General features: G+C 63.8%; 62 protein-coding genes (1 of these 62 cut by a window edge). 46 read left to right on the top strand and 16 right to left on the bottom strand.

Annotated features, from left to right (window positions below; translation table 11 throughout):
* The 30 genes from ABB29_RS13800 to ABB29_RS13945 all read left to right on the top strand — a co-directional run.
* The coding region (locus ABB29_RS13800; protein ID WP_083487927.1) for an EF-Tu C-terminal domain-related protein at window positions 1-223 on the top strand (223 nt) is incomplete at its 5' end.
* A 528-nt stretch (window positions 224-751) separates the two neighbouring features.
* Window positions 752-1,063, top strand: coding sequence for a 30S ribosomal protein S10 (rpsJ, locus tag ABB29_RS13805; RefSeq protein WP_027070119.1), 312 nt, complete (start codon window positions 752-754; stop codon window positions 1,061-1,063).
* A gap of 11 nt (window positions 1,064-1,074) precedes the next feature.
* Window positions 1,075-1,728 (top strand): 50S ribosomal protein L3, encoded by a 654-nt coding sequence (gene rplC, locus ABB29_RS13810; RefSeq protein ID WP_057660067.1) that lies wholly within the window; start codon window positions 1,075-1,077, stop codon window positions 1,726-1,728.
* Window positions 1,729-1,739: 11 nt separating this feature from the next.
* Window positions 1,740-2,345, top strand: a complete 606-nt coding sequence (rplD, locus tag ABB29_RS13815) for a 50S ribosomal protein L4 (protein ID WP_057660069.1) — start codon at window positions 1,740-1,742, stop codon at window positions 2,343-2,345.
* Window positions 2,342-2,641 (top strand): 50S ribosomal protein L23, encoded by a 300-nt coding sequence (rplW, locus tag ABB29_RS13820; protein ID WP_057660071.1) that lies wholly within the window; start codon window positions 2,342-2,344, stop codon window positions 2,639-2,641. The genes rplD and rplW overlap by 4 nt, the downstream gene beginning before the upstream one ends.
* Before the next feature lie 11 nt (window positions 2,642-2,652).
* A complete protein-coding gene (gene rplB / locus ABB29_RS13825) occupies window positions 2,653-3,480 on the top strand; it encodes a 50S ribosomal protein L2 (RefSeq protein WP_057660073.1) in 828 nt (275 codons plus the stop codon).
* 6 nt (window positions 3,481-3,486) lie between these two features.
* A complete protein-coding gene (gene rpsS, locus ABB29_RS13830; protein WP_057660074.1) occupies window positions 3,487-3,762 on the top strand; it encodes a 30S ribosomal protein S19 in 276 nt (91 codons plus the stop codon).
* Between the two features lie 12 nt (window positions 3,763-3,774).
* Window positions 3,775-4,110 (top strand): 50S ribosomal protein L22, encoded by a 336-nt coding sequence (gene rplV / locus ABB29_RS13835; protein ID WP_057660075.1) that lies wholly within the window; start codon window positions 3,775-3,777, stop codon window positions 4,108-4,110.
* A gap of 1 nt (window position 4,111) precedes the next feature.
* The gene (gene rpsC, locus ABB29_RS13840) at window positions 4,112-4,831 is read left to right on the top strand and encodes a 30S ribosomal protein S3 (RefSeq protein WP_057660077.1); all 720 of its coding nucleotides are present in this window, start codon (window positions 4,112-4,114) and stop codon (window positions 4,829-4,831) included.
* 5 nt (window positions 4,832-4,836) lie between these two features.
* Window positions 4,837-5,250, top strand: a complete 414-nt coding sequence (gene rplP / locus ABB29_RS13845) for a 50S ribosomal protein L16 (RefSeq protein WP_057660079.1) — start codon at window positions 4,837-4,839, stop codon at window positions 5,248-5,250.
* Window positions 5,250-5,435, top strand: a complete 186-nt coding sequence (gene rpmC / locus ABB29_RS13850; RefSeq protein ID WP_057660081.1) for a 50S ribosomal protein L29 — start codon at window positions 5,250-5,252, stop codon at window positions 5,433-5,435. The genes rplP and rpmC overlap by 1 nt, the downstream gene beginning before the upstream one ends.
* A gap of 12 nt (window positions 5,436-5,447) precedes the next feature.
* The gene (rpsQ, locus tag ABB29_RS13855) at window positions 5,448-5,714 is read left to right on the top strand and encodes a 30S ribosomal protein S17 (RefSeq protein ID WP_057660083.1); all 267 of its coding nucleotides are present in this window, start codon (window positions 5,448-5,450) and stop codon (window positions 5,712-5,714) included.
* Window positions 5,715-5,727: 13 nt separating this feature from the next.
* A complete protein-coding gene (rplN, locus tag ABB29_RS13860; RefSeq protein WP_042614221.1) occupies window positions 5,728-6,096 on the top strand; it encodes a 50S ribosomal protein L14 in 369 nt (122 codons plus the stop codon).
* Between the two features lie 15 nt (window positions 6,097-6,111).
* Window positions 6,112-6,429: a 50S ribosomal protein L24 gene (rplX, locus tag ABB29_RS13865; RefSeq protein ID WP_057660085.1), complete on the top strand. Its 318-nt coding sequence runs from the start codon at window positions 6,112-6,114 to the stop codon at window positions 6,427-6,429.
* A gap of 11 nt (window positions 6,430-6,440) precedes the next feature.
* Complete coding sequence (rplE, locus tag ABB29_RS13870) at window positions 6,441-6,983, top strand: 50S ribosomal protein L5 (protein WP_057660087.1); 543 nt, start codon at window positions 6,441-6,443, stop codon at window positions 6,981-6,983.
* Between the two features lie 18 nt (window positions 6,984-7,001).
* A complete protein-coding gene (gene rpsN / locus ABB29_RS13875) occupies window positions 7,002-7,307 on the top strand; it encodes a 30S ribosomal protein S14 (protein WP_057660089.1) in 306 nt (101 codons plus the stop codon).
* 211 nt (window positions 7,308-7,518) lie between these two features.
* Window positions 7,519-7,917 (top strand): 30S ribosomal protein S8, encoded by a 399-nt coding sequence (rpsH, locus tag ABB29_RS13880; RefSeq protein WP_057660091.1) that lies wholly within the window; start codon window positions 7,519-7,521, stop codon window positions 7,915-7,917.
* Window positions 7,918-7,929: 12 nt separating this feature from the next.
* Window positions 7,930-8,457, top strand: coding sequence for a 50S ribosomal protein L6 (gene rplF / locus ABB29_RS13885; RefSeq protein WP_057660092.1), 528 nt, complete (start codon window positions 7,930-7,932; stop codon window positions 8,455-8,457).
* 32 nt (window positions 8,458-8,489) lie between these two features.
* Entirely contained in the window at window positions 8,490-8,846 is a 357-nt protein-coding gene (gene rplR, locus ABB29_RS13890; RefSeq protein WP_057660094.1) for a 50S ribosomal protein L18, read from the top strand.
* A gap of 153 nt (window positions 8,847-8,999) precedes the next feature.
* Entirely contained in the window at window positions 9,000-9,539 is a 540-nt protein-coding gene (rpsE, locus tag ABB29_RS13895; protein WP_057660096.1) for a 30S ribosomal protein S5, read from the top strand.
* A complete protein-coding gene (gene rpmD / locus ABB29_RS13900) occupies window positions 9,532-9,723 on the top strand; it encodes a 50S ribosomal protein L30 (protein WP_055941302.1) in 192 nt (63 codons plus the stop codon). Before rpsE ends, rpmD begins: the two co-directional genes overlap by 8 nt.
* 5 nt (window positions 9,724-9,728) lie before the next feature.
* The gene (rplO, locus tag ABB29_RS13905) at window positions 9,729-10,166 is read left to right on the top strand and encodes a 50S ribosomal protein L15 (RefSeq protein WP_057660098.1); all 438 of its coding nucleotides are present in this window, start codon (window positions 9,729-9,731) and stop codon (window positions 10,164-10,166) included.
* Window positions 10,167-10,173: 7 nt separating this feature from the next.
* Window positions 10,174-11,532 (top strand): preprotein translocase subunit SecY, encoded by a 1,359-nt coding sequence (gene secY / locus ABB29_RS13910; protein ID WP_057660100.1) that lies wholly within the window; start codon window positions 10,174-10,176, stop codon window positions 11,530-11,532.
* Window positions 11,533-11,901: 369 nt separating this feature from the next.
* Complete coding sequence (gene rpsM, locus ABB29_RS13915; RefSeq protein WP_057660102.1) at window positions 11,902-12,258, top strand: 30S ribosomal protein S13; 357 nt, start codon at window positions 11,902-11,904, stop codon at window positions 12,256-12,258.
* Window positions 12,259-12,270: 12 nt separating this feature from the next.
* Window positions 12,271-12,663: a 30S ribosomal protein S11 gene (gene rpsK, locus ABB29_RS13920; protein ID WP_055941307.1), complete on the top strand. Its 393-nt coding sequence runs from the start codon at window positions 12,271-12,273 to the stop codon at window positions 12,661-12,663.
* Window positions 12,664-12,677: 14 nt separating this feature from the next.
* Window positions 12,678-13,304 carry a 30S ribosomal protein S4 gene (gene rpsD, locus ABB29_RS13925; RefSeq protein ID WP_057660104.1) on the top strand — a complete coding sequence of 209 codons (627 nt, stop codon included), beginning with the start codon at window positions 12,678-12,680 and terminating at the stop codon, window positions 13,302-13,304.
* A gap of 52 nt (window positions 13,305-13,356) precedes the next feature.
* Window positions 13,357-14,355, top strand: coding sequence for a DNA-directed RNA polymerase subunit alpha (locus ABB29_RS13930; protein WP_057660110.1), 999 nt, complete (start codon window positions 13,357-13,359; stop codon window positions 14,353-14,355).
* 185 nt (window positions 14,356-14,540) lie between these two features.
* Window positions 14,541-14,912 (top strand): 50S ribosomal protein L17, encoded by a 372-nt coding sequence (gene rplQ, locus ABB29_RS13935; protein WP_057660112.1) that lies wholly within the window; start codon window positions 14,541-14,543, stop codon window positions 14,910-14,912.
* A 103-nt stretch (window positions 14,913-15,015) separates the two neighbouring features.
* A complete protein-coding gene (locus tag ABB29_RS13940) occupies window positions 15,016-15,531 on the top strand; it encodes a disulfide bond formation protein B (protein WP_057660114.1) in 516 nt (171 codons plus the stop codon).
* A 37-nt stretch (window positions 15,532-15,568) separates the two neighbouring features.
* Entirely contained in the window at window positions 15,569-16,951 is a 1,383-nt protein-coding gene (locus tag ABB29_RS13945; protein WP_057660116.1) for a class II 3-deoxy-7-phosphoheptulonate synthase, read from the top strand.
* A gap of 135 nt (window positions 16,952-17,086) precedes the next feature.
* Here the strand turns inward: ABB29_RS13945 and ABB29_RS13950 are convergent, their stop codons facing one another.
* Genes ABB29_RS13950 through typA form a run of 3 tightly spaced genes read right to left on the bottom strand, consistent with a single transcriptional unit; the run spans window position 17,087 to window position 21,080 of the window.
* Complete coding sequence (locus ABB29_RS13950) at window positions 17,087-18,718, bottom strand: amidase (RefSeq protein WP_057660118.1); 1,632 nt, start codon at window positions 18,716-18,718, stop codon at window positions 17,087-17,089.
* A 50-nt stretch (window positions 18,719-18,768) separates the two neighbouring features.
* The gene (locus tag ABB29_RS13955) at window positions 18,769-19,239 is read right to left on the bottom strand and encodes a DUF2127 domain-containing protein (RefSeq protein ID WP_057660120.1); all 471 of its coding nucleotides are present in this window, start codon (window positions 19,237-19,239) and stop codon (window positions 18,769-18,771) included.
* Window positions 19,240-19,250: 11 nt separating this feature from the next.
* Complete coding sequence (gene typA, locus ABB29_RS13960) at window positions 19,251-21,080, bottom strand: translational GTPase TypA (RefSeq protein WP_057660121.1); 1,830 nt, start codon at window positions 21,078-21,080, stop codon at window positions 19,251-19,253.
* Between the two features lie 108 nt (window positions 21,081-21,188).
* Between typA and ABB29_RS13965 the strand changes: the two genes are divergently transcribed.
* From ABB29_RS13965 to prpE, 4 genes are all read left to right on the top strand, one after another.
* Window positions 21,189-21,419 carry a hypothetical protein gene (locus tag ABB29_RS13965; protein ID WP_157062667.1) on the top strand — a complete coding sequence of 77 codons (231 nt, stop codon included), beginning with the start codon at window positions 21,189-21,191 and terminating at the stop codon, window positions 21,417-21,419.
* A 39-nt stretch (window positions 21,420-21,458) separates the two neighbouring features.
* Window positions 21,459-21,953 carry a peptidylprolyl isomerase gene (locus ABB29_RS13970; RefSeq protein ID WP_057660124.1) on the top strand — a complete coding sequence of 165 codons (495 nt, stop codon included), beginning with the start codon at window positions 21,459-21,461 and terminating at the stop codon, window positions 21,951-21,953.
* A gap of 156 nt (window positions 21,954-22,109) precedes the next feature.
* Window positions 22,110-23,096: a malate dehydrogenase gene (locus ABB29_RS13975; protein WP_057660126.1), complete on the top strand. Its 987-nt coding sequence runs from the start codon at window positions 22,110-22,112 to the stop codon at window positions 23,094-23,096.
* A 157-nt stretch (window positions 23,097-23,253) separates the two neighbouring features.
* Window positions 23,254-25,155 (top strand): propionate--CoA ligase, encoded by a 1,902-nt coding sequence (prpE, locus tag ABB29_RS13980; RefSeq protein ID WP_057660128.1) that lies wholly within the window; start codon window positions 23,254-23,256, stop codon window positions 25,153-25,155.
* Between the two features lie 7 nt (window positions 25,156-25,162).
* Here prpE and ABB29_RS13985 read toward each other — a convergent pair whose 3' ends face one another.
* Complete coding sequence (locus ABB29_RS13985) at window positions 25,163-26,158, bottom strand: YeeE/YedE thiosulfate transporter family protein (protein WP_057660133.1); 996 nt, start codon at window positions 26,156-26,158, stop codon at window positions 25,163-25,165.
* A 51-nt stretch (window positions 26,159-26,209) separates the two neighbouring features.
* Window positions 26,210-26,731, bottom strand: a complete 522-nt coding sequence (msrA, locus tag ABB29_RS13990) for a peptide-methionine (S)-S-oxide reductase MsrA (RefSeq protein ID WP_057660253.1) — start codon at window positions 26,729-26,731, stop codon at window positions 26,210-26,212.
* Between the two features lie 266 nt (window positions 26,732-26,997).
* Between msrA and prpB the strand changes: the two genes are divergently transcribed.
* The 5 genes from prpB (at window position 26,998) to ABB29_RS14015 (ending at window position 31,870) form a co-directional block, all read left to right on the top strand.
* Entirely contained in the window at window positions 26,998-27,885 is an 888-nt protein-coding gene (prpB, locus tag ABB29_RS13995; RefSeq protein ID WP_057660134.1) for a methylisocitrate lyase, read from the top strand.
* A 78-nt stretch (window positions 27,886-27,963) separates the two neighbouring features.
* Entirely contained in the window at window positions 27,964-29,112 is a 1,149-nt protein-coding gene (gene prpC, locus ABB29_RS14000; protein WP_057660135.1) for a bifunctional 2-methylcitrate synthase/citrate synthase, read from the top strand.
* Window positions 29,113-29,326: 214 nt separating this feature from the next.
* Entirely contained in the window at window positions 29,327-29,821 is a 495-nt protein-coding gene (locus ABB29_RS14005) for a hypothetical protein (protein WP_057660136.1), read from the top strand.
* Window positions 29,822-29,944: 123 nt separating this feature from the next.
* Window positions 29,945-30,373: a PH domain-containing protein gene (locus ABB29_RS14010; protein ID WP_057660137.1), complete on the top strand. Its 429-nt coding sequence runs from the start codon at window positions 29,945-29,947 to the stop codon at window positions 30,371-30,373.
* A gap of 168 nt (window positions 30,374-30,541) precedes the next feature.
* Window positions 30,542-31,870 carry a BamA/TamA family outer membrane protein gene (locus tag ABB29_RS14015; protein ID WP_057660138.1) on the top strand — a complete coding sequence of 443 codons (1,329 nt, stop codon included), beginning with the start codon at window positions 30,542-30,544 and terminating at the stop codon, window positions 31,868-31,870.
* A 199-nt stretch (window positions 31,871-32,069) separates the two neighbouring features.
* On the opposite strand, the gene ABB29_RS14020 is transcribed toward ABB29_RS14015, so the two are convergent.
* The gene (locus tag ABB29_RS14020) at window positions 32,070-33,764 is read right to left on the bottom strand and encodes an autotransporter outer membrane beta-barrel domain-containing protein (RefSeq protein WP_057660139.1); all 1,695 of its coding nucleotides are present in this window, start codon (window positions 33,762-33,764) and stop codon (window positions 32,070-32,072) included.
* A gap of 546 nt (window positions 33,765-34,310) precedes the next feature.
* On the opposite strand from ABB29_RS14020, the gene ABB29_RS14025 reads away from it, so the two are divergent.
* Window positions 34,311-34,775, top strand: a complete 465-nt coding sequence (locus tag ABB29_RS14025; protein ID WP_057660255.1) for an SRPBCC family protein — start codon at window positions 34,311-34,313, stop codon at window positions 34,773-34,775.
* Window positions 34,776-34,832: 57 nt separating this feature from the next.
* Here the strand turns inward: ABB29_RS14025 and ABB29_RS14030 are convergent, their stop codons facing one another.
* The 9 genes from ABB29_RS14030 to ABB29_RS14070 all read right to left on the bottom strand — a co-directional run bounded on the left by ABB29_RS14030 (window position 34,833) and on the right by ABB29_RS14070 (window position 47,574).
* On the bottom strand, window positions 34,833-35,444 hold the full coding sequence (locus ABB29_RS14030; RefSeq protein WP_057660140.1) for a glutathione S-transferase family protein: 612 nt from the start codon (window positions 35,442-35,444) through the stop codon (window positions 34,833-34,835).
* Window positions 35,445-35,528: 84 nt separating this feature from the next.
* Window positions 35,529-35,984: a cell wall hydrolase gene (locus ABB29_RS14035; protein WP_057660143.1), complete on the bottom strand. Its 456-nt coding sequence runs from the start codon at window positions 35,982-35,984 to the stop codon at window positions 35,529-35,531.
* A gap of 333 nt (window positions 35,985-36,317) precedes the next feature.
* Complete coding sequence (locus ABB29_RS14040) at window positions 36,318-38,381, bottom strand: NADPH-dependent 2,4-dienoyl-CoA reductase (RefSeq protein WP_057660145.1); 2,064 nt, start codon at window positions 38,379-38,381, stop codon at window positions 36,318-36,320.
* A gap of 138 nt (window positions 38,382-38,519) precedes the next feature.
* Window positions 38,520-41,951, bottom strand: coding sequence for an SbcC/MukB-like Walker B domain-containing protein (locus tag ABB29_RS14045; protein WP_057660146.1), 3,432 nt, complete (start codon window positions 41,949-41,951; stop codon window positions 38,520-38,522).
* Entirely contained in the window at window positions 41,938-42,597 is a 660-nt protein-coding gene (locus ABB29_RS14050; protein ID WP_057660148.1) for a DUF4194 domain-containing protein, read from the bottom strand. Before ABB29_RS14050 ends, ABB29_RS14045 begins: the two co-directional genes overlap by 14 nt.
* Complete coding sequence (locus ABB29_RS14055; RefSeq protein WP_057660150.1) at window positions 42,594-44,048, bottom strand: Wadjet anti-phage system protein JetA family protein; 1,455 nt, start codon at window positions 44,046-44,048, stop codon at window positions 42,594-42,596. Before ABB29_RS14055 ends, ABB29_RS14050 begins: the two co-directional genes overlap by 4 nt.
* A gap of 183 nt (window positions 44,049-44,231) precedes the next feature.
* Window positions 44,232-45,254, bottom strand: a complete 1,023-nt coding sequence (locus ABB29_RS14060; protein WP_057660151.1) for a zinc-binding alcohol dehydrogenase family protein — start codon at window positions 45,252-45,254, stop codon at window positions 44,232-44,234.
* Between the two features lie 34 nt (window positions 45,255-45,288).
* Entirely contained in the window at window positions 45,289-46,320 is a 1,032-nt protein-coding gene (locus ABB29_RS14065) for an aldo/keto reductase (RefSeq protein WP_057660152.1), read from the bottom strand.
* A gap of 39 nt (window positions 46,321-46,359) precedes the next feature.
* Window positions 46,360-47,574 (bottom strand): MFS transporter, encoded by a 1,215-nt coding sequence (locus tag ABB29_RS14070; protein WP_057660153.1) that lies wholly within the window; start codon window positions 47,572-47,574, stop codon window positions 46,360-46,362.
* Between the two features lie 98 nt (window positions 47,575-47,672).
* On the opposite strand from ABB29_RS14070, the gene ABB29_RS14075 reads away from it, so the two are divergent.
* The 5 genes from ABB29_RS14075 (at window position 47,673) to ABB29_RS14095 (ending at window position 53,164) form a co-directional block, all read left to right on the top strand.
* Entirely contained in the window at window positions 47,673-48,602 is a 930-nt protein-coding gene (locus ABB29_RS14075) for a LysR family transcriptional regulator (protein ID WP_057660154.1), read from the top strand.
* A 195-nt stretch (window positions 48,603-48,797) separates the two neighbouring features.
* Window positions 48,798-50,252 (top strand): bifunctional 2-methylcitrate dehydratase/aconitate hydratase, encoded by a 1,455-nt coding sequence (locus ABB29_RS14080; RefSeq protein WP_057660158.1) that lies wholly within the window; start codon window positions 48,798-48,800, stop codon window positions 50,250-50,252.
* A gap of 206 nt (window positions 50,253-50,458) precedes the next feature.
* The gene (locus tag ABB29_RS14085; protein WP_057660159.1) at window positions 50,459-51,544 is read left to right on the top strand and encodes an OmpA family protein; all 1,086 of its coding nucleotides are present in this window, start codon (window positions 50,459-50,461) and stop codon (window positions 51,542-51,544) included.
* Between the two features lie 232 nt (window positions 51,545-51,776).
* Complete coding sequence (locus tag ABB29_RS14090; RefSeq protein WP_057660160.1) at window positions 51,777-52,313, top strand: hypothetical protein; 537 nt, start codon at window positions 51,777-51,779, stop codon at window positions 52,311-52,313.
* Between the two features lie 107 nt (window positions 52,314-52,420).
* Window positions 52,421-53,164 carry a pseudouridine synthase gene (locus ABB29_RS14095; RefSeq protein ID WP_083487931.1) on the top strand — a complete coding sequence of 248 codons (744 nt, stop codon included), beginning with the start codon at window positions 52,421-52,423 and terminating at the stop codon, window positions 53,162-53,164.
* A gap of 30 nt (window positions 53,165-53,194) precedes the next feature.
* Here the strand turns inward: ABB29_RS14095 and kbl are convergent, their stop codons facing one another.
* On the bottom strand, window positions 53,195-54,421 hold the full coding sequence (kbl, locus tag ABB29_RS14100; RefSeq protein WP_057660165.1) for a glycine C-acetyltransferase: 1,227 nt from the start codon (window positions 54,419-54,421) through the stop codon (window positions 53,195-53,197).
* 263 nt (window positions 54,422-54,684) lie between these two features.
* On the opposite strand from kbl, the gene ABB29_RS14105 reads away from it, so the two are divergent.
* A protein-coding gene (locus ABB29_RS14105) for a TorF family putative porin (RefSeq protein ID WP_057660170.1) crosses the window boundary here: on the top strand, window positions 54,685-55,084 show its 5' portion. Its footprint extends 323 nt past the window's final position; only the first 400 of its 723 coding nucleotides appear in the window; it begins with the start codon at window positions 54,685-54,687; its stop codon lies beyond the right edge, outside the window.

Raw genomic sequence — 55,084 nt, forward strand, 5'->3', positions numbered from 1 at the left:
CCCGTTCTTCAAGGGCTACCGCCCGCAGTTCTACTTCCGTACCACCGACATCACCGGTGCGGTGGAACTGCCGGAAGGCGTGGAAATGGTGATGCCGGGTGACAACGTGAAGATGGTGGTGACCCTCATCAACCCGGTGGCGATGGACGAAGGTCTGCGCTTTGCCATCCGCGAAGGCGGCCGTACCGTCGGCGCCGGCGTGGTGGCGAAAATCATCAAGTAACGACCTGACCGGTCGGGCGCGAGCCCGACCGGCTTCGTCAGGTTGTTACCCGGCGAAAACCGGGGTCCAGCACCTGATCGAGCCATCTGGTAACCAAAGATGTGTTGCCAAGGCCGAGTGGTAATTGTTAGAATGGCGGATGCTCCGGCGACGGGGCATCCGCAGTAACACCGCCAGCGCTTCCTGGGAAGCCGCCGGCCTACCGCGAAAAGAAGCACAGGAAGTGTTTCGTGTTCGCCGGACATGGAAAGTCGCATGCGTTCTTAACGGATTCCATCGGGATCGCGTTGAATCCTGGCCCCGTTGTTGACGGGGCTTTGCATGCGCTCTATACTTTTCTGTCTGGGCGGCCCGGTTTACCGGGCTGCCTAGTTTTTCAGGAAGAACCCCCAGACCCTTTCGGTCGACACGTCTTACCCCGCAATCAACAGCCGCGGGCGGGCAGGGGACCGAAAACGTTTTGGACTCACCGGGGCAAGGCATCCCAGAGGCCGCGCCCGTCGCTCTTTTAACGAAGGAAATTCCGTCATGGCGGACCAAAAGATCCGAATCCGGCTCAAGGCGTACGATCATCGTTTGATCGACCGCTCAGCCAGTGAGATCGTTGAAACGGCCAAGCGAACCGGCGCGCAAGTGCGCGGCCCGATTCCGCTGCCGACCAAGATCGAACGCTACACCATCCTGGTATCCCCGCACGTCGACAAGGACGCCCGCGACCAGTATGAAACCCGCACGCACAAGCGTGTGCTCGACATCGTCGACCCCAACGACAAGACCGTGGACGCGCTGATGAAGCTCGAACTGGCTGCCGGCGTCGACGTCCAGATCAAGTTGACCTGAGGCCCACGACCATGACCGCGAAGAAATATTCGTTGGGTATCGTCGGCCGCAAGGCTGGCATGACCCGAGTGTTCACCGAAGATGGCCAGTCCATCCCGGTAACCCTGATTGAGGCAACGCCCAATCGCATCACCCAAATCAAAACCCCGGAAACCGACGGCTACAGCGCCGTGCAGGTTGTCGTTGGTACCCGTCGCGCCGCGCTGATCAACAAGCCGATCGCAGGTCACCTGGCCAAGGCCAAGGTTGAACCGGGTCGTGGTCTGTGGGAACTGCGCGTCGAGAACGACAAGCTGGGCGACTTCACCGTTGGCGGCGAAATCAAAGCCGACATCTTTGAAGTAGGCCAGAAGGTCGACGTCCAGGGCGTGACCAAGGGCAAAGGCTTCCAGGGCACCATCAAGCGCTACAACTTCCGCATGGGTGATGCCACCCACGGTAACTCGCTGTCGCATCGCGCACCGGGTTCGTTGGGTCAGCGCCAGACCCCGGGTCGCGTTTTCCCGGGCAAGAAGATGTCCGGTCACATGGGCGCCGTGCAGCAAAGCACCCAGAACCTCGAAGTGGTGAAAGTGGACGCGGAACGCGGCCTGATCGCCATCCGTGGTGCGGTGCCGGGTGCACCAGGCGGCGATGTCATCGTCCGTCCGGCTAGCAAGGCTTAAGGAGAACGACGATGGAACTCACCATCACAGGTAGCGCCAACAAGTTGTCGGTCTCCGACGCCGTGTTTGGTCGTGAATTCAGCGAAGACCTGGTTCACCAGGTCGTGGTTGCGTACCGCAATGCGGGCCGCGCCGGAACCAAGGCGCAGAAGACGCGTTCGGAAGTCAACGGCACCACCAAGAAGTCGAAGAAGCAGAAGGGTGGCGGTGCACGTCATGGCGCCCTGACCGCTCCGATCTTCGTTGGCGGTGGTGTTACTTTCGCCGCCAAGCCGCGCAGCTTTGAACAGAAGGTCAACCGCAAGATGTACCGCGCAGCGATGTGCACCATCCTGTCGGAACTGGCTCGTCAGGATCGCCTGAAGATCGTCGACTCGTTCGACGTCGACAGTACCAAGACCAGCGGCCTGGTGGCCAAGCTCAAGGGTCTGGAAGTCGGTCGGCGTCCGCTGATCGTCACCGAAGACGCTTCCGAGCATCTTTACCTGTCCGCCCGCAACCTTCCCTACGTGGAAGTGCGCGACGTGCAGGGCCTGGACCCGGCATCTCTGGTCGGCGCCGACACCGTCGTCGTCACCGCAGACGCCATCAAGAAGATTGAGGAGTGGCTGGCATGATGAGCAACGAGAAAATCTTCAGCGTGCTCCGTGCACCGCGCGTGTCTGAAAAGACCGCCCGCCTGCAGGAAGTTTCCAATCAATACGTCTTCGAAGTGTCCAACGAAGCCACCAAGGCCGAAGTCAAGGCTGCCGTGGAAAAGTTGTTCGACGTCAAGGTCGAGGGTGTCAACGTGGTCAACGTCAAGGGCAAGAACAAGTCCTTCCGTAACCGTGCTGGCAGCCGCGGCAGCTGGCGCAAGGCGTACGTGCGTCTGGCCGATGGCCAGGCTATCGACGTAACGGCCAAGGCCTGAGGTAGAAGCACATGCCATTGATGAAATTCAAACCCACCTCACCTGGCCGCCGTTCCGCGGTCCGCGTGGTGACGCCAGACCTGCACAAGGGTGCCCCGCACGCCGCGCTGCTTGAAAAGCAGAGCAAGAGCGGCGGTCGCAACCATCACGGTCGCATCACCACCCGCCACATTGGCGGTGGTCACAAGCAGCATTACCGCATCATCGACTTCAAGCGCGACAAGGAAGGTATCCCGGCACGCGTGGAACGGATTGAATACGATCCCAACCGCACTGCCCATATCGCCCTGCTGTGCTACGTCGACGGCGAGCGCCGTTACATCATCGCCCCCAAGGGCCTGAAGGCAGGTGACCAGGTCATCGCCGGTAGCGACGCGCCGATCAAGACCGGCAACACCCTGCCGCTGCGTAACATTCCGGTCGGTACCACCGTCCACGGCATCGAACTGAAGCCGGGCAAGGGTGCGCAGATCGCCCGTGCCGCCGGCGCCGGCGTGCAGCTGGTCGCTCGCGAGCAGGGCTTCGCCACGCTGCGCCTGCGCTCCGGCGAAATGCGCAAGGTGCAGGTCGAATGCCGCGCCACGGTTGGCGAAGTTGGCAACGACGAGCACAGCCTGGAAAAACTGGGCAAGGCCGGTGCCAAGCGTTGGCGCGGTATCAAGCCGACCGTTCGCGGTGCGGCCATGAACCCGGTCGATCACCCGCACGGTGGTGGTGAAGCCAAGGCCGGCCAGGGTAATCCGCATCCGGTCACCCCGTGGGGTGTGCCGACCAAGGGTTACAAGACGCGCCATAACAAGCGCACCCAGCAATTCATCGTCCGCGATCGTAGGGGCTAATCGACCATGGCACGTTCACTCAAGAAAGGCCCGTTCGTCGATCACCACCTCATCAAGAAGGTGGAGGCCGCGGGCGGTTCCAAGAAACCAATCAAAACCTGGTCACGTCGTTCGATGGTGTTGCCGGAGATGGTGGGCATCACCATCGCCGTGCACAACGGCAAGAACCACGTACCTGTTCTCATCAACGAGAACATGGTTGGCCACAAACTCGGCGAATTTGCCGTCACCCGTACCTTCAAAGGTCACGGTGGCGACAAGAAAGCCGGCGGCAAGCGCTAAGGAGAGATGACAATGGAAGCGAAAGCAATCCTGCGCACCGCGCGCATCTCCCCGCAGAAGGCTCGTCTGGTGGCTGATCAAGTGCGCGGCCTGTCGGCCGAGCGCGCTGTCAACCTGCTGAAGTTCTCGGACAAGAAGGCTGCCCACCTGATCAAGAAGGTGGTGGAGTCGGCAATCGCCAACGCCGAGAACAACCAGGGCGCCGACGTCGACGAGCTGAAAGTCACCACCATCATGGTTGACGAAGGCCCGACGCTGAAGCGCTTCATGGCCCGTGCCAAGGGCCGTGGCACCCGTATCCTGAAACGGACCAGCCACATCACTGTGGTCGTGGGCGAGGGCAAATAAGATGGGTCATAAAGTACATCCAACCGGTATCCGTCTGGGTATCTCGAAGGACTGGAACTCCAAGTGGTACGCCAACAAGCGTGACTACGCCGATTACCTGGCTGCTGATTTGAAAGTGCGCGACATGCTGCGCAAGAAGCTGTCCCAGGCCGGTATTTCCAAGATCCTGATCGAGCGTCCGAACAAGACCGCCCGCGTCACCATCCACACCGCCCGTCCGGGCGTGGTGATTGGCAAGCGTGGCGAGGACATCGAGAAGCTGCGCAAGGAAGTCAGTGCGATGATGGGCGTCCCGGCGCACATCAACGTGACCGAAGTGCGCAAGCCGGAACTTGACGCCCAGCTGGTCGCCGAATCCATCGCCCAGCAGCTCGAGCGCCGCATCATGTTCCGTCGTGCGATGAAGCGCGCCGTGGGCAACGCGATCCGTCTCGGTGCCCTGGGTATCAAGGTCAACGTCGCTGGCCGCTTGAACGGTGCCGAAATCGCCCGTTCCGAGTGGTACCGCGAAGGCCGTGTGCCGCTGCACACGCTGCGTGCCGACATCGATTACGGGTTTGCCGAGGCGAAGACCACCTACGGCATCATCGGTATCAAGGTGTGGGTCTACAAGGGCGAAATCTTTGATTTCAGCCAGGTGGGTCAGGAAAAGCAGGACGACTCGCGCCCCGAGCGCAGCGAACGTCCGTCGCGTCCGTCCCGTGACCGTGACGCGAGGTAATTCCCATGTTGCAACCGAAGCGAACCAAATTCCGCAAAATGCACAAGGGCCGCAACTCGGGCCTGAGCTGGAGCGGCAACCTCGTCAGTTTTGGCGAGTACGGCCTGAAGGCCACGGCGCATGGTCAGTTGACCGCGCGCCAGATTGAGGCAGCCCGTCGTTCCATCAGCCGTTACGTCAAGCGTGGCGGCAAGATGTGGATCCGCGTGTTCCCGGACAAGCCCATCACCAAGAAGCCGATCGAAGTCCGAATGGGTTCTGGTAAGGGTAACGTTGAATACTGGGTTGCCCAGATTCAGCCCGGCCGCATGATCTATGAAATCGAAGGCGTCAGCGAGGAAATCGCACGCGAGGCGTTCCGCCTGGCGGCAGCCAAGCTGTCTGTTACCACCACATTCGTGACCCGGACGGTGCGCTAATGGAACTCAAGCAACTCAAAGAGAAGTCGGCTGACGAGCTCAAGAGCCACCTGATCGATCTGCGCAAGGAGCAGTTCTCGCTCCGCATGCAGAAGGTCACCGGCCAGCTGCCGAAGACCCATGAAACCCGCCGGGTGCGCCGCGAAATCGCGCGCGTGAAGACCCTGCTCGGCAGCGTGAAGTAAGGAGCGCCCAAGATGAGCGATAACAAAGACAAAGCGCAACGCACCATCGAAGGCCGCGTCGTCAGCAACAAGATGGACAAGACGGTGACCGTTCTTGTCGAGCGTCAGGTCAAGCATCCGTTGTACGGCAAGTACATCCGCCGTTCGACCAAGCTGCATGCCCACGATGCTGAAAACAGCTGCAAGGAAGGCGATGTCGTCCGTGTGGTCGAAATCGCCCCGATGTCCAAAACCAAGAACTGGCGTGTGGTGCAAGTTGTCACCCGCGCGGCCGAATAAAAGGAGCTGAACCATGATCCAGATGCAAAGCTACCTTGACGCCGCCGACAACTCCGGCGCCAAGGAACTGATGTGCATTAAAGTGCTGGGCGGCTCCAAGCGTCGCTACGCACACATCGGCGACATCATCAAAGTGACCGTGAAAGACGCGATTCCGCGTGGCAAGGTCAAGAAGGGCGAAGTCTACGACGCCGTCGTCGTGCGCACCCGCAAGGGTGTTCGTCGCCCGGACGGTTCGCTGATCCGCTTTGATGGCAACGCCGCCGTACTTCTCAACAACAAGCAGGAACCGATTGGCACCCGTATCTTCGGACCGGTGACCCGCGAACTGCGTTCCGAGAAGTTCATGAAGATCGTTTCGCTCGCGCCTGAAGTGCTCTGAGCGGAGGACATAGAAATGGCAAACCGTATTAAAAAGGGCGACCAGGTCGTCGTCACCGCTGGCAAGGACAAGGGCAAGAAGGGTGATGTAGTGCGCGTGGACGGCGACCGTGTGGTCGTGTCCAACGTCAACATCATCAAGCGCCACACCAAGCCGAACCCCCAGGCAGGCGTTGCTGGTGGTGTGGTCGAGCGCGAAGCCTCGATCCATATTTCCAATGTCGCGCTGTTCAACCCGGCCACGGGCAAGGGCGAGCGTATCGGTTTCAAGGTGCTGGAGGATGGACGCAAATTGCGTGTGTTCCGCTCCAGCGGTGAGGCGCTCGACGCCTGAGGAATGAGGTCATGACTACCCGTCTGCAAAAAATCTACCAGGAAGAAGTGGCACCGGCTCTGATGAAGAAGTTCGGTTACACCAATCCGATGCAGGTCCCGCGCATCACCAAGATCACCGTCAACATGGGTGTGGGTGAAGCGGCGACCAACAAGAAGATCCTGGAAAACGCCGTGGCCGACCTGGCCAAGATCACCGGCCAGAAGCCGATCACCACCAAGTCCCGCGTGTCGGTGGCTTCGTTCAAGATCCGCGATGGCTGGCCGATCGGCTGCAAGGTGACCCTGCGCAGCACCCGCATGTTTGAATTCCTGGATCGCCTGATCAACGTTTCGCTGCCGCGCGTGCGCGACTTCCGTGGCGTGTCGGGTCGTTCCTTCGATGGCCGTGGCAACTACAACATGGGCGTCAAGGAACAGATCATCTTCCCGGAAATCGACTTCGACCAGGTTGACGCCGTGCGTGGTATGGATATCGCCATCACCACCACCGCCAAGACCGACGCCGAAGCCAAGGCGCTGCTCGAAGCGTTCAAGTTCCCGTTCCGTAACTGATTGCAGGACTAAGCACACATGGCAAAGACCTCAATGGTGAACCGCGACGTCAAGCGCGCCAAGCTCGCCAAGCAGTACGCCGCCAAGCGCGACGCCCTGAAGAAAATCATCTCCAGCGTGGATGCTTCCTATGAAGACAAGCTGGATGCGGTGACCAAGCTGCAGAAGCTGCCGCGTGACTCCTCGCCCAGCCGCCAGCGCAACCGCTGCGAGCTGTCGGGCCGTTCACGTGGCGTTTATCGCAAGTTCGGCCTCGGCCGCAACAAGCTGCGTGAAGCCACCATGCGTGGCGACGTGCCGGGCCTGCGCAAGGCCAGCTGGTAAAACCAGGCTACCACGGGGTTCAATCCGGGCAGCTTCAATCCGGTATACCCAAACAAGTCCGGCACAGTCCGGACTTGTTGTCGTATAATGTTCGACTCCCTGCGGCCCGGCCGTGGGCGACCCATCCAGGGTCAACGCCTCCTGGGTGTTTCCAGGAAACACAGGATTTTCGCGAAAGCGGATATCGGTGCTACTCATAAGGTATTTACTCATGAGCATGACTGATCCCATCGCCGACATGCTGGTCCGCATCAAGAATGCGGCCGCCGTCGGCAAGCAGACGGTGAAGATGCCGTCGTCCAAGATCAAGGTCGCCATTGCCGGCGTCCTCAAGGCGGAAGGCTATATCGCCGACTCCCGCGTCAACAAGATCGAAAACAACAAGGCCGAACTTGAAATCGTCCTGAAGTATTTCGAAGGCAAGCCTGTCATCGAGAAGCTGAGCCGCGTGTCCCGTTCGGGCCTGCGCCAGTACCGTGGCAAGGACGAACTGCCCAAGGTGCTTGCCGGTCTGGGCATCGCCATCATTTCCACCTCCAAAGGCATCATGACTGATGCGCAGGCGCGCCAACAGGGCGTCGGCGGCGAAGTCCTGTGCTTCGTGGCCTAAGGGAGTAAACGTATGTCCCGTGTAGCCAAAAAGCCGATCAGCCTGCCCAAGGGCGTCGAACTGAATGTCCAGCCGGAAAGCGTGAGCGTCAAGGGCCCGAAGGGCACCCTGTCGGTCGCCAAGCCGGTCGGCGTTGAAATCAAGATTGAAGATGGCGTGGCCAACCTGTCGCCGGCCAACCCGGCCGACATTGCCATCACCGGTACCATCCGCGCGATTGTGGCCAATATGGTCAAGGGCGTCTCGGAAGGTTTCGAGCGCAAGCTGGAGCTGGTGGGCGTGGGTTACCGCGCTTCGATGTCCGGCAAGGACCTCAACCTGGCCCTGGGCTTCTCGCATCCGGTGCTGTTCAAGACCCCGGATGGCATCACCATCGCCACCCCGACCCAGACTGAAATTCTGGTCCAGGGCGCCGACAAGCAGCGCGTGGGTGAAGTCGCCGCCAAGATTCGCGGTTTCCGTCCGCCGGAGCCTTACAAGGGCAAGGGCGTGAAGTACTCCGACGAAACCATCATTCGCAAGGAAGCCAAGAAGGCGTAATAACGCCTATCCGCTTCCCAAGGATCAAGATCATGAGCATCAAGAACACCGCCCGCCTGCGCCGCGCCAAGTCGACCCGTGCGCACATCCGCGTTCTCAACGTGCCGCGCCTGTCGGTGCTGCGCACCGGCCAGCACGTCTACGCCCAGCTGTTCACCGCCGATGGCTCCAAGGTCATCGCGTCGGCCAACACCCTGCAGGCCGACGTCAAGGATGGTCTGAAGAACGGCAAGAACACCGAAGCCGCCGCCAAGGTTGGCAAGGTCATTGCAGAACGCGCCAAGGCCGCGGGCATCGAAAAGATTGCCTTCGACCGTTCCGGCTACCGCTACCACGGCCGCATCAAGGCCCTGGCCGAAGCGGCCCGCGAAGGCGGCCTGCAGTTCTAATCAATAGCGGGAACGGGCTTGCCCGTTCCCCACCTGCCGGTGTGGGCTGCACCGGGCGCTGTCCCTCTTTTGCAGGGACATGCGCGTCACCGTGGTGATCAACAACTATAAGCGGCCCTGAGCCGTACATATTGACCAACCAAGGAATTCGAAATGGCAGAAGAACAGCGTGGCCCGCGTGGCCGTGATCGCAATCGCGAAGAAAAAGTCGACGATGGCATGATTGAAAAGCTGGTCGCGGTCAACCGCGTCAGCAAGACCGTCAAGGGCGGTCGCCAGTTCACCTTCACCGCGTTGACGGTGGTCGGTGACGGCAACGGCAAGATCGGCTTCGGCTATGGCAAGGCGCGCGAAGTGCCGGTCGCCATCCAGAAGTCGATGGAATATGCGCGCAAGGGCATGCTCAACGTCGACCTCAACAACGGCACCTTGTGGCACCCGGTCAAGGCCGGCCACGGCGCTGCCCGCGTCTACATGCAGCCTGCTTCTGAAGGTACCGGTGTGATTGCCGGTGGCGCCATGCGCGCCGTGCTGGAAGCCGTTGGCGTCAAGAACGTGCTGGCCAAGGCCGTTGGTTCGCGTAATCCCATCAACCTGGTGCGTGCGACCCTGCGTGGCCTGGAAGAAATGCAGTCGCCGGCCCGCATCGCGGCCAAGCGCGGCAAGAAGGTGGAGGAACTAAACCATGGCTAATGAGTCCAACAAGACTGTCAAGGTGCGCCTGGTGCGTGGCCTGCGTGGTTCCCAGTCGCGCCACCGCCTGTCGGTGAAGGCGCTGGGCCTGAACAAGCTCAACGATGTGCGTGAACTGAAGGACAGCCCGCAGGTGCGCGGCCTGATCGCCAAGGTCCACTACCTCGTCAAGGTCGAGGAGTAATCCAGATGCAACTCAATACATTGAAGCCCGCTGACGGCGCCCGTACCGAACCCCGCCGCGTTGGCCGTGGTATCGGTTCCGGCCTGGGCAAGACCTGCGGCCGCGGCCACAAGGGTTCGTTCGCGCGCTCCGGCAAGGGCAAGATCAAGGCCAAGTTCGAAGGCGGCCAGATGCCTTTGATCAAGCGCCTGCCCAAGGTCGGTTTCCGCTCCAAGCTGAAGAAGGACACCGCTGAAGTGCTGTCCTACGAACTGGACAAGCTGGAAGCCGGCACCATCGATTTCGCCGCCCTGCGTGCCGCCAAGCTGGTGCCCAGCACCGCCAAGCGTGCCAAGGTGGTGTTGAAGGGTGAATTCAGCAAGAAGTTCGTGCTGAAGGGCGTGCTGGCAACCGCTGGCGCCAAGGCTGCAATCGAAGCTGCCGGCGGCAGCGTAGAGGAGTAAGACACGCATGGCGCAGGGTAACGTCGCAGGTGCGCTGGCAGGCGCGGGCAAGTTCACTGAGCTTCGCCAGCGGTTGCTGTTTGTCCTGGGCGCGTTGATCGTCTATCGCATCGGCTGTTTCGTGCCGGTGCCGGGCGTCAACCCCGATGCCATGCTGGCAATGATGCAGGCGCAAGGCGGCGGTATCGTGGACATGTTCAACATGTTCTCGGGCGGCGCCTTGCACCGCTTCAGCATTTTCGCGCTGAACGTCATGCCGTACATTTCCGCATCCATCGTGATGCAGTTGGCCGTGCACATCTTCCCGAGCCTCAAGGCGATGCAGAAGGAAGGCGAGTCCGGCCGTCGCAAGGTCACCCAGTACTCGCGCATCGGCGCGGTGTTGCTGGCGGTGGTGCAGGGCGGCAGCATTGCCACCGCCCTGCAGAACCAGGTCGCCCCGGGCGGCATGCCGGTGGTCTACGCGCCGGGCATGGGCTTCGTGCTGACCGCCGTGGTCGCGTTGACCGCGGGCACCATCTTCCTGATGTGGATCGGTGAGCAGGTCACTGAACGCGGCATCGGCAACGGTGTCTCGCTGATCATCTTCGCTGGTATCGTCGCTGGCCTGCCGGCCGCGGTGATGCACACCATTACCGCCTTCCGTGATGGCACGCTGAGCTTCATCGCGTTGCTGGTCATCGTGCTGGTGGTGCTGGGCTTCACCTTTTTCGTGGTCTTCGTCGAGCGCGGCCAGCGCCGCATCACGGTCAATTACGCGCGTCGCCAGGGCGGCCGCAATGCGTACATGAACCAGACCTCGTTCCTGCCGCTCAAGCTCAACATGGCCGGCGTGATTCCGCCGATCTTCGCCTCCAGCATCCTGGCCTTCCCGGCGACGCTGGCGATGTGGTCGGGGCAGGGTGGCGAAGCCACGACCTGGCTGCAACGGATTTCCCAGGCGCTGGCGCCGGGCGAGCCGCTGCACATGATCGTGTTCGCGGCGATGATCATCGGGTTTGCGTTCTTCTACACCGCGCTGGTGTTCAATTCGAACGAAACCGCCGACAACCTGAAAAAGTCCGGGGCGCTGATTCCGGGCATCCGCCCGGGCAAGGCCACGGCTGATTACATCGATGCGGTATTGACCCGCCTGACCGCGGTCGGCGCGGCATATCTGGTCATCGTCTGCCTGTTGCCGGAAATCATGCGCACGCAGCTGAATACCTCGTTCTATTTCGGTGGCACCTCGTTGCTGATCGTGGTCGTGGTGGTGATGGACTTCATCGCCCAGATCCAGGCGCACCTGATGTCCCACCAGTACGAAAGCCTGTTGAAGAAGGCCAACCTGAAGGGCGGCTCGCGCGGCGGTCTGGCGCGCGGCTAAGCCAGCAAGAACAGCGTATACTGCGAAGTCTTTCGCGGAATACCGCTCCAGCCAGGCTCCGTCCCGGCAGCGGTATTCAAAAATGGGCGGCCCGCACGGCGATCTCGCGTGTGGGTGGAACCTGATAGCCCTGCGCCAGAGTAGCGCAGGCGGCATGACACCGGCCCAGGCCGGGCCTCGTGCCAGGACGGTTCCAGCGCCGGAGCATGGGCACACTCCCCATGCCGGGCACACACTGGCCACAAGCCGGTGCGGGCTTCCATGTAACCCGAGATCTTGTTACAATTTCCAGTTCACTCTGCCTGTCTGCCGTAACTCCGTCCGGAGTTGCGTCCATTCCGGCCATCAAACTCAGTTGGAGACCGCGTCATGGCGCGTATTGCAGGTGTCAACCTGCCTGCCCAGAAACATGTCTGGGTGGGGCTGCAAAGCATCTACGGCATTGGCCGTACCCGTTCGAAGAAGGTCTGCGAAGCCGCAGGCGTTGCTTCGACCACCAAAATCCGTGACCTGTCCGAGCCGGAAGTCGAGCGTTTGCGCGCCGAAATCGGCAAGTACATCGTCGAAGGCGACCTCCGTCGCGAAGTGGGCATCGCCATCAAGCGTCTGATGGACCTGGGCTGCTACCGCGGCCTGCGTCATCGTCGTGGCCTGCCGCTCCGTGGCCAGCGCACCCGCACCAATGCACGTACCCGCAAGGGCCCGCGCAAAGCCATCAGGAAGTAAGGGACGTCTATCATGGCCAAGCCAGCTGCTGCTAAAGTCAAGAAGAAGATCAAGCGCGTCATCACCGATGGCGTTGCCCACGTCCACGCTTCGTTCAATAACACCATCGTCACCATCACCGACCGCCAGGGCAACGCATTGTCGTGGGCCACGTCCGGTGGTGCTGGTTTCCGTGGTTCGCGTAAATCCACCCCGTTTGCCGCCCAGGTTGCCGCTGAAAAAGCTGGCCGCGCTGCGCTGGACTACGGCGTGAAGTCGTTGGAAGTTCGCATCAAGGGCCCAGGCCCGGGCCGTGAGTCGGCCGTGCGTTCCCTGAACAATGTTGGTTACAAGATCACCAACATCATCGACGTCACCCCGATTCCGCACAACGGTTGCCGTCCGCCCAAAAAGCGTCGCGTCTGAGGAGCTGAGAAGACATGGCTCGTTATATTGGTCCTACCTGTAAGCTCGCGCGTCGCGAAGGCGCCGACCTTTCCCTGAAAAGCCCGGCGCGCGCGCTGGATTCCAAGTGCAAGCTGGAGCAGAAGCCCGGCCAGCACGGTGCGGCCCGCAAGGGCAAGCTGTCCGACTACGCCACCCAGCTGCGTGAAAAGCAGAAGGTCAAGCGTATCTACGGCCTGCTGGAGCGTCAGTTCCGCAATTACTACAAGAAGGCGTCGACCAAGAAGGGCAACACCGGTGAAAACCTGTTGCAGCTGCTGGAAACCCGCCTGGACAACGTCATTTACCGCATGGGCTTTGCAGTGACCCGTCCGGCTGCCCGTCAGCTGGTCTCTCACCGCGGCGTGCTGGTCAATGGCAAGTCGGTCAACCTGCCGTCCTACCAGGTCAAGGCGGGCGATTCGATCGAACTGTCCGAACGCGCCCAGAAGCAGTTGCGCGTGCAGGAGTCTTTGACTGTTGCCGAACAACTGGACCTCAGCCCGTCGTGGGTTGAAGTCGACTCCAAGAAGTTCAGCGGTGTCTTCAAATCGGTGCCGGAGCGTTCTGATCTGCCTTCCGACATCAACGAAGCGCTGATCATCGAGTTGTACTCGAAGTAATCCATTCACCGCCCCCCCGGCCCGGCCGGGGGATCGCAGGAGACAAAGCAACATGACGGGTATCACTCAGCAAGTGCTACGCCCCCGCGGCCCGCAAATCGAACGTATTACCGACAATCGCGCCAAGGTTGTCATCGAGCCGCTGGAACGCGGCTACGGTCATACTCTCGGCAATGCGCTGCGTCGCGTGCTGCTGTCGTCCATCCCCGGCTTTGCCATTACGGAAGTCGAGATTGACGGCGTGCTGCACGAGTACAGCACCATCGAGGGCCTGCAGGAAGACGTGCTTGAAGTTCTGTTGAACCTCAAGGATGTCGCCATCCGCATCCACACCGGCGACAGCTCCACCCTGACCCTGACCAAGCAGGGCCCGGGCGTCGTCACCGCCGGCGACATCAAGACCGACCACAACGTCGAGATCCTGAATCCGGACCTGGTCATCTGCAACCTGACCAAGGAAACCGCGCTGAACATGCGCTTGAAGATCGAGCGCGGTTTTGGCTACCAGCCGGCTGCTGCGCGCCGTCACCCGGACGATGAAACCCGCACCATTGGTCGCCTGGTCTTGGACGCTTCGTTCTCGCCGGTCCGCCGTGTCGCCTATGCCGTGGAAGCGGCGCGCGTCGAGCAGCGTACCGACCTGGACAAGCTGGTCCTGGACATCGAAACCAACGGCACCATCGATGCCGAGGAAGCCGTGCGCACCGCCGCCGACATCCTCAGCGATCAGCTGTCGGTGTTCGGTGACTTCACCCATCGCCAGCGTGGCGAAGCCAAGCCGTCGCCGACCGGCGTCGACCCGGTGCTGCTGCGTCCGATCGATGATCTGGAACTGACGGTCCGTTCGGCCAACTGCCTGAAGGCGGAAAGCATCTACTACATCGGTGATCTGATCCAGAAGACCGAAGTGGAACTGCTGAAGACGCCGAACCTGGGCAAGAAGTCGCTGACCGAGATCAAGGAAGTCCTCGCCCAGCGCGGTCTTTCGCTCGGCATGAAGCTGGAAAACTGGCCGCCGGCCGGTGTTGCCCAGCACGGCATGCTCGGCTGATGCAGTAAACCCAGTCCCGCGCATGCCTGCATGCGCGGGATTGTCCACACCGACGGGCCCCAAGGTCCGCGGCAAGCCGCCCACGGAGGGTGCGGTCAGGGCCATCCGCAGTCCAAGTTCCAACGCCAGGACGGCGACAGCGATTCCCAGCAGTTTCAACATTCTCTTTATCAGGAACCACGACCATGCGTCACCAGAAATCCGGCCGCAAGTTCAGCCGCACCAGCGCCCATCGCGATGCGATGTTCAGCAACATGGCAGCCTCGCTGATCAAGCACGGCCTCATCCGCACCACCCTGCCCAAGGCGAAGGAACTTCGTCGCGTGGCCGAACCACTCATTACCCTGGCCAAGGTCGATGGCGTCGCCAATCGCCGCCTGGCTTTCTCGCGCCTGCGCGACAAAGAAGCCGTGGGCACGCTGTTCACCACCCTGGGCCCGCGCTACCAGTCGCGTCCGGGCGGTTACCTGCGCATCCTGAAGTGCGGTTTCCGCGCTGGCGACAACGCGCCGATGGCCTACGTCGAACTGATGGATCGCCCTGAAGCCGCCGAATAAGCGCTTCGCGATTCGACATGAAAAACCCCGGCCTGGCCGGGGTTTTTTGTTTTTTGCCGATGGGCGGTGATAATGCTGCGTCATCCCCGTCGAACATGGACCCATGAACCCCTTCCGCTGGTCGTTCCGCGCACAGTTCTTCCTTGGCTTCCTGGCCTGCGTCGCGTTGTTGGCGTACGCGTTGTACCTGGAGCATTACCAGCATCTGGTGCCGTGTCCGCTGTGCACGTTCCAGCGCGGCGCGTTTGCCCTGCTTGGGCTGGTGTTCCTGCTGGGGGCACTGGCCGGCCCCCGCCGCAAGGGCGGACGCGGCGCGTTCGGGCTGTTCGCGCTGGCCGCTGCCGGGCTGGGCATCGCGATTGCCGGGCGCCACGTATGGATGCAGTCGTTGCCGCCCGATCAGGTACCGGCCTGCGGTCCCGACCTGGCGTACATGATGGACGCGTTTCCGTTGGCGGACGTGCTCAAGCAGGTCCTCAGTGGCTCCGGCCAGTGTGCGGTGGTTGATTGGAGTTTCCTCGGCCTGGCGATGCCGGCCTGGAGCCTGATCTGTTTCGTCGTCCTTGCGCTCTGGGCGCTGTTCGCCGGTTTCAGCCACCGCAAGTCGCGTTTCGCCTGACCCGTTTCCAGCATCGCCTGCATCCAGGACCCCACCCATGAGTACCCCCGCGCCCTCATTGTCCACTGTTTCGGCAGACTGGGCTCCCGACTCCTGGCGTTCGCGCCCGGCCATGCAGTTGCCGACGTATCCGGACCCGGTGGCGCTGGAAGACGCGCTTGCCGAGCTGCGCCAGTTGCCGCCGCTGGTGACCTCGTGGGAAATCTTTTCGCTGAAGAAGCAACTGGCCGAAGCGCAGGAAGGCAAACGCTTCCTGCTGCAGGGCGGTGATTGCGCGGAGAGCTTCAGCGACTGCGAATCGGGGCTGATTTCCAATCGCCTCAAGGTGTTGCTGCAGATGAGCCTGGTGCTGGTCCACGGCCTGCGCCTGCCGGTGGTGCGGGTGGGACGGTTTGCCGGCCAGTACGCCAAGCCACGCTCGGCCGATACCGAAACCCGTGGCGACATCACCCTGCCCAGTTATCGCGGCGATCTGGTCAACCAGCCGGCGTTTACCGAGGCCGCGCGGGTTCCGGATCCACGGCGGATGATCAAGGCGCATGCGCGCAGCGCGATGACGATGAATTTCGTGCGTGCGTTGATCGATGGTGGCTTTGCCGATCTGCACCATCCCGAGTACTGGAACCTCAACTGGGTCGGCTATTCGCCACTGGCCCGGGAATACCAGCACATGGTGACCTCGATTGGCGACGCGGTGCGATTCATGGAAACCCTGTCCGGGGTCGAGGTCTACAACCTCAACCGGATCGATTTCTACACCTCGCATGAAGCGCTGCTGCTGCCGTACGAAGAAGCCCTGACCCGTGAAGTGCCGCGCCAGCATGGCTGGTTCAACCTCAGCACCCACTTTCCCTGGATCGGCATGCGTACGGCCGCCCTGGATGGCGCGCACGTGGAATACCTGCGTGGCGTGCGCAACCCGATTGGCATCAAGATCGGACCTTCGGTGCAGCCTGACCAGTTGTTGCGGCTGATGGATGTGTTGAATCCCGATGACGAACCCGGCCGGCTGACCTTCATCCACCGGATGGGCGCGGCGCAGATCGCCGACAAGTTGCCGCCGCTGCTGCAGGCGGTCCAGCGCGACGGTCGCCGCGTGCTGTGGGTCTGCGACCCGATGCACGGCAATACCGAAAGCACCGCCAATGGCTTCAAGACACGGCGTTTCGACAACATCCGCGGCGAGGTCGAGCAATCGTTCGATCTGCATGCCGCGGCTGGCACGCGCCTGGGTGGCGTGCATCTGGAATTGACCGGTGAAGACGTGACCGAGTGCACCGGCGGCGCCCGCGAGCTGACTGAGGTCGATCTGGAGCGCGCCTATCGCTCCACGGTTGATCCGCGCTTGAACTACGAGCAGTCGCTGGAAATCGCGATGTCGATCGTGCGCAAGCAATCGCAGCAGGCGCCGGCGAAGTAGACCCGCTCACTGTAGAGCCCGCTTGCGCGTGCATGGCGCGTGGAAAATCCCGTCGCGCCATCGATTGGCAAACCACTGCGGTTGAGCATTGCCGCAGGAGGCAGAGGGCCGGTACCTGTCCGGCATCGGCCAGGCTTACTGGCGCAGGGGCAGGGTAGGGGCGTATTCCGGCGGCTTGCGTGCCCGGGTCAGCTGCTCGTAGGCGTAGCCCAGCTCGATCAGGCGGGGCTCGCTCCAAGCGGTGCCCATGAACACGATACCCAGCGGCAGTCCGTTGCTGCGCCCCATCGGCACGGTCAGGCTGGGATAGCCGGCCACCGCGGCGGCGCCATAACCGGCGCCGGGGAAGTCATCGCCGGCCTTGTGATCGGTCAGCCAGGCCGGGCCGGTGGCCGGCGCGATCAGCGCGTCCAGGCGCTGGGCCTTGAGTGCGGCGTCGATGCCTTCCGGGCCAGCCAGCCGGCGGGCCTTGCTGCGCGCGCTGATGTAGGCGCTTTCGCCGAGGCCACCCTTGGCATTGGCCTGCTCGAACAGCTCCTGACCGAACAACGGCATCTCCGATTGCCGGTACTGCTGGTTGAATCCGATCAACTGGCTCAAGGTGGTCAGCGGCGCGTTGTGCTCGCGCAGGTATTTTTCCAGACCGAACTTGAACTCGTACAACAGCGTTTCCATTTCCGCCTCATCCCACTGGCCATCGGTGGGGATTTCCGCATCAACCACGGTGGCGCCGGCATCGCGCATGACCCGGATCGCTTCTTCCATGGCAGCCGCGGCATCGGGATGGATCGCGAATTTGCTGCGCAGGACGCCAATGCGCGCGCCTTTCAGTGCTGCTGGATCCAGCCGCGACGGGTAATCCAGGGCCGAATTCCACGCTGCGTTCTGGGTTGCCGCGTCATGCGGATCACGGCCGGCCAGTGCGTTGAGCAGCAGCGCCGCGTCGGCCACGCTGCGGGTAATGGGGCCGGCGGTGTCCTGGCTGTGGGAAATCGGAATGATGCCGTCGCGGCTGACCAGCCCGACGGTCGGCTTCAGCCCGACCACGCCATTGACCGCGGCCGGACAGATGATGCTGCCATCGGTTTCGGTGCCGATGCTGGCGGCGGCCAGGTTGGCCGAGGTGGCGACCGCGCTGCCCGAGCTCGAACCGCACGGATTGCGGTCCAGCGCATACGGATTGAGGGTCTGCCCGCCACGCGCGCTCCAGCCCGAGCTGGAATGGCTGGAACGGAAATTGGCCCATTCGCTGAGGTTGGTCTTGCCGAGAATGACCGCGCCTGCTTCGCGCAGGCGGGCGACCAGGAACGCATCGCTGTGCGGATGGAAATCCTTCAACGCCAGCGAGCCGGCCGAATTGACCATCGGCACTGCGTCGATGTTGTCTTTCAGCAGGATCGGAATGCCATGCAACGGTCCGCGCACGACGTTGTTCTTGCGCTCCATGTCGCGCAGCGAGGCTTCCTTCAGTGCATCCGGATTGGTTTCGATGACCGCCTTCAGCCGTGGGCCGGCCTGGTCGACGGCCTGAATCCGATCCAGATAGGCCTGGGTCAAGGTACGACTGTCCAGCTCACCGTTCTGCATCCGTGTCTGCAGATCGGTGATATCCATTTCGGCATAGGCGAAATCGGTCGGTGCAGTGGTCGCCGCGTCGCTGGCAGGGGCCGGTTCGGCCGCCGGTGTCGAGGTCGACGTGGAGGTCGTGGTGGGCTGGCAGGCCGCCAACAGCGTGACGATGGCCAGTGCTGGCAGGCTCAGGCGCATGGCAATTCCCTTTGAGGATGTTGCGAGGCTACGAGGCCGTGCCGGGCACGTCAAATCCGGCGCCGCTTGAGCAGGTCGCGGCCAAGGGCCGCCACCACGACGAGGTTGATGATCAATACCGCCCAGGTGTGCCAGCCGGGATGGCGATAGATGGCATAGATGTCGAAGGGCAGGTAGATGGCCGAACCGATGCAGCCCAGCCAGGACGCCCAGGCGCGTGCGCGCCACAAGCCCCAGGCTTCGAAGAAGCGGATCAACGCGTAGACAATGCCGATCACCACCACCAGTTGCACCGCGCCGGGGCTGATCGCATTCAGCAGATCAGGCAGCAGGCCATGGCGGGTATCCAGGTGGAATCGCTGGATAAGTTCTTCCAGCCAGGTCCGCAACGGCTGCGGACCCAGCACCGCCAGACCGGTGGCCGCGGCTACCGCCAGCACACCCTTGAATGCCTCGAAAACGGCAATCAGGTGAAGCCCCGGATGCGCGTGCGGATCCGGGTTGTATTGCATGGCAGTCATCCGTTGCCGGATCAGGCCGCGCGCGAAGCTTTCTTGCGCTCGCTTTCGGTCAGCTGCTTCTTGCGCAGGCGGATTTCCTTCGGCGTCACTTCGACCAGTTCGTCGTCCTCGATGAAGTCCAGTGCCTGTTCCAGGGTGAACTTGATCGCAGGGGTCAGCTTGATCGCATCGTCCTTGCCCGAGGCGCGCATGTTGGTCAGCGGCTTGGTCTTGATTGCGTTGACGGTCAGGTCGTTGTCCTTGGAATGGATGCCGACCAGCTGGCCTTCATAGACGTTGTCGCCTTCGGCGGCAAACAGCTTGCCACGCTCTTCCAGCGGGCCCAGCGCGTAGGCCGGAGTCACGCCGGGGGCGTTGGCAATCATCACCCCGTTGATGCGCTTGGCAATCGCGCCCTGTTCCTTGGGACCGTAATGATCGAACACGTGGAACAGCAGGCCCGAGCCCTGGGTCAGGGTCTTGAACTCGTTCTGGAAGCCAATCAGGCCACGTGCCGGGATCATATAATCCAGGCGCACACGGCCCTTGCCGTCCGGTTCCATGTTCTTCAGCTGCGCCTTGCGGGTGCCGAGCTTTTCCATGACGCCGCCCTGGTGCTGTTCTTCGATGTCGACCACCAGCTGTTCGATCGGCTCCATCTGCCGGCCGTCGATTTCCTTGATGATGACTTCCGGGCGCGAGACGGCCAGTTCGTAACCTTCGCGACGCATGTTTTCGATCAGCACCGAAAGGTGCAGCTCGCCACGGCCGGAGACCAGGAATTTGTCGGCGTCCGAACCTTCTTCCACCCGCAGCGCCACGTTGTGGACTTTTTCACGGTCCAGGCGGTCGCGGATCTGGCGGCTGGTCAGGAACTTGCCCCCGGACAGGTCCTTGTTGCCGGCGAACGGCGAATTGTTGACCTGGAAGGTCATGCTGATGGTCGGCTCGTCGACGGTCAGTGCCGGCAGCGCTTCGGGATGGTCGAGCGCGCAGATGGTGTCGGAAATGCCCAGTTCCTGGATACCGGAAATGGCGACGATGTCACCGGCTTCGGCTTCCTCGGTCTCGATCCGCTCCAGGCCCATGAAGCCCAGTACCTGCAAGACCTTGCCCTGGCGCTTCTTGCCTTCGCGGTCGACGATGCTGACCGGCATGTTCTTCTTCAACTTGCCGCGCTGGATGCGGCCGATGCCGATCACGCCGACGAAGTTGTTGTAGTCGAGCTGGCTGATGCGCATCTGGAACGGGCCATCGGCGGCCACCGGCGGCGGCGGCGCGTGCTGCATGATCGCTTCGTACAGCGGGGTCATGTCGCCCTCGCGGACGCTGTCGTCGAGGCTGGCGAAGCCGTGCAGGGCCGAGGCGTAGATGATCGGGAAATCCAGCTGCTCGTTGGTGGCGCCGAGCTTGTCGAACAGGTCGAACACCTGGTCGATGACCCAGTCCGGACGCGCACCCGGGCGGTCGATCTTGTTGACCACGACGATCGGCTTGAAGCCCATCGCGAAAGCCTTCTGGGTGACGAAGCGGGTCTGCGGCATCGGCCCGTCCATGGCGTCGACCAGGATCAGCACGGTGTCGACCATCGACAGCACGCGCTCGACCTCGCCACCGAAGTCGGCGTGGCCGGGGGTGTCGACGATGTTGATGCGGTTGCCTTGCCAGGTGATGGCGGTGTTCTTGGCCAGGATGGTGATGCCGCGTTCTTTTTCCTGGTCGTTGCTGTCCATCACGCGTTCGGCCAGCACGGTCCGCTCGGAGAGGGTGCCGGACTGCTTGAGCAGCTGGTCGACGAGGGTGGTCTTGCCATGGTCAACGTGGGCGACGATGGCGATGTTGCGGAGATTCTGGATGGACATGCGGAAAGGCGCGCCAGACTGCGCGCAAGGCTTATGGAGGAATGGCGCGTATTATAGCGGGTCAACCGCCGCGGCCGCACGCCGGCAGGTGGCTTTGGAGACCGGAACATGAACGAAAACCCGCCGCCGACCCTCCCTGTTCATCTGTTGCTGCTGGAAGTGGCCGGAATGGCGATGCTGGGCCTGGGCATTTTCCTGTATGCCAGTCCCGGTTCGGCGCTGGCGCGTGCGCTGCCGATGCCCATTGCCTGGTGGCTGATCGCGCTGGGCACCCTGCAGGCCGCTGCCGCCACCGTGCTGCTGGCGCGCTTTTTAATCGGCCGCCGCGCCCCCAAGTAACCCTTCCATCCAACTTTCCAACCACAAGGATTCCCATCCATGTCCCTGATTGCCAATTTCGATACCTCGCGCGGCCCGATCAAGCTGGAGCTTTTTGCCGACAAGGCGCCGCTGACCGTGGCCAACTTCGTCAACCTGGTCCAGCACCACTTCTACGATGGCCTCAAGTTCCACCGTGTCATCGACGATTTCATGGTCCAGGGCGGTTGCCCGGAAGGTTCCGGCCGCGGCGGTCCCGGCTACCGCTTCGAGGACGAGACCAACAACGGCGTGCGCCATGAGCGCGGCGTGCTGTCGATGGCCAACGCCGGCCCCAATACCAACGGCAGCCAGTTCTTCATCACCCACATCAAGACCGACTGGCTGGATGGCAAGCACACCGTGTTCGGCAAGGTCCTGGAAGGCCTGGACGTGGTCGATGCAATCAAGCAGGGCGACACCATCAACAAGATCACCCTGGAAGGCGACACCGACGCCGCGCTGGCGGCTGCGGCCGACCGGGTGGCCGAATGGAACCGCCACCTGGCAGCCTGAGCCAGCTTCCCTGCACGACACGCCGGCAGAGCGAGTGCTGCCGGCGTGATAAAATCACCAGCTGACCTGGCGCCATCGCGCCGGTCCTGAACCGCTCCGGCTGCCCGCGCTGATGCGCCCGTGTGCCGGGCCTTCCCCAACCGGAGACACCTTGTAATGAAGACCCCCGTACGTGTTGCAGTGACCGGCGCCGCCGGCCAGATCGGTTACGCCCTGCTGTTCCGCATCGCTTCCGGCGAAATGCTGGGCAAGGATCAGCCCGTCATCCTGCAGCTGCTGGAATTGCCGATGGAGAAGGCCCAGGCCGCGCTGAAAGGCGTGATGATGGAACTGGAAGACTGCGCCTTCCCGCTGCTGGCCGGCATGGTCGGCACCGATGACCCGGAAGTGGCCTTCAAGGACGCCGACGTGGCCCTGCTGGTCGGTGCGCGTCCGCGCGGCCCGGGCATGGAGCGCAAGGACCTGCTGCTGGAAAACGCCAAGATCTTCACCGCCCAGGGCGCTGCGCTGAACAAGGTCGCCAGCCGCGACGTCAAGGTGCTGGTGGTCGGCAACCCGGCCAATACCAATGCCTACATCGCGATGAAGTCGGCGCCGGACCTGCCGGCCAAAAACTTCACCGCCATGCTGCGCCTTGACCACAACCGTGCGCTCAGCCAGCTGGCCAACAAGGCCGAAGTCGCCGTCGGCGACATCGATAACCTGGTGGTCTGGGGCAACCACAGCCCGACCATGTACCCGGATTACCGCTTCGCCACCGTCAACGGCCAGTCGCTGAAGGACAAGATCAACGACGCTGACTGGAATGCCAATGCGTTCATCCCGCAGGTGGGCAAGCGTGGCGCGGCGATCATCGAAGCCCGCGGCCTGTCCTCGGCGGCGTCGGCGGCCAATGCCGCCATCGACCACATCCATGACTGGGTGCTGGGCAGCAACGGCAAGTGGGTGACCATGGGCGTGCCGTCCGATGGCAGCTACGGCATTCCGGAAGGCATCATCTACGGCGTGCCGGTGACCACCGCCAACGGCGAATACACCCGCGTCACCGGCCTGGAAGTCGACGCGTTCAGCCGCGCCGCGATGGACAAGACCCTGGCCGAACTGGAAGAAGAACGCGCTGGCGTGGCGCACCTGCTGGGCTGAGCATGGGCTTGAGCTGAGCCGACAGGCCGTCTTGCCAGACACCGAAAAGGGATGGAGTTTTCCATCCCTTTTTGTTTGCCTGCGTTCGACCAAGGTCGCACGGTGGCGGCGATGAGCGCGATCTATGCTGGGGCCCTGTCGGATCCGGGAGTTCGCCATGGCTTACGAAGACGTCTATCGCCGCTCGGTCGAACAGCCGGAGCAGTTCTGGGGTGAACAGGCAGCGCGGATCTACTGGCATCGTCCGCCGGATCGCGTGCTGGATTATTCCCACCCTCCGTTCCGGCAATGGTATGCCGGCGGCCTGACCAATCTCTGCTACAACGCGGTAGATCGCCATCTTGCTGACCGCGCCGGGCAACTGGCGCTGGTCACGATATCGACCGAAACCAACAGCAGCCGCGAGTTCACCTACCAGCAGATGCATCGCGAAGTAAACGCGTTCGCCGCGGTACTGCAGCGACTGCAGGTGGGCGAGGGCGACCGCGTGGTCATCTACATGCCGAACATGGCCGAAGCGGTGTTCGCGATGCTGGCCTGCGCGCGCATCGGCGCGATTCATTCGGTGGTGTTCGGCGGTTTTGCCGCGCACAACCTGGCCTTGCGCATCGACGACGCGCAACCGGCGCTGCTGATTACCGCCGACGCCGGCATGCGCGGTGGCAAGGTGATCGCCTACAAGCCGCTGGTCGACGAAGCCTGCCTGCAGGCATCGGCACCGCCGCCGCACGTGCTGGTGGTGTCGCGTGGACTGGTTGATGACATGCCCTGGCAGGAGGGGCGTGACGTCGAGTATGCCGGCCTGCGCGAACAATGCCTGGATGTGGAGGTGCCAGTGACGTGGCTGGAATCCAACCAGCCCAGCTACCTGCTCTACACCTCTGGCACCACCGGCAAACCAAAAGGCGTGCAGCGCGATGTCGGCGGCTATGCGGTGGCGTTGGCACTGTCGATGGAAACCGTGTTCGATGTCGGTCCCGGCCAGGTGATGTTCTCGACCTCGGATGTCGGCTGGGCGGTCGGTCATTCCTATAACGTCTACGGACCGCTGATTATCGGCGCCACCTCACTGCTTTACGAGGGCCTGCCTATCCAACCCGACGCCGGCATCTGGTGGTCACTGTGCGAGCAATACCGGGTGCGCACGATGTTCTCCTCGCCGACCGCCATCCGGGTGCTGAAGAAGCACGATCGCCGCTTCATCAGCGACCGCGATCTGTCGTCGCTGCGATATCTGTTCCTGGCCGGCGAGCCGCTTGATGAACCGACCGCGCAGTGGATTACCGGGATGCTCGGCAAACCGGTCATCGACAACTACTGGCAGACCGAAACCGGTTGGCCGGCGTTGACCCTGCTGCCAGGGCTGGACATGAAGCCGGTGCGGTTCGGCTCGCCCGGTTTCGCCAATCTCGGCTACCGGATGAAAATCATCGACGAGTCCACGGGCAAGGAAGTAGCCGCCAACCAGAAAGGCGTGCTGGTGATCCAGCCGCCGCTGCCGCCCGGTTGCATGACCACGATCTGGGGCGATGACGCGCGTTTCCTCAGTAGCTACTTCAGCCATTTCAAGGAACTGCTGTACAGCTCGCTGGACTGGGCCATCCGCGACGAAGATGGCTACACCTTCATCCTTGGCCGTACCGACGATGTCATCAACGTCGCCGGCCATCGTCTGGGCACGCGCGAGATTGAAGAATCGATTTCCGGTTTTCCGGCCGTGGCAGAGGCCGCGGTCATCGGCGTCCGCGACGAGATCAAGGGCCAGGTACCGGTGGTGTTCGCGATCCTGAAACAGGCCGGCGATGGCGCGGCGGCGGTGGACGCTGCCGAAGGCATGCGTGCGCGGGTGGTCGATCAACTCGGCGCGGTGGCGCGGCCGGCGCGGGTTTACGTGGTCAATGCGCTGCCGAAGACGCGATCCGGCAAACTGCTGCGGCGCTCATTGCAGGCATTGGTCGAGGATCGTCCAACCGGGGATCTGTCCACCCTCGACGATCCCGGTGCACTGGATGAAATACGGCGCGCGCTGGCCCGCGGTGCCGATGCGGGTAGTGAATGATCACGCGTTACGTGCGCGGTGGCGGCAGCTTCTTTGCCGTGGCGATGCGCCAGGCGATCCAGTGTTTACGGACGAGGGCCAGTAATAGCAGCCATGCCAGCATGCTCAGGTAGCCGAGCAATGCCGACACCTGCAGTGCCGGTATCCCGGCCACCAGCAGATGGCCGTTGCCGCCGGGTATCAGTACGCTGCCAACCCCCATCATCAGTCCGCCGCCGAGGCGACGTGGCAACGCCGCCGGATTTCCGATGCGTGGCCTGAAGCTGCCGCTGGCCATTGCTGCGGCGACCGTACCGACCACCACTGCCGGCAGCAGCCCCCAACGATGCAGATCCTGCGGATGACCGGACAATGCCTGGGCGGCAATGCTGGTACTGGGCCAATGCTGGTGTATCAGCAGCACGACGCTGGCTGCTGCTGCGACGAACGGCATCGCCAATGCTGGCGGCCAGTTCGGTTGCCGCCACACCTGCCATCGCCATATCCGTTGCCTGACCGCCTGGCGCAGCGAGACCAGCAGCAGGATCGCCAATGCCAGATGCCACAACCAGCGCCAGTGCAGTGCGGGCAGATCGTCGCTTTGCAGGGATATCGGCGCCAATGGCTGCAGCCAGCGCAGGGCGCACAACTGGCCGGCCAGCATTGCCAGCAAGGTCAGCGCAAACGAGATCTCACCACGGCCCAGCCGGGCCACGGTGCCAAACGAGCAACCGCCATTGATCCAGGCGCCGGTGGCAAACACCATGCCGCCCAGCAGTGGCCATTGCCAGCCGTGATGGGCCGGACCGATGAGGGTGATGGCGTGGGCGGACACGATGGTTGCCAGCCCGGTCAGCGCCCACGCCCAGGCCGGACACTGCCATATCGCCCAGAACCGTCGCCAGCGGCCGTGATGGACGATTTCGGCGCTGGCCTTGACCGCGCACAGCGGACCACGCTGCACGGCCCAGCCCAAAATCAGGCCGGGCAGTACTATCCACAGCCAGGGTGTCATGAGGTCCATGGGCAACCCGCTCCGGGTGCAATCCCACCCGGAGCGGGGACCTGCTGGCGGTTACTTCGACGCCTGCGTGTCGCGGCGCGGCAGCTTCCAGTCCGGACGCACGAAGTGGCAGGTATAGCCGTTGGGAATCCGCTCCAGGTAATCCTGGTGCTCGGGCTCGGCCTGCCAGAACGGACCGGCCGGGCTCACTTCGGTCACTACCTTGCCCGGCCACAGGCCCGAGGCGTCGACATCGGCAATGGTGTCCAGCGCGATCTGCTTCTGTTCGTCGCTGGTATAGAAGATTGCCGAGCGGTAGCTGGTGCCGCGGTCATTGCCCTGGCGATTGGGAGTGGACGGGTCGTGGACCTGGAAGAAGAATTCCAGCAGTTCGCGGAAGCTGGTCTTGTCCGGATCGAATACCACTTCCAGCGCCTCGGCATGGGTGCCGTGGTTGCGGTAAGTGGCGTTTTCGACATCGCCGCCGCTGTAGCCGACGCGCGTGGACAGCACCCCGGGACGCTTGCGGACCAGATCCTGCATGCCCCAGAAACAGCCGCCAGCGAGAATGGCCTTTTCGGTCTTGTCAGACATCATGCATCTCCTTGTTGTTCGAACGGTGAGGTGGCTGCCTTCCACTGGGCTTCGCTGACCGGTGCGGGGTTTGCTGCCACGCGACCAATATGGGGACGCAGGAGGCGGGAATCCAGTGCCGGCCCACAGCGCAAAGGCTTTAGGAGCTGTGGCACAAAAGCCCCGGAGCGTACTGTTCCGACCCGCACGGCGCGCGCTTAGCCAAATATACGTGACAGGCTTTAAAATGGTCTGCTGCGCATGAGCGCGGTGCAACGGAGAACCCCATGACCCAACCCTCATCCGCTGGCGCGGCCTTCCGCGCGGCGTTGGCCGCGGAACAGCCGCTGCAGGTTATCGGCACCATCAATGCCAACCACGCGCTGCTGGCCAAACGCGCCGGCTACCGTGCCATCTATCTGTCCGGTGGTGGCGTTGCCGCCGGTTCGCTGGGCCTGCCGGACCTGGGCATCAACACGCTCGACGATGTGCTGATCGACGTGCGCCGCATCACCGATGTCTGTGATCTGCCGCTGATGGTGGATATCGACACCGGCTTTGGCCCCAGCGCCTTCAATATCGCCCGCACCATCAAGTCGCTGATCAAGGCCGGCGCGGCGGCCTGCCATATCGAAGACCAGGTCGGGGCCAAGCGCTGCGGCCACCGGCCGGGCAAGGAAATCGTGTCCTCGGCGGAAATGGCCGACCGGGTCAAGGCCGCCGCCGATGCCCGGACCGATCCGGAGTTCTTCCTGATCGCACGCACCGATGCGATCCAGGTCGACGGCGTGGATGCGGCGATCGAACGCGCCATCGCCTGCGTCGAAGCAGGCGCCGACGGTATCTTCGCCGAAGCGGCCTACGACCTGCCGACCTACCAGCGCTTTGTCGAGGCGGTGAAGGTGCCGGTGCTGGCCAACATCACCGAGTTCGGCAAGACCCCGCTGTTCACCCGCGAGGAACTGGCCTCGGTCGGTGTCGCCATCCAGCTGTATCCGCTGTCGGCGTTCCGGGCGATGAACAAGGCCGCCGAAACCGTCTACCAAGCCATCCGCCGTGACGGTCATCAGAAGAATGTGGTCGACATCATGCAGACCCGCGAGGAACTGTACGAGCGCATCGGCTACCACGATTTCGAACAGCGCCTGGACGCCTTGTTCGCGGCCAAGAAATAGCCTGCCTGCGGCGTCAGCCGATCCCGCGCAGGCCAGTGCGTTGCACGCACTCTCAAAATCAAACACGAGGTAGATGAAATGTCAGAACCCGCCGTTCCCTTCAAACCCAAGAAATCGGTCGCCCTGTCCGGTACCGCCGCCGGCAATACCGCGCTGTGCACCGTCGGTCGCAGCGGCAACGATTTGCACTACCGCGGTTACGACATCCTGGATCTGGCGACCAGCAGTGAGTTCGAGGAAATCGCTTATCTGCTGGTCCACGGCAAACTGCCCAATGCCGCCGAGTTGCGTGGCTACAAGGCCAAGTTGAAGTCGTTGCGCGGGCTGCCGGCAGCGGTCAAGGCGGCACTGGAAGAACTGCCACCTTCGGCCCATCCGATGGACGTGATGCGTACCGGCGTGTCGGTGCTGGGTTGCGTGCAGCCGGAAAAAGACGACCACAACCATCCCGGTGCACGCGACATCGCCGACAAGCTGATGGCCTGCCTCGGTTCAATGCTGCTGTACTGGTACCACTGGAGCCACAACGGCCGGGTGATTGACGTGGAAACCGACGACGACTCGATCGGCGGTCATTTCCTGCACCTGCTGCACGGTGAAAAGCCGCGCGACTCCTGGGTGCGGGCGATGCACACCAGCCTGATCCTGTACGCCGAGCATGAGTTCAATGCATCGACCTTCACCGGCCGGGTGATTGCCGGTACCGGCAGCGACATGTACTCCTGCATTGCCGGCGCCATCGGCGCGCTGCGTGGGCCCAAGCACGGCGGTGCCAACGAAGTCGCCTTCGAAGTGCAGAAGCGCTACGAAACCGCCGACGAGGCCGAGGCCGACATCAAGGCGCGGGTCGAACGCAAGGAAGTGGTGATCGGCTTCGGTCACCCGGTCTATACGGTCAGCGATCCACGCAACCAGGTCATCAAGCAGGTGGCCAGGGAACTGTCGGCCGAAGAGCAGAGCATGAAGATGTACGACATCGCCGAGCGTCTGGAAACGGTGATGTGGGACATCAAGAAGATGTTCCCGAACCTGGACTGGTTCAGTGCGGTCAGCTACCACATGATGGGTGTGCCGACGGCCATGTTCACCCCGCTGTTCGTCATCGCCCGCACCAGTGGTTGGAGCGCGCACGTCATCGAGCAGCGCATCGACGGCAAGATCATCCGTCCCAGCGCCAACTACACCGGGCCGGAAGATCAGGCCTTCGTGCCGATTGAAAAGCGCTGATTCGGCCAACCGGGCCAAGGGCACCAGCAGGGCGATGGATTTCCATCGCCCTTTTTGCTGGCGGGCGCGTGCAAAGCGCGGACAAAACCGCATAATGTGACGCAGGTGGCAGATGGGGGGCGGCCAAGCCGTCGAAACTGCTGCCGTTTGCTTGGCATCGCGGACCGGGGGCAGGGGGCCCACTGGCGCATGCCGCAGGGGGGCAACGCAGATTATGGTGTATACCAAGACCGACGCTGGACGCGATGAAATCCAGCAACGCAGCCGTAAACTTCCGACCGGGTTGCGCTCCATCCTGTTGATGGTTGACGGCCAACGCAACGAAGCCGAATTGAAGGAACTGGCCAGCGCGCTGAAGGCACCGGACGACGCCCTGGAGCAGCTGCTGGCACAGCAACTGATCGCTGTCGTCGATACCGCCACCGGGCCGGCTGAAGGGCCGCAGGCGGATGCCGAAGAGGTGGCCGATGACGGCGAGGGCCAGCGCCGCGCCGCGCTGTACAACCTGATGACCGATGCCATCCACGCCCACCTCGGCTTGAAGGGCTACTTCCTGCAGCTCAAGGTCGAACGCTGCACCGACATGGCCGCGCTGGTGGCGCTGATGCCGGATATTTCGGCGGCCTTGGGCAAGGCCAAGAGCGATGCGCTGGCCAAGCGCTGGCTGGACAACGCGCGCTCGCTGCTGGCCGAAACGCAGGCAGCCTAGCCATGCTGCCGCCGCAAGGATAGGCGGCCGAAGCAGTGAAGCACCCATCCATCCGGGTTATGGTATCCATGTCGGTCGATCGCGGGCCGACCGTCATGGAGTATTGGCTGACAAGGAGGATGCATGGCAACGACATATCGTTCGAAGGTGGATGGCTGGCTGCTGATCGTGCTGCTGGGGGCGATGGCGGTTTGTCTCCCCGCGGCCTTCGCCGCACTGGCGCAAGAGCAGGGATGGGTAGCATGGTTGACGGTGGCCGCGGTACTGCTGCTGGGGTTCGGCTTGCCGCTGTCGCTGCTGTTCGCTACCCGCTACACCATTACCGCTGATTGCCTGCAGGTGCGCAGCGGGCCTTTCCGCTGGCGGGTGCCGCTGGCGGCGATCACTGACATCACGCCGACCCGCAATCCGGCGTCGAGCCCGGCGCTGTCGCTGGATCGACTGCGGATCGACTACGGTCGCGGCCGCCAGTTGCTGATCTCGCCACGCGACCAAGCGGGCTTCATGCAGGCGATCGAACAGGCATGCCGGAAAGCCGGGGCGGGCAGGTAGGCGAGCGGTCCCGCGTTGGCTGAATTGCCGCCACCGGCGCAGTGCTTGACCTCATCGTGACATGAAGAGGTTACCATCTCGGTGACAGCAGGGGCTTCACGTGCTGTCGCCCGGGATGGAATGACGAGCGGCGCGAGCCGTTGGCGAGTGACCTGACGAGGATGTCCGATGAACAAGTGCTGGTTTGCCACCGCGAGCCTGCTGTTGCTGACATGCATGCCCGGCGCCTTGCTGGCGCAGGTTGCAGATGCCGGTGCCGACGGCCCTAGCGTCACCAGCATGCCGACCGTGGATTGCCGGGCGCTGCCTGCGGCGCCGCAATGCAGTGCTGCCGATGGCCAGACCGCCGCCGCTGCACCCCCGGTCGAAGTGCCAGCGGACACGGTGGCGCCGGCCGACCAGCCCAGGGAAAGCCTGCATGACCTGATGCACGACCCGCAGGATGGCAAGCTCGACATGTCGCGCTGGCTGTTGGAACACCGCGGCTTCCTGCCGGTGCCGGCGGTCATCAGTGACCCGGCGTTGGGTTATGGCGGCGGCCTCGGGCTGGTGTTTTTCCACCGCCCGGCCGGCGCGCCGACCACCCGCACCACGACCGATGGTCGCCAGCAGATGATCGCGCCCAACGTCTACGGTGTTGGCGGGATGAAGACCGAAAACGGCAGTCATGCCTACGGCGGTTTCGCCAACCTGCATTTCGCCGATGATCGCTGGCGCTACGTGGCCGCGGTCGGCAAGAGTTCGTTCAACCTGGACTTCTACACGCCCGGTCGGCTGCTGCCACCGGTGGCGGTCGGCTACAACACCGACGGCCTGATTTCATACCAGAAGCTGTCGCGCCGGATCGGTGACCAGTCGCTGTACCTGGGCCTGTCATGGCTGTACATGGACCAGGACATCCGCTTTGACCTGCCGTCCGACCGCGAACGCTTCAGCGACAAGGAAGTGACCAAGCGCAACTCCGGGCTGGGCCTGTCACTGCAATACGATCAACGCGATAACAACTTCACGCCCAACAGCGGCTGGCTGGGCATCATCCAGGGCACGTTCTACGGCAAGGGCATCGGCAGCGACACCGCCTTCCAGAGCTATCGCGGCCACGTCTACGGCTATCTGCCGGTGGCCGATGGCAAGCTGGTACTCGGTGGGCGCCTGGATACGCGCTGGGCCAATGGCGACATTCCATTCAACCGTCTGCCCTACATCGACATGCGCGGCATCGGATCGGCCCGCTACCAGGACACCCGCGCCGGCGTGGCCGAAACCGAAGTGCGCTGGAACCTGACCCCGCGCTGGGCGCTGATTGGCTTTGCCGGCGCCGGCCGTACATGGGGACGCAACAATGATTTTGGTGACGCGCAAAGCCAGGTGTCCAAAGGCACCGGCTTCCGTTATCTGATCGCGCGCCAGCTGGGGTTGTACATGGGATTGGACTACGCCTGGGGGCCGGAAGATGAAACCCTGTACGTGCAGTTCGGCAGTGCCTGGAGCCGTTGATCCAGCCGTCCGGCGAATGGCAGGCGCTTGATCGACGAATGTCAGCTCTGCCTGCCTTTCATCCGTGCCGCGAATCGCAACATTTGTCGAAGTGAGCCGTTTGGCGCGCCGGCAGCCAAGGTTGCCAGCGTCGGCCATGACACAAAAAAACGCCGGCATCAGCCGGCGTTTTTCCTGCACATCCATCGTCTGCGCGGTATCAGAACACCCACTTGGCGCCGATGGTGCCGATCCAGCCGGTGCGGCTGGCCGAGCCCTGGTCCGAGCCAACGTCCATCTGTACCGCCATGTCGCCATACAGCGACCAGTTGTTGCGCATCGAAGCGGTGGCACCAAAGCCGAACTCGACGCTGTCGCCGTATTCGCCGGTGGCGAAGTACTCATCGGACAGGAACGCGCGCTGATCCGGACCCTCGCTGCCGTAATAGTTCAGCTTGAGGTATTCGGTGACCGCGGTGCCCTTGGCGGTGGTCTGTTCGCTCAGCAGTGCACGCGCGCCGACACGCCAGATGAACAGTTCCGGTTGGCCCAGGTCGATGACCACGCCATCGTGATCGGTGTCGGTTTCGGTATCCAGCTTCTGCCAGGACACCTGCGCCTGCGGCTCCAGTACCACGTGCTCGCCAAGGGCGAAGGAGTAGCCGACTTCGACCGAGGCGAAAATGGCACTGCTCTCGGTCTTGGCGACGCGGCTCTGGTGGAACGGCGTATCGATGTCGGTCTTGTACCAGCTGCCACCCACCACGCCATCGACGTAGAAGCCGTTGTTGTGCTGCCAGGTCGCGGTCAGCGCTACGCTGGTCGCATCGGTCTGCATGCGGCTGACTTCACCCACGCTGGCGTCGGCCAGGTACACGGTGTTCGGATTGACTTGCGACTTGCCGGCGCTGAGCGCGCCACCCAGGCGGAAGCTGCTGTCCTGGCCGCTCAGGCGCAGCCAGTTGCCACCGACCTGCAGGCCGAAGAAGTCCTGCTCATAGTCATAGCCGTATTCGTTGAACGACAGATCGCTGTTGTAGCTGCTCTGGCCGCCGAAGGTACGCACGAATACCTGCGCATCGCCTTCGGCCGGGCTGTTGGCGCCGTTGATTTCACCAAAACGCTGGTGCAGGGTGGCAATGCTCTGCTGACCATAGGCGAACAGCGTGTTGTTCTGGACCAGATAGGACGACGCCTGCGGTACCAGCGCCAGGCGCTCACCGGCAGTCGGTGCGACCGGGGTGACCGGCGTGGTCGGGTCGACCGGTGGGGTTACCGGCGGCACCACCGGCGGCGGTGGTGTCGGGTTCTCGGCGGCTTTGGCGTTCTGCAGGCGGTAATCCCAGAAACCATCGGCGTCTTCGTTGACCAGGCGCTGGCTCTTGTCGGCGTCGGCCGGGCCGTAGCTGTTCAAGCGGTACTGGAAGGCACCGACCGCCACGTATTCGCCTTTCAGTGCAAATGCATTGGCGTTGGAGCTGCCGGCGACCTGGGCCACCGAGATGCCTTCGTTGGCGCTGTTGACGCCGCTGCTGTCAAGGTCGGTCGAGGCGCCCGGACCACCATTGTTCCTGATGTCCAGGGTGATGGCTTCACCACTGAAGTTGCCATTGACCAGCACCCGATTGCTGCCTTGGCCGAGGGTGGTGCTGCCACCGGCATCCAGGAAGGTATTCATGATGATGGTGTTACCCGCACCGCTGGTCAGGTTGCCGTTGGAAGTGAGGTTGCCGTAGCTTCCATCGCTCTTTATGTTGAAGGTATGGCTGGTATTGTTGAACGTATTATCGCCATTGTAGTTGAAGCCGCCGCCGGTAAAGTTGACGCCATTGAAGGTGCCTGCACTGGCGCCGGCGGTGGCACCGAGGCCGATGGCCAGCTGCACGCCGGCGACGAGAATCTTTCTCTTGATCATTGCTTCGTCCTGATGTTTTTTGGTAATTCTCTCGTCCACATGCGCCGGAAAGCAGGCTGAATCACGCCCATGCGGAGATGTGGTCGCGCAGGCTAGCAATGCGTTTGATTTAACGTCAAGAAAACAGCTGAAGAAGACATCCGCATCACTTTTCTTTTAAGTTATTCGAGTAAATCACTGTAGGAATATTCTTAATAGAGAAGCCGGAACAAAGAACCTTCTGTTTCCCACATTGAACAGGTGTGATTGCCTGCGCGCTGTTGGCTGCGGGAGATCGAAGATCGAAACATGCATCAAGTGATTCGTCGCATGGCTGCGGCCAGGGAACGAAGCAACCGGGCCGCCACCAATGCAATGGGCGGACAAGCGGCCAGGAGCATTCATGGCCAGTTGCCGGCAGCCTGCCGTCAGCAGGCAGTAGTCAAGAGCCGCCGGATGGCCGCGCACGATGGCTACGAAGCGGGCATCGACAAGCTGCCCGCTGCTGTCGAAAACTGGCGCTGCCGTTCGTCGATCAGATACCAGACCATTGCACGGGAGTACGAGATGAGTGATGAGCAGAAAAGTGGCACCGTCCGCCTGCACCGCGTGTTGCGGGCACCACCGGAGCGCGTGTATCGCGCCTTCCTGGATGACGATGCGCGGGTGAAGTGGCTGCCGCCGCATGGCTTCACCGGCAAGGTGCATCAGTCCGATGTGCGCGTCGGTGGCCACTACCGGATGTCATTCACCAATTTCAGCACTGGCGCCAGTCATGGCTGGAGCGGCACCTATACCGAACTGGTACCGGACCAGCGCATCCGCTACACCGATCAGTTCGATGATCCGGCGATGCCTGGTGAGATGGATGTGCAGGTGAGTTTGACCGCGGTCGCCTGCGGAACCGAACTGACGGTGGTGCAGGCGGGCATTCCGGCGGCCATCCCGGTCGAGTTCTGCTATCTCGGCTGGCAGGAGTCGCTGGCGCTGTTGGCGCAACTGGTGGAGCCGGAAATTGCCGATGACGCCTGAGTGCGGCAGCGGCTTGATGGATGGCGTGGCACGTAGTGCGTGCCACGCCATCGCGTATTACTGCAGGCCTTCCGCTTTCAATACCTGTTGCACGTCGGCGTCGGCCAGCATGCGCTGCTTGAATGCATTGAGGTTGGCCAGATCCGACAGATCGATGCCGAGCTTGTCGGCCCACAACAGGGTGATGAACAGATAGGGGTCGGCAAAACTGCGGAAGCCGGCCAGCCATTGCTTGCCCTGCAGTTGCCGGTCAGCACTTTCGAACAGAGCGCGCACGCGCTTGCGTGCAGCCGCCTTGATCGCATCGTGCTGGCTGTCATCGGCGCTGAAGGCGGCCGGCGCGAAAATCGGCTTGAACGCCGGATGCAGATCCGAATTGACGAACGCCAGCCAGCGATTGGCCTGCGCGCGTTGCTGCACGCTGCCGTCGCCGGCCAGGCCGGCCTGCGGATAGCTGTCGGCGATGTAGGCCATGATGGCCGCGTTCTGGGTCAGGATGAAATCGCCGTCGACGATGGCGGGCACCGCGCCGGTCGGGTTGATGGCGAGGAACTCAGGCGCCTTCATTTCCTGCGCGGTCAGGATCTGGACATCGAACGGCTGGCCGGTCCACTGCAATGCAATGTGGTCGGCGGTGGAGCATGCACCGGGTTTGGAATAGAGCTTCACGTGGGTTCCTGCAACAAGAAAGGCGGGTGGGAACTGTCCCAGACCCGCCTTGTTTGCTCAAGTGTCGCCCACGCAACAGTGCATTCAGGAACGCGGTTTCAGCTTCTGCACTTCGAGGAACGTGTGATCACCGATGGTGGCCACGTGGTAGGCGTTGCGCCAGCTCGGATTGGCGATGCCAAGCGCGGCGAAGTGGCTGGCACCGGGGACGATTTCCTTGCGCTCACCGGGCGGCAGTGCCCAGTTGAGTTCAGCGCCGAGAGCGACGTTGACCGAACTGGCCCAGGCATCGGCATTCTTCAGCCGCGTGCCCGGTGGCACCAGGCTGGGCGCGAACTGCTTGCGGGCGGTGACCACCTCGCACATCGAGTCGCCCCACAGGCCGCTGTCCAGGCGGCGCAGCGCCACTTCGGCGACGGCTTGCTGGCCTTGCAGGGTCTGGTCGCGGGCTTCCAGGTACACGGTGGTGCTGAGGCACAACGAATCGGCGGCCGGCTGTGGCAGCAACTGCGACAGCCAGAGAATCCAGGCCAGTTTCATAGAACTCCTTGCTCCGTCTTTCCCGCATCCGCTCTTCCCAACCACACGGGAAGCACAAAACTCTGGACACGGCAGGGCGTTATGGGGAGGCAGCCTCACGGGGCTGCCCCGATAAACCGGCAAATCAGAAGGCGCCGGGTTGGCCTGCCGGAACTGGCGGCGGGCCGGAAAGTGCGCGCAAGGTAAGTGCGGCAATGGCAACGCCAGCTGAACGCTGGGCAGCCCTATTCAGTTTCTGCCGGCGGATCCGACACGCCGGCGACGGGGCGACCGTTGAGGCGCAACGGCCGGGGAAATATTCAATGGCTCACTAATGAACGATCCCGTTCAGTTTCAGAGCGTGGCAGCCAGCCGGCTGCCCTGGTCTATCGCACGTTTTGCGTCCAGTTCGGCGGCGACATCGGCGCCGCCAATCAGGTGGCTGCGGATGCCGGCCGCCAGCAATCCCGCCTGCAGTTCGCGGCAGGGTTCCTGGCCGGCACAGACGACGACATGGTCCACCGGCAAGGTCTGTTCGACCGTGCCCAGGCGGATATGCAGGCCGGCATCATCGACGCCGACGTATTCGACCCCGCCCAGCATCTTCACGCCCTTGGCCTTGAGCGTGGCGCGGTGGACCCAGCCGCTGGTCTTGCCCAGTCGCGCGCCCGGCTTGCCCGGACTGCGCTGCAACAACCACAACTCGCGTGCGGCGGGTTCGGGCTGCGGTCTGCCCAGGCTGCCGCGGCTTTCGAAGCTGGCATCCACGCCCCATTCGGCCATCCAGCGGGCCACGTCCAGACTCGGTGACGGACCCTCTTCAGCCAGATATTCGGCGACGTCGAAGCCAATCCCGCCAGCGCCGATCATTGCCGCGCGGCGGCCGACCGTGACCCGGCCACTGAGTACATCGGTATAGCTGATCACCTTGGGATGATCGGCGCCGGCAAAATCGACCTTGCGCGGAGTGATGCCGGTCGCCAGCACGACCTCGTCAAAGCCCTGCAACGCCGCCACGTCGACTTGCCTGCCCAGTGCCAGCCGGACCCCGCTGTCGTCGAGCTTGTGCTGGAAATAACGCAGGGTTTCGTGGAATTCCTCCTTGCCTGGAATCTGCTTGGCGTAGTTGAACTGGCCACCAATCCGGTCGGCGGCGTCAAACAAGGTCACCCGATGGCCACGCTCAGCGGCGACGGTGGCGCAAGCCAGGCCGGCGGGGCCGGCGCCGACCACGGCAATCGACTTCGGCATCAGCGTCTTCGGATAGTTGAGTTCGGTCTCGGCACAGGCGCGCGGATTGACCAGGCAGCTGGCGCGCTTGTTCTGGAACACGTGGTCCAGGCAGGCCTGGTTGCAGGCGATGCAGGTGTTGATGCGCGATGCCTGGCCGGTGCGCGCCTTGTTGGTCCACTGCGGGTCAGCCAGCAGCGGCCGCGCCAGTGACACCATGTCAGCCTTGCCGGCGGCCAGGATCGATTCGGCGACGTCGGGCATGTTGATGCGGTTGCTGGCAATCACCGGCACCCCGACATGTGGGCGCAGTTTGGCGGTGACATCGACGAATGCCGCGCGCGGCACCGACGTGACGATGGTCGGCACCCGTGCTTCATGCCAGCCGATGCCGGAATTGATCAGGGTCGCGCCGGCGGCTTCGACCGCCCTGGCCTGCATCAGGATTTCCTGCCACTGGTTGCCGTCTTCAACCAGATCGACCAGTGACAGCCGGTAGATGATGATGAAGTCGGGGCCGCAGGCCTCGCGGATGCGGCGGACGATCTCGACCGCAAAACGCATGCGCTTTTCCGCGCTGCCGCCCCAGGCATCGTTGCGCTTGTTGGTCCGCGGCGCGGTGAACTCGTTGATGAAATAGCCTTCCGAGCCCATCACTTCGACGCCGTCGTAGCCGGCTTCGCGGGCGCGCCGCGCGGCACTGGCATAGGCGTTGATCTGGCGTTCGACCCCGCGTGCGGACAACGCGCGCGGAGTGAATGGATTGATCGGCGCCTTCAACTTCGATGGCGCCACCGTAAACGGGTGGTAGCCGTAGCGCCCGGCATGCAGCAGTTGCAGGCAGATTTTCGCCCCATGCTGGTGGGCGGCGGCAGTGACAAACTTGTGCGGGCGCACTTCCCACGGCCATGACAGTTTGCCGCCAAACGGTTTCAGCCAGCCGACCAGGTTGGGCGAAAAGCCACCGGTCACCATCAGGCCGACGCCGCCTTCGGCGCGCTCGGCGAAATACGCCGCCAGCTTGGGGAAGTCAGCTGCGCGATCTTCCAGTCCGGTATGCATCGAGCCCATCAATACCCGGTTGCGCAATCGGGTGAAGCCCAGATCCAGCGGCGCGAACAGATGCGGGTAGTGCGGGTTGGCGATGGCGGCGCCGGAGTCGGCGCCGTTGGCGGTGGCTGGGGTCATGCGGGGAAATACGCGTGCGTATGGAGCCGCCACCTTGCCGAGAAATCGCTGATCGCGCAAGCGTGGGCCGGTTTCCGTGGGCGTGGCCCGCAGCGCTGCTTGAGCCCGCCGCAGCGGGCTAGTGGTGACGGCGCTCGGTCAGCCCACCGCACTCTCGCGCTGGATGCGCTCCGTTTCCTCTTCCAGCAGTTGCGGATGCAGGTCGAACTGATCGCTGAGCAACAGGGCACGCGCGGCTTCGGTGACTTCGATCCGTTCGGCCTGCAGCAGATCGCCGTCGCGGAACAGTTCGATATAGCTGTCGAGCACGCCACTGAGCGTGCCCTGGGCGGTGTCCGGCGCGGCCAGCACCAGTTGCAGGCCCAGCGAGCGCAGATAATTGCTGGTGGCACGGGCATTCTGGGCGTCGATCTTGTCGCCGAATTCATCCAGCAGGATCAGGCCCAATCCGCCCGGGTGCGCCTCGCTCTTGCCATAGGCAGCGGCCAGCGCGGCGCCGGCGATCACGTACAGCGGAGCGCGATGTTCGCCACCGGAGCCCGAGCGCATCCGCTCACTGAGGGTGCCGATCACCCGGTCGTCCTGGCGGATCTGTACTTCAAAGCGGAAGAAGCGCCGGTAATCGTCCAACGGTGACGACGCAGCCCGTGCCGCGCTGGCGTCTTCGATCAGCTCACGGAACGCGGCCGGCACTTCGCCGGCGTTGCCGAACAGGCTGTCCTCGCTGCCGATCTCGGCGGCGCGCTGGATGAAGCGATGCAGCTCGCGGAACTCCGCCACCACCTCATAGTGGAACTGGTAGCGCTCGTGGTTGGAAAACGGCGGGCTGGCGCGCAGGGTCCGGTTGAGGGTGGCGATCTGGGTTTTGAGGCGGGTGAAGTTGTCGTTGAGGGTCGCTGCGACGCTGGCGCGAAAGGTTTCCACCGCGGTGTCGTAGGCGGCATCGGCTTCGCCCTGGTAACGCACCAGTTCGGTGTCGCGCAGACGGCTCAGCTCGTGTTGCAGCAGCTTGCGTGCTGGGCGCCAGGCATCGCCATCAAAATCCAGCTCGATGCCGTGGTCGCGTGCGTACTGGGCCAGGCCACTCCAGGCGCCGGGCAGCAGTCGGGCCAACTGGGCGTCGCCATCCTTGCCCCGTTCTTCGCAACGGCGCGCGCGTTCTTCCAGCGCTTGGTATTTCTGATCCAGCTCTTCACGCAGGCGCTCAACCCGGTTCGGGTCCACGTCCGGATGCTTGAACGCATCCACCGCTTCGCGGGCGACGCGTTGTTCCTGTTCGCGCAGGCCATCCAGCAGACGCTGGGCCTGCTCGACCGCATTGGCAGCCAGTGCTTCCTGGCCAACCAGTTGTTCGGTGCGGGCTTCCTGCGCCTGCAATTGGGTCGACAACGCCTGCAGCTGTTCCGACAGGTGCAGCAGATCCGGATCCAGGCTCGACTGGCGGCGCTGCTGCTGGCTTGAATAGCGCGCCGCCAATTGCCGGTGTTCCAGCACCTGTTCGTGCAATGACTGGGCGACGGTGGTGGCGTCGGCCAGCCGCGCCAGACCGCGTTGGGCCTCATCGGCACTGCGCAGCTGCGGTTCAATCTGCCGCAGCTGGGCCTCGGCGGTCTCGATCTCCTCGCGCAGCACCCGCAATCGCGCGCGGTTGTCGGACGCGCCGATTTTCAGATCGCCGGCTGCCGGCAGGCGCAGTCGCTCGATGCCGCCACCACGTGCGAGCAGACCGTCACGGGTCAGGCCCTGGCGGCTGCTGACCAGTTCGGCTTCGCTGTCGACGCAGGCCAGTTCGCCCAGTTGGCGACGCAGGAATGCGAGTGCCTCGAGGTTGTCGCCTTCCAGCAGCGCGGCGACGCTGCCGGCCTCGGCGCTGTCGTTGCCACGGCGATGCCGGGCATGGCTGGACAGCGCCAGCTTGACCCCGTACACCGAACTGCTGCCCTTCAGTCCGCGGTACAGCTTGACCGCGCGTTCTTCATCCCTGGCCGGGACCAGCAGCGCTTCGACATTGCCACGCAGATAGCCTTCGATGGCGTGCTGCCAGCTGCTGTCGCTGACCCGCACCAGATCGCAGACCGGCCGCGCTTCGATGCCGGCGTCGCGCAGATAATTCATCAGTCGCGCGGTATCCGGGTGCAGCTCGGCCTGACCAGCGGACAGACGCTTCTGGTTCTGGCGCGCGCTGGCCAGCGCGTCACGCAATTTGTCGTGGCTCGCATGGCAGCGGCGTGCATGTCGATCGACCGCGGCCAGCAGTGGCGTGGCCTGCTGCAGGCTGCGCTGGACCTGTGCGTGCAGATCTTCAGGCGACCACGGCAGCCCGTCTTCCGCCGCCAGTGCGGCCAACTGCGCATGCCAGCCATCCCAATCCGCCAGTGCGGTCTGCAGCAGGGTGTCGTCGATGCCGTCGATGGCGAGCGCGGCAATGCCTCGCAGGCGCTCGCGGACAAAGGCGACTTCGCGCAGCAGGTCTTTCTTCAAGCGCACCAGCTGTTCGCGATCGCGTCCGGCCAGTTCTTCCAGTTGTGCCTGTTCACCATAGCCCTGGCTGCCTTGCAGCTGGGCTTGGCCACGTGCATGTTCGTCACGCAGATGTTCGCGCTCGGCGCGGCTGTCGCTCAGTTGCCGGCGGCGGTCGGCCAGTTGGGTTTGTGCCTGTTCGACGCCGGTTTCCGCCGCCTGCAATTGTTCGCTGTACAGATCGCGGGCGTATTCGGCAGCCAGTGCGCGGGCAGAGGCGGCACGGGTCGCCTGCTGGGCGATTCTGGCGTATTGCTGTTCGACCAGATCGGCGGCTTCAATCCGCTGCCTGACCTGTTCGATTTTTTCCTTGATCTGGCGGAAGCTGTCGAGCAGGGCCCGGAAGCGACCGATATCGGTCGGGCGATCCTCGGCGACCAGGGTGCGCACGAACAGATCGACGTCTTCGACCCGTTGCAGGTTCAGGGCGTTGAGGAAGGCTTTGCGATAGGCATTGAGGTCCGGGTTGGCCGATGGCGATGCGCGCAGCCGCAGCAGCAGATCGCGGACGAAGCGTTCGCTGACCGTGTGCAGCTCGGCCGAGCTACCAGCCTGCTTGCAGCGGCGATTGATGTGTTCGCGGAATGCGGCCCAGGTCAGCGGCAACTCCTTGCCCTTGACCTGTTCCAGGTGTTCGTCCAAGGCCAGCGCCACCCCCGGCAACAGATACAGGCCGTGCAGGCGGTGTTCCGGCTCATCGGCGGCCGCGCCCAGCGCGATGCCGGCGGTCAATGCCTCGCCGCTGTCCTGATCGCGGAACACCAGACTGATGTAGGTGGTGGCGGTGCGGCGCTTGCGGCCTTCCTCACCGCTGCGATAGACGCCCAGGCAATAGTCGCGGATGCTGCGCGCGCGATGGCTGCCGCCGGCCTGGGCATTGAAGCGGATACGGCTGCGGTCGCCACCCAGCAGCACGATCTGCAGGGCATCCAGCAACGCGCTCTTGCCGGCGCCGTTGGGAGCGATGATCGCGGTGGTCGGGTCCAGCGCCAGTGTCTGCGCCTCGAACAGGAAGAACTGCACCAGATGGATGCGCTCAAGCAGTTGCATCGTTGTCCTCCATGTTGTCCTGGCCGGCATTTGAGGGCTCGTCGGCCGACGCATCGTCGGCGCCGCCATCCCGGTTGTGCTGGTCCAGCCGCTGCAACCAGTGCTCGCCGACGATATCGACGATGGCCGGGCGCACCCGCAGATGGAACGGCTGCGGATCGTCGTCGGATTCCACCAACCGGCCGACACCCCAGCGTTTGAGGCTGCGCGCCAGGGTCCGCAAGCTGCCGATGTCGGGCAGCGGACGGCCGGTCATCGATTGCCAGGCTTCCTGCAGGTCCGGTAGTTCGACCACCACTTCGCCGTGATCTTCGATCAGGCCCTGGCGCATCGCTTTGTCGTAGCGTTGCCGCAGCACCAGCAGGGCCAGGGTTTCATCGAGGGTGACCGGCACCCCTTCGCCGTGGCTGGGCAGTGCCACCACATAGCGGTAATGGGCGTTGCGTTCCAGACGGATGCCGAGCGGTTCCAGCGCGGCGACGAAATCGGCGAAATAGTCCTCGATCAGGTGATAGGCCACACGCGAACGGGCATCGCTGGCGTACAGCACCTGTTCGCTGACCAGACGATAGGCGGCGCGCTCGAAATCAGCGACGGCATACAGGCCATTGGAGTTCTGGCTGAGGGTGTTCCAACTGCGTTTCATGCGGACTTCCGGTTAGGAGCGGTGCCGAGCCGATGGATGCGGAAATCCGGGCCGTGCAGAAAATCATTGTCACTGCTGTCGTCCGTGCCGGCGTCGATCAGTTCGACCCGGAACCCACGCAGCAGCCGCGACAGGGGATCCTCGCGGCGCAGGCCACCGACGCGCCGGCTGCGCAAGGCCAGGGTCAGCAAGGTCTGGTAGGCGCGCAGGTCGGGTATCGAATCAATGCTCAACTGGCGCGAGTCGATCTGAGTGGCCTGGCCGAGATGGCGACCGACATAGCGGGCCATGTCCTCGGCATTGACCAGGCGGGCGCGCTTGATCTGTCGCAACAGTGACAGCCGTGCCAGTTGTTCCGGCGTCGGCGGCGCGTTGCTGTTGGCGCTGCGTGGAATCGGCTGCGGCTTGCGACGCGGCGGCCGCAGCCGGCTTTCGTCCATCAATGCGCCAGCAGCGACCGGCATCCGCTGTTGCTCCGGTGCGGCGACCAGGACGCCGCGCACGGCACGCTGCAGCAACACGTCCAGCCGATCCGGCGCACGCAGGCGGTAGTCGAGGAAGGCCAGCGCCCGCCGATTGGCCTGGCGGATGTCGTCATCGAGCCGGCCCAGATATTCGTCGATCCGCTCCAGCTCATGCAGGCGCTGCAGGCCACGCTGCAGGCGCAGCGCGGCGCGTTGCTCATCACCAGCGGTCAGGTGCTCGCGGTACCAGTCCAGCAATCGCGCGCGCTGGGCCGGTTCCTGCAGTTGCCTGGCCATCGCCAGGATCGCGCTGCGTCGGGCCAGCGGATGATCGCTGGTATGCAGCTCGGCATAGTCGCCAATGAACAACTGGCCGACATAGCGTTCAAACCATTGGCGGGCGAACTGGGCGGTGGTCTCGGCCTTGCTCAACTCCGGCATCAGGTCGCGTACCTGCAGGCTCATCGATGACAACGACACCAGCAGCCGGCGTGCCTGGTCGGCGGCCTCGTCCAGTGCGTCGCCCGCGGCCTTGCCTTCGAGGATCTGCTGCAACTGCAATTCGACCGAGCGCATCTTGGCCGAGACGAAGGTCGGCCCGTGTTCGCCGAATTCGATCAAGGTCGCCAGCAGTCGCGACACCAGCGGCGGCATCGAGACCATTTCGCGCGCGCCGATGCGTTCCTGGCGCAACCAGCCGGCGCCACGGAAGCGGTCATGGATGGCATTGGCGCGGACGTTGAGCGGTGCGTCGGAGACTTCGCCGTCCTCGCTTTCCCACGGATCGTCGGTCAGCAGGTAGCGCTCGACCGCGGCGGTGATATCGCGTCGCGGGATGCCGTCACTGGGCGGCAGTGGCGCGTCCGGGCCGAAGAACTCATCGAACAAACGGCACAGCAACAGCCAGTAGTGTTCGCGGTTGGGCGATGCCAGCGGTCCGAAAATGCCGCCGGGCAGGTTGGCGAACAGCGCAGGCACCGCTGTCATCGCGTCTGCGGGCCCGGGCCTGCGCTGGAGATGCATGCAGGAGTGGGGCAACGCGGCGCTGACGACATGGGCGGAAATCTGCAAACGTGAGATGGAAGGGTCGGCAGCGGGCCTTGCCCGCTGCCGTCGCTATCCTAACCGAAGCCACTGTCGCCACGGCAGCGGCTTCGCTGCCCGTTGGGTTCAGTCCCAGCCGTGCAGTACCAGCTTGCCGATGGTGCTGCCCGATTCCAGCCGGCGATGGGCTTCACGCAGGTTGGCCGCGTTGATCGGGCTCAGCCGCTCGCGGGCGATGCCGCTCAGCTGGCCGTCATCGATCAATCGAGCGACCCGCTCCAGGATGCGGCCCTGCTCGTCGATGTCGGCGGTTTTCAGCACCGGCCGGCCGAACATCATTTCCCAATGGATGCTGATGCACTTGAGCTTGTACGGGTCGCCCAGCGGCAATGCGTGCGCCGGTTCCACGATCAGGCCGATATGCCCCTGCGGGGCGATGATCTCGCCCATCACCTGCCAGTAGCCGTCGGTGCTGGCCAGGTTGACGATGGCATCGACGCTGTCGATGGACAGGGCCTGCAGCTGCGGTGGCAACGGTTGCCGATGGTTGATGACATGCTGCGCGCCGAGCTGCCGGCACCATTGCACGGTGTCCTCGCGCGAAGCGGTGGCGATGACGGTGAAGCCGGCACGGCGCGCCAGCTGGATGGCAATCGAGCCGACGCCGCCGGCGCCGCCGATGATCAGCAGGGTCTTGCCCTGGCCGCCGCGTTCGCTGTCATACGGCATCCGCTGGAACAGCAGTTCCCAGGCGGTGAGTGCGGTCAGCGGCAGCGCCGCCGCATCGGCATCGTCCAGCGAGCGCGGTGCATGGCCAACCACCCGCGCGTCTACCTGTTGCCACTGCGCGTTGCTGCCAGGCCGGGTCAGGTCACCGGCGTAGTACACCCGGTCGCCGGCGGCGAAGCCCTGGACGGCATCGCCCACCGCCTCGACCACGCCACAGGCGTCGTAACCGAGGATGCGCGGGGCGGCTTCCACCTTGTCCTTGGGCGCGCGGACCTTGGTGTCGACCGGATTGACCGACACCGCCGAAACCTTGACCAGCAGGTCGTGGCCGCTGGGCGCGTCGGGTTTGGGCAGATCCATGTCCTGCAGCGATTCGGGATCTTCAATCGGCAGGTAGCGGGTCAGGGCAATGGCTTTCATCGACGTTTACTCCGGGCGGGGAAGGGTTGGCGTTCTAGACCGGCAGCGGGCTGCGTTCGGAGAACTGGCCGCGCCAGTAGGGATAGTAAGGATAGGGCGGCTCGACCAGGCTGGCGGCGTCCAGCCGCGCCATCTGATCGGCGGAAAGCCGCCAGCCGGCCGCGCCGAGGTTCTGTTGCAGCTGTTGTTCGTTGCGGGCGCCGATCAGCACGGTCGACACGGTTGGTCGCTGCAACAGCCAGTTGATGGCGATTTGCGCAATCTGGCGGCCGGTCTCGCCGGCAATCTGTTCCAGCACGTCGAGGACGTTGAACAGATGCTCATCGCTGACCGGCGGCGCGAAGCCGGCGGTATCGTGCAGGCGGCTGGTGGCCGGCAGCGGTTGGCCGCGGCGCAGCTTGCCGGTCAGCCGGCCCCAGCCGAGGGGGCTCCAGACCACCGCGCCGACCCCCTGGTCGATGCCCAGCGGCATCAGCTCCCATTCGTAGTCACGTCCAATCAGTGAGTAATAGGTCTGGTTGGCGACGTAGCGCGACCAGCCGTGGTGTGCCGACACGTCCAGCGACTTCATCAACTGCCAACCAGAGAAATTGGATACGCCGAGGTAGCGGACCTTGCCGGCACGTACCAGATCGTCGAGCGTCGACAGGGTCTCCTCGATCGGCGTCATCGCGTCGAACGCATGCAGCTGCAGCAGGTCCAGGTAATCGGTGCCCAGCCGCCGCAGCGACGCATCGATCGCCTTCAGCAGCCGCAGCCGGGAACTGCCGGCATCGTTGGCGCCGTCGCCGAGCCGCAGGCCGGTCTTGCTGGACAGGATGACCTGGTCGCGGCGGCCGCGGATGGCCTGGCCGAGGATGGATTCGGACTCGCCGTCGGAATAGACATCGGCGGTATCGAAGAAGTTGACTCCGGCCTCCAGCGCCAGGTCGATCATGCGCCGTGCCTGCACGGCATCGGTATCGCCCCAGGCGCTGAACAGCGGCCCCTTGCCGCCAAAGGTGCCGGCACCGAAGCCGAGCGCGGAGACCTGCAGGCCGGAGCGGCCGAGGGATCGGGTTTCCATGAGGGGTCCTTGCGAATAGTCGGGAAGAGGGAGGTGCAATCAGGCGCAGCTGCTGGCGATGTCCTGGTCGCGCGCCTGGCGCCGGCTCAGGGCCAGGCTCCACAGCGCGACGGCCAGTGCCGACAGCGGGATCAACGCGGCGACCCAGGGCAGTGCCTGCAGGCCCAGCCCATGGGCAATCACCACGCCGCCGAGCCAGGCACCGAGCGCATTGCCCAGGTTGAAGGCACCGATATTGAGACTGGAGGCCAGGTTCTGCGCGGCGCCGGCCTGGCGCAGCACCATCAACTGCAATGGTGAAACCGTGGCAAACGCGGCGGCGCCCAGCAGGCCGGTGAACAGCACCATCGCCCAGCGCAGGTGCAGGACCAGGCCCATCGCCGCCATCACCAGCGCCAGTGCCAGCAGGGTGACCAGCAGCGCCCTGGTCAGATTGCGATCGGCCAGCCGGCCGCCGAGCAGGTTGCCGGCGATCATGCCGACGCCGAACACCAGCAGGATCGGCGACACCGCACTGTCGGCGAAACCGGTGACCTGGGTCAGCAGTGGCTGGATGTAGGTGTACACGGTGAACATGCCGCCGAAGCCGAGCACCGTCATCAGCAGCCCCAGCATCACCTGCGGTTGCGCCAGGGCCCGCAGCTCGGTGGCAAACGCCACCGGCGCCGGCCGCTCGCGGTCGGCCGGGACCCACAAGGCAATGATCACGGTCGCCAGCACCCCAATCAGGCTGACCGCCCAGAAGGTCGAACGCCAGCCGAAGTGCAGGCCCAGCCAGGCACCGGCGGGCACGCCGAGCAGGGTCGCCACGGTCAGCCCGGTGAACATGATGGAAATCGCCGACGCCTTGCGATCCTCGGCGACCAGCCCGGTCGCGACCACCGCGCCAACCCCGAAGAAGGTGCCGTGCGCCAGTGAAGTGATGACCCGCGCCAGCATCAGCACCGCATAGTTGGGCGCCAGCGCGCACAACAGGTTGCCAAGGGTGAATACCAGCATCAGCGCCACCAGCACGGTCTTGCGTGGCAGCCGGCTGCTGGCCGCGGTCAGCAGCGGCGCACCGACGAATACGCCCAGTGCGTAGCCGGAAATCAGCAGCCCGGCCTGCGCCAGTGACACCTGCAGATCGCCGGCGACCTGCATCAACAGACCCATGATCACGAATTCAGTGGTGCCGATGCCGAAGGCGCCGGCGGTCAGCGCGTACAGGCCGATGGGGAGCGGAGATTTGGCGGATGCCGTGGAACGGGCCATGGTCGGGTCTCATCAGGGAAGCGCGCAGCTTAGGCACTTCCCATTCCGGCAAAAACCGGGTAAATCGACAATGACTTTCAACAGAATATTGAATATAGATGCAACATCTGGACGACATCCGGCTGTTCCTGGCCGTGCTCGACCAAGGCTCGATCAGCGCCGCCGCACGCAGCCTCGACGTGTCGGTCGCGGTCGCCAGCCAACGGCTCAAGCGGCTGGAACGCGCGCTCGGCGTGCGCCTGTTCCACCGCACCACCCGCCGCCTGCACGTGACCGCCGAGGGCGAGGCGCTGGCCGAGCGCGGCCGCGGCCCGGTCGAAGAACTGGAAGCACTGGCCAGCGGCCTGCGCCATGACGCCAGCGAAGTGGCCGGCAACCTGCGGGTGACCCTGTCGGCAAGCTTCGGGCGCCAGCACGTATCGCCGCTGCTGCCGGCGTTCCTGGCCCGCTATCCGCAGGTCCGGCTGAGCGTGCACCTGACCGACCAGGTCGTCGATCTGGTCAGCGAAGGTTTCGATCTGGCGATCCGCATCGGCGCGCTGCAGGACTCGGCGCTGGTCGCCCGCAGCATCGCCCCCAACCGACGGGTGTTGTGCGCATCGCCGGACTACCTGCGTCGCCGTGGCCAGCCACGCACGCCGCAGGATCTGGCCGCTCACGATTGCCTGCAGTTGTTTGGCAGCCAGGGCCGGCAGGACAGCTGGCAGTTGCTGGACGCCGATGGCCGCAGCCACTCGGTGCGCGTGCACGGGCGCTTGGAAAGCAACTTCGGCGAACTGCTGCGCGATGCCGCGGTGGCCGGCGAGGGCATCGCCGTGCATTCGGTCTGGCATGTGGCCGAGGATCTGCGCGCCGGCCGCCTGCAAGTGGTGCTGCCCGACTATCCGCCAGCCACCACCAGCATCAGTGCGGTGATGCCGCAGCGGCGGCTGGTGCCGCCACGGGTGACCGCATTCGTCGACATGCTGGTGGATGCGTTCGCCGATGATCCACCATGGGAACGGACGCTGCAGGCCGGCAAGCGCTGAGCCCGGCGTGCTTGCCTGCGGCAGGCCGCCGCCAGCGCGTCCGGGGCCGGGGACGGACGCGCCACAGCCGGGCGAACGCCACCCGTTCGCAGCTCGCGAGCCAGACGACCCGGAAAGGACGACCGCTCGTCAACCTTGGCGTGGACTGCCATTGGTCTGGCAAAATGGGCGGGTTTCTTTCCCCATGAGTGCGCCATGAGCCATCACGATATCCGTTCCACCGTCCGTCCCGACCCCGACCAGCCGATGGTCGACATCGCCGATTACGTGGTGGACTACCAGATTGAGTCGCAGGAAGCCTACGACACCGCGCGCTACATGCTGCTGGACTCGCTCGCCTGCGCGATGCTGGCGATGAAGTTCCCGGATTGCGTCAAGCACCTGGGCCCGGTCGTGCCCGGCGCCGGCATGGCCGGTGGCGTGCGTATTCCGGGTACCAGCCACGAACTGGATCCGGTGCAGGGCGCGTTCGCGATCGGTGCGCAGATCCGCTGGCTGGATTTCAATGACACCTGGCTGGCCGCCGAATGGGGCCATCCGTCCGACAACCTCGGCACCATCCTGTCGGTCGCCGATTACCTGGGCCGCAAGGCGCAGCGCGAAGGTGGCCAGGCGATGACCGTGCGTGATGTGCTGACCGCGGCGATCAAGGCGCACGAAATCCAGGGCGGGTATGCGCTGCTGAACTCGTTCAACCGGGTCGGTCTGGACCACGTGATCCTGGTCCGGCTGGCTTCGACCGCGGTGGCCACGCAGATGCTCGGTGGTGGCAAGCAGCAGATCATCAACGCGGTGTCGCACAGCTGGATCGACAACGGCGTGCTGCGCACCTACCGGCACGCGCCGAACACCGGTCCGCGCAAGAGCTGGGCGGCCGGTGATGCCTGCCGGCGTGCGGTCACCCACGCATTGAATGCGGTCAATGGCGAGGTCGGCTACCCGAGCGCGCTGTCGGTGCCGACCTGGGGGTTCTACGACATCGCCTTCAACGGCAAGCCGTTCCAGTTCGAACGTCCGTTTACCAGCTACGTGATGGAAAACGTGCTGTTCAAGATCAGCTTCCCGGCCGAGTTCCATGCCCAGACCGCGGTCGAATGCGCGCTGCAGCTGCACGACCAGGTCAAGGACCGCATCGACCAGATCGAGAAGGTGGTCATCCACACCCAGGAAGCCGGCGTGCGCATCATCGACAAGACCGGGCCGCTGGCCAACTACGCCGACCGCGACCACTGCCTGCAGTACATGGTCGCCGTGCCGCTGATCTTCGGCCGCCTGACCGCCGCCGACTACAGCGACGAAGTGGCCGCCGATCCGCGCATCGATGCCCTGCGCGGGCTGATGGAGGTCAAGGAAAACCCGCAATTCACCGCCGACTACTTCGATCCCGACAAACGGTATATCGGCAATTCGGTGCAGATCTTCTTCAAGGACGGCAGCAAGACCGAGCAGGTATCCATCGATTACCCGATTGGCCACCGCAAGCGTCGTGCCGAGGGCATCCCGGTGCTGATGGCCAAGTGCGAGGCCGCTTTGCGCGCTCACTTGCCGTCGACACAGGTGGATCGCATCATGGCGCTGGCGGCCGAGCCGGCGAAACTCGACGCGCTGCCGGTCAGCGAATTCATGGATCTTTACCGGGTGGAAGGTTGACCGCCAAACTGAATAGGGCAGTCCCGGCTGCCGGCACGGGCGGACTTGTTATGGTAACGTTAACACTGTCTTCACCTGCTTCAGCATAATCTGTTCAGGATGACATGCGGCTAGCGTCGTCTGGATAAGAAGAAATTGGAAAGCTGGAACCTGCAAGTCGAGATACTTCGGTTTTTCACACAACTGAATTTTTACAAGGAGCTGCAATGAACAAGAAACTTCTTTGTGCCGCGCTGGTTGGCGGTCTGGGTCTGGCGCAAGCCGCCTCCGCACAGGATTTTGATGACCGTTGGTACCTGACTGGTTCCGCTGGCATCAACATCCAGGACAATGATCGCAATACCGAAGATGCACCGTTCGCCACCCTGGGTCTGGGCAAGATGGTCAGCCCGAACTGGTCGATCGACGGTGAACTGAACTATCAGAATCCGGATTTCGAAAGCAACAGCAACTTGAACTGGAGCCAGTACGGCATCTCGTTCGATCTGCGTCGCCACTTCTGGCTGAGCAACGACTCCTGGCACCCGTACCTGCTCGCAGGCCTGGGCTACCAGCAGGTCGAAGAAGAGTACGACAACTTCCCGAACCCGGACTCCCCGGGCAATCGTGAAGACGGTACCTTCGCCGTCAAGCTCGGTGGTGGTCTGCAGGCCGACGTCGGCCGCGTGAAGGTCCGTACCGAACTGGCCTACCGCATCGACTTCGACGACAACGCCATTGGCCCGTCGTATGACGGTTCGATTGACGACGGCGACGACTTCGCCGACCTGCTGGCCTCGATCGGCGTCGTGATCCCGCTGGGTCCGGAACCGATGGCCGCTCCGCCGCCGGCACCGGTTGCCAGCTGCGCCGACATGGATGACGACGGTGACGGCGTCAACAACTGTGACGACAAGTGCCCGGATTCGCAGGCTGGCCAGACCATCGGTCCGGACGGCTGCCCGGTCCCGGTCGCCATCGACCTGAAGGGCGTCAACTTCGACTTCGACAAGTCGACCCTGCGTCCTGACGCGGTTGCGATCCTGAGCGAAGCCACCGAAATCCTGAAGCGCTACCCCGACCTGAAGGTTGAAGTCGCCGGTCACACCGACTCCGTCGGTACCGATGCCTACAACCAGGGCCTCTCGGAACGCCGCGCTTCGGCCGTGTACGACTACCTGACCTCCAACGGCGTGGACGCTTCGCGTCTGGTCGGTCCGAACGGTTACGGCGAAAGCCGTCCGATCGACACCAACGACACCGCCGAAGGCCGTGCCAAGAACCGTCGTACGGAACTGAACGTCCAGAACTAATCGGACGCTTCAAGCAATGCACAAAGCCCGGCCCAGTGCCGGGCTTTGTTTTTCTGCGCGGATCGGAAAATCTGTTTCCACCTGCGGGCAGTCGGCGCATGCGCCGGCAGATGAATGCGGCGCGATTTCGCATTGCCGGCAATGCAGCGGCCAGATGCGGCCGCTTTCCTTGCCATCGTGACGCCGGCTTCTTACACTTCGGCGCTATATCGACCGACGCAGGAACCGCCCGATGCAACGCATTCTCTTCGCAAGCCTGATCAGTCTTGCCGCGATTCCCGCCGCCCATGCCGCCGCCGACTGCACCGCACTGGTCGCTTCGCAGCCGTCAACCAGCAAACCGACCGTGCTGTCTCCGGTGTCCGATGAATTCAGCGCCACCGTGACCCAGCTCGGCGCGCCCAGCGGGGTGTTGTCGCAGGGCCTGGGAGAAGCCCAGACCGTGGACCGGGTGCTGGCACGCATCCAGCTGGCCAAATGCCAGAACCAGGCCGCATTGCCGGCGGTGCCGGCGGTCAACGCCAATGATGCGGCGGCCTACAAGCCGAAGACCGAATTCGACAACACGCCCTGGCGCTTCGACATGAGCCAGAACGGCAAGCGGATGACCGCCGAGGAATTCGACGCCTGGATGAAGTCGCGCGGCGTGCGCGTGGCCAAGGGCGCCGCCAAACCTGCCGCTGCGATCGCGCCGGTCGCGGCACCCGCCGCCGCCGACGCACCGGCCGCGGCTCCCGCGGCAACCCCGCCGGCTGACACCAAGGAATGATTGCCGCCGGCCCGCGTCCGCGGGCCGCGTGGTCGTGCAGGACAGCACTGGGCGCTCGCTGACGCGGCGCCCGTGATCCGTTTGCAGACAGGCATCGAGCAGGCCCAGTGAATCGTCGTCTTCCCGCCGCGCCTCGACATGGGCTGGCCCGCGTGTTGTCCAAGCAGGGTCTGTGTTCGCGCAGCGAAGCCGCGCGCTGGATTGCCGAAGGCCGGGTCCGTGTCGACGGCAAGGTGGTGCGGGATCCCGAGTTTCCGGTGCAGCGCGAGCGCCAGCGGGTCGAGGTCGACGGCCACGCCGGAAGCGACCGCGTCGAGCGGATCTTCCTGATGCTCAACAAGCCACGTGGACTGGTCACCAGTACCCGCGACGAACAGGGCAGGGACACCGTGTACCGCTGCCTGGATGATGCAGGCCTGCCGTGGCTGGCGCCGGTCGGTCGGCTGGACAAGGCCAGCGAAGGCCTGCTGCTTTTCAGCAATGACCCGCAGTGGGCCGCCCGCATCACTTCGCCGGGCAGTGGTCCGCTGAAAACCTACCATGTGCAGATCGACTGCATTCCGCCGCCGCCATTGCTGGCGATGCTGGAAACCGGCGTGGCGTGCGAAGGCCAGCACCTGGCGGCGCACTCGGTGCGCCTGTTGCGCGCTGGCGGCAAAAACGCGTGGCTGGAAGTGATGCTGGATGAAGGTCGCAACCGGCAGATCCGGCGCTTGCTCGCTGCCTTCGACATCGGCGTGTTGCGATTGCTGCGGGTGGCGATCGGGCCATTGCAGCTTGGCGATCTGGCCAAAGGCCAGTGGCGCCTGCTGGGCAGCGATGAAGCCGCCAGCCTGGCGCCGCTGGACTGACACCGGCGCAGCGCGGCGCCGGCGCGGGGCTCAGCCTTTCAGCACACCCAGTTCCTTGCCGATGCGAATGAACGCATCAATGGCGCGGTCCAGTTGCTCGCGGCTGTGGGCGGCGCTGATCTGGGTGCGGATGCGTGCCTGCTGCTTGGGCACCACCGGGAAGAAGAAACCGATTGCGTAGATGCCTTCTTCCAGCAGGCGCTCGGCGAACTTCTGCGCCAGCGGCGCGTCGTACAGCATCACCGGTGAAATCGGGTGCACGCCCGGCTTGATGTCGAACCCGGCGGCGGTCATCCGCTCACGGAAGTAGGCGGTGTTTTCCTGCAGTTGCCTGCGCAGGTGGCCGGCCTGCGACAGCATCTCGAAGGCCTTGATGCCGGCCGCGACCACGTGTGGTGGCAGTGAATTGGAGAACAGGTACGGGCGCGAGCGCTGGCGCAGCAACTCGATGACCTCGCTGCTGGCGGTGGTGAACCCGCCCAGCGCGCCGCCCATCGCCTTGCCCAGAGTGCCGGTGATGATGTCGATCCTGTCCAGCACGCCCTTGACCTCAGCCGAGCCCTTGCCGTGTTCGCCAAGGAAACCGGTGGCGTGGCATTCGTCGATATGCACCAGCGCGCCGTACTTCTTCGCTAGCGCGGTGATTTCATCCAATGGTGCGATGAACCCATCCATCGAGAACACGCCGTCGGTGGTGATCAGCTTGGTCTTGCAGCCAGCGGCATCGGCGGCCTGCAACTGCGCTTCCAGATCCGCCATGTCGCAGTTGGCGTAGCGGAATCGTTTGGCCTTGCACAGGCGCACGCCATCGATGATCGAGGCGTGATTGAGTGCGTCGGAGATGATTGCATCGTTCTCGCCCAGCAGCGGTTCGAACAGGCCGCCATTGGCATCGAAGCAGGCCGCGTACAGGATGGTGTCCTGCTTGCCGAAGAAATCGGCAATGGTCCGCTCCAGTTGCTTGTGCAGGTCCTGGGTGCCGCAGATGAAGCGCACGCTGGCCATGCCGAAGCCATGACTGTCCAGGGCATCCTTGGCGGCGGCGATGATGTCCGGGTGATCGGCCAGGCCGAGGTAGTTGTTGGCGCAGAAATTGAGCACCGTGCGACCGTCCGCGAGGGTGATTTCGGCCGACTGCGGGCTGGTGATGATGCGTTCGGACTTGAACAGGCCGGCCTCGCGGATGGCATCCAGTTCGGCGGCGTAGTGCCGGGTCAGCGAGTGAGCGGGGGTAACTGCGTTGGAGGATTCCGACATCGGCACGGCCTTGCGAAAAAAAGACAGTTTAACGGGCGGCGGTGCAGAGGTCGCGGCGCGCGGCCGGCGGTCCCCGGCAGGCCCGGGCATGACCGGTCGGACAGGCCAGGCGCCAGCCGATGGCCGGGACTTGACTCACACGTTTGTTGCATCGCAATATCAAGACGGTTAAAAAACCGTGAATCCGTGACCTGGCGCTTGTCCTGTCCACCACAGGCCGGCCGCTGCCGAAATACCACCCCATGTCGAGCAGGAGAATCAGGATGAAGTCAGTCAACCGTCGTGCCGCGCTAGTTGCTTCGTTGTTGCTGGTCTTGCCGTTTGCCACCCTGGCCCAGGATGCCGAAGCAGAGGCCGAAGCCGAAGCCAGCTCCCCGATCAGCTGGTCGCTGGGCGCCACCACCGATTACGTATTCCGCGGCCTGTCGCAGACCGACGAAGGCCCGGCGTTCCAGGCCGGCGCCACCTACACCGCGCCGTTTGGCATGTATGCGGGCGTGTGGGGCTCCAATGTCGATTTCGGACCGGGTGATCCGAACTACGAACTTGATACCTTCATCGGCTACAACACCGACTTCGGTGACGTGGTCAATTTCGACATCATGGCCAACCGCTACAACTATCCCGATGCCGGCAAGTCCAACTACTGGGAGTTCATCGCCA

It is taken from the genome of Pseudoxanthomonas dokdonensis, from assembly GCF_001431405.1.
GTDB lineage: Bacteria > Pseudomonadota > Gammaproteobacteria > Xanthomonadales > Xanthomonadaceae > Pseudoxanthomonas_A > Pseudoxanthomonas_A dokdonensis.

Coding starts and splice junctions, on each gene's coding strand:
- ABB29_RS14040 (WP_057660145.1), bottom strand. CDS start 38,381: ATGACCCCAGCCACCGCCAACGGCGCCGACTCCGGCGCCGCCATCGCC.
- prpC (WP_057660135.1), top strand. CDS start 27,964: ATGTCAGAACCCGCCGTTCCCTTCAAACCCAAGAAATCGGTCGCCCTG.
- ABB29_RS14035 (WP_057660143.1), bottom strand. CDS start 35,984: ATGAAACTGGCCTGGATTCTCTGGCTGTCGCAGTTGCTGCCACAGCCG.
- ABB29_RS13945 (WP_057660116.1), top strand. CDS start 15,569: ATGAGTACCCCCGCGCCCTCATTGTCCACTGTTTCGGCAGACTGGGCT.
- ABB29_RS14070 (WP_057660153.1), bottom strand. CDS start 47,574: ATGGCCCGTTCCACGGCATCCGCCAAATCTCCGCTCCCCATCGGCCTG.
- rpsQ (WP_057660083.1), top strand. CDS start 5,448: ATGAGCGATAACAAAGACAAAGCGCAACGCACCATCGAAGGCCGCGTC.
- ABB29_RS14090 (WP_057660160.1), top strand. CDS start 51,777: ATGCAACGCATTCTCTTCGCAAGCCTGATCAGTCTTGCCGCGATTCCC.
- rplX (WP_057660085.1), top strand. CDS start 6,112: ATGGCAAACCGTATTAAAAAGGGCGACCAGGTCGTCGTCACCGCTGGC.
- typA (WP_057660121.1), bottom strand. CDS start 21,080: ATGTCCATCCAGAATCTCCGCAACATCGCCATCGTCGCCCACGTTGAC.
- rplF (WP_057660092.1), top strand. CDS start 7,930: ATGTCCCGTGTAGCCAAAAAGCCGATCAGCCTGCCCAAGGGCGTCGAA.
- ABB29_RS14080 (WP_057660158.1), top strand. CDS start 48,798: ATGAGCCATCACGATATCCGTTCCACCGTCCGTCCCGACCCCGACCAG.
- prpE (WP_057660128.1), top strand. CDS start 23,254: ATGGCTTACGAAGACGTCTATCGCCGCTCGGTCGAACAGCCGGAGCAG.
- rpsH (WP_057660091.1), top strand. CDS start 7,519: ATGAGCATGACTGATCCCATCGCCGACATGCTGGTCCGCATCAAGAAT.
- ABB29_RS14025 (WP_057660255.1), top strand. CDS start 34,311: ATGAGTGATGAGCAGAAAAGTGGCACCGTCCGCCTGCACCGCGTGTTG.
- rplR (WP_057660094.1), top strand. CDS start 8,490: ATGAGCATCAAGAACACCGCCCGCCTGCGCCGCGCCAAGTCGACCCGT.
- rplO (WP_057660098.1), top strand. CDS start 9,729: ATGCAACTCAATACATTGAAGCCCGCTGACGGCGCCCGTACCGAACCC.
- ABB29_RS14050 (WP_057660148.1), bottom strand. CDS start 42,597: ATGAAACGCAGTTGGAACACCCTCAGCCAGAACTCCAATGGCCTGTAT.
- rpsN (WP_057660089.1), top strand. CDS start 7,002: ATGGCAAAGACCTCAATGGTGAACCGCGACGTCAAGCGCGCCAAGCTC.
- rplB (WP_057660073.1), top strand. CDS start 2,653: ATGCCATTGATGAAATTCAAACCCACCTCACCTGGCCGCCGTTCCGCG.
- rpsD (WP_057660104.1), top strand. CDS start 12,678: ATGGCTCGTTATATTGGTCCTACCTGTAAGCTCGCGCGTCGCGAAGGC.
- rplD (WP_057660069.1), top strand. CDS start 1,740: ATGGAACTCACCATCACAGGTAGCGCCAACAAGTTGTCGGTCTCCGAC.
- ABB29_RS14075 (WP_057660154.1), top strand. CDS start 47,673: ATGCAACATCTGGACGACATCCGGCTGTTCCTGGCCGTGCTCGACCAA.
- ABB29_RS14055 (WP_057660150.1), bottom strand. CDS start 44,048: ATGACAGCGGTGCCTGCGCTGTTCGCCAACCTGCCCGGCGGCATTTTC.
- rplE (WP_057660087.1), top strand. CDS start 6,441: ATGACTACCCGTCTGCAAAAAATCTACCAGGAAGAAGTGGCACCGGCT.
- ABB29_RS13940 (WP_057660114.1), top strand. CDS start 15,016: ATGAACCCCTTCCGCTGGTCGTTCCGCGCACAGTTCTTCCTTGGCTTC.
- rplW (WP_057660071.1), top strand. CDS start 2,342: ATGATGAGCAACGAGAAAATCTTCAGCGTGCTCCGTGCACCGCGCGTG.
- ABB29_RS14065 (WP_057660152.1), bottom strand. CDS start 46,320: ATGGAAACCCGATCCCTCGGCCGCTCCGGCCTGCAGGTCTCCGCGCTC.
- ABB29_RS13965 (WP_157062667.1), top strand. CDS start 21,189: ATGAACGAAAACCCGCCGCCGACCCTCCCTGTTCATCTGTTGCTGCTG.
- rplN (WP_042614221.1), top strand. CDS start 5,728: ATGATCCAGATGCAAAGCTACCTTGACGCCGCCGACAACTCCGGCGCC.
- rpsC (WP_057660077.1), top strand. CDS start 4,112: ATGGGTCATAAAGTACATCCAACCGGTATCCGTCTGGGTATCTCGAAG.
- ABB29_RS13985 (WP_057660133.1), bottom strand. CDS start 26,158: ATGGACCTCATGACACCCTGGCTGTGGATAGTACTGCCCGGCCTGATT.
- ABB29_RS14020 (WP_057660139.1), bottom strand. CDS start 33,764: ATGATCAAGAGAAAGATTCTCGTCGCCGGCGTGCAGCTGGCCATCGGC.
- rplP (WP_057660079.1), top strand. CDS start 4,837: ATGTTGCAACCGAAGCGAACCAAATTCCGCAAAATGCACAAGGGCCGC.
- rplV (WP_057660075.1), top strand. CDS start 3,775: ATGGAAGCGAAAGCAATCCTGCGCACCGCGCGCATCTCCCCGCAGAAG.
- prpB (WP_057660134.1), top strand. CDS start 26,998: ATGACCCAACCCTCATCCGCTGGCGCGGCCTTCCGCGCGGCGTTGGCC.
- rpsM (WP_057660102.1), top strand. CDS start 11,902: ATGGCGCGTATTGCAGGTGTCAACCTGCCTGCCCAGAAACATGTCTGG.
- secY (WP_057660100.1), top strand. CDS start 10,174: ATGGCGCAGGGTAACGTCGCAGGTGCGCTGGCAGGCGCGGGCAAGTTC.
- ABB29_RS14005 (WP_057660136.1), top strand. CDS start 29,327: ATGGTGTATACCAAGACCGACGCTGGACGCGATGAAATCCAGCAACGC.
- ABB29_RS13950 (WP_057660118.1), bottom strand. CDS start 18,718: ATGCGCCTGAGCCTGCCAGCACTGGCCATCGTCACGCTGTTGGCGGCC.
- msrA (WP_057660253.1), bottom strand. CDS start 26,731: ATGTCTGACAAGACCGAAAAGGCCATTCTCGCTGGCGGCTGTTTCTGG.
- rplC (WP_057660067.1), top strand. CDS start 1,075: ATGACCGCGAAGAAATATTCGTTGGGTATCGTCGGCCGCAAGGCTGGC.
- rpsK (WP_055941307.1), top strand. CDS start 12,271: ATGGCCAAGCCAGCTGCTGCTAAAGTCAAGAAGAAGATCAAGCGCGTC.
- ABB29_RS13930 (WP_057660110.1), top strand. CDS start 13,357: ATGACGGGTATCACTCAGCAAGTGCTACGCCCCCGCGGCCCGCAAATC.
- rpmC (WP_057660081.1), top strand. CDS start 5,250: ATGGAACTCAAGCAACTCAAAGAGAAGTCGGCTGACGAGCTCAAGAGC.
- ABB29_RS14015 (WP_057660138.1), top strand. CDS start 30,542: ATGAACAAGTGCTGGTTTGCCACCGCGAGCCTGCTGTTGCTGACATGC.
- rplQ (WP_057660112.1), top strand. CDS start 14,541: ATGCGTCACCAGAAATCCGGCCGCAAGTTCAGCCGCACCAGCGCCCAT.
- ABB29_RS13970 (WP_057660124.1), top strand. CDS start 21,459: ATGTCCCTGATTGCCAATTTCGATACCTCGCGCGGCCCGATCAAGCTG.
- rpsJ (WP_027070119.1), top strand. CDS start 752: ATGGCGGACCAAAAGATCCGAATCCGGCTCAAGGCGTACGATCATCGT.
- ABB29_RS14060 (WP_057660151.1), bottom strand. CDS start 45,254: ATGAAAGCCATTGCCCTGACCCGCTACCTGCCGATTGAAGATCCCGAA.
- ABB29_RS14010 (WP_057660137.1), top strand. CDS start 29,945: ATGGCAACGACATATCGTTCGAAGGTGGATGGCTGGCTGCTGATCGTG.
- ABB29_RS14045 (WP_057660146.1), bottom strand. CDS start 41,951: ATGCAACTGCTTGAGCGCATCCATCTGGTGCAGTTCTTCCTGTTCGAG.
- ABB29_RS14085 (WP_057660159.1), top strand. CDS start 50,459: ATGAACAAGAAACTTCTTTGTGCCGCGCTGGTTGGCGGTCTGGGTCTG.
- kbl (WP_057660165.1), bottom strand. CDS start 54,421: ATGTCGGAATCCTCCAACGCAGTTACCCCCGCTCACTCGCTGACCCGG.
- ABB29_RS13955 (WP_057660120.1), bottom strand. CDS start 19,239: ATGACTGCCATGCAATACAACCCGGATCCGCACGCGCATCCGGGGCTT.
- rpmD (WP_055941302.1), top strand. CDS start 9,532: ATGGCTAATGAGTCCAACAAGACTGTCAAGGTGCGCCTGGTGCGTGGC.
- rpsE (WP_057660096.1), top strand. CDS start 9,000: ATGGCAGAAGAACAGCGTGGCCCGCGTGGCCGTGATCGCAATCGCGAA.
- rpsS (WP_057660074.1), top strand. CDS start 3,487: ATGGCACGTTCACTCAAGAAAGGCCCGTTCGTCGATCACCACCTCATC.
- ABB29_RS13975 (WP_057660126.1), top strand. CDS start 22,110: ATGAAGACCCCCGTACGTGTTGCAGTGACCGGCGCCGCCGGCCAGATC.